Source organism: Actinomadura meyerae (assembly GCF_900188445.1).
Taxonomy (GTDB): domain Bacteria; phylum Actinomycetota; class Actinomycetes; order Streptosporangiales; family Streptosporangiaceae; genus Spirillospora; species Spirillospora meyerae.
Window position 1 is genome coordinate 1 of the sequence record NZ_FZOR01000043.1, and the last position, 56,977, is coordinate 56,977.

52 protein-coding genes (1 of these 52 cut by a window edge) are annotated in these 56,977 nt (G+C 72.4%); 18 read left to right on the top strand and 34 right to left on the bottom strand.

Annotated features, from left to right (window positions below):
• Positions 1-673: 673 nt before the first annotated feature.
• Together CHF16_RS32000 and CHF16_RS39785 are read left to right on the top strand one after the other, a co-directional pair.
• On the top strand, positions 674-1,087 hold the full coding sequence (locus CHF16_RS32000) for an ATP-binding protein (RefSeq protein ID WP_179271805.1): 414 nt from the start codon (positions 674-676) through the stop codon (positions 1,085-1,087).
• A gap of 170 nt (positions 1,088-1,257) precedes the next feature.
• On the top strand, positions 1,258-1,470 hold the full coding sequence (locus CHF16_RS39785) for a hypothetical protein (protein WP_143228197.1): 213 nt from the start codon (positions 1,258-1,260) through the stop codon (positions 1,468-1,470).
• A gap of 24 nt (positions 1,471-1,494) precedes the next feature.
• Here the strand turns inward: CHF16_RS39785 and CHF16_RS32010 are convergent, their stop codons facing one another.
• The gene (locus tag CHF16_RS32010) at positions 1,495-2,331 is read right to left on the bottom strand and encodes a LysR family transcriptional regulator (RefSeq protein WP_089329903.1); all 837 of its coding nucleotides are present in this window, start codon (positions 2,329-2,331) and stop codon (positions 1,495-1,497) included.
• An 82-nt stretch (positions 2,332-2,413) separates the two neighbouring features.
• Here CHF16_RS32010 and CHF16_RS32015 point away from each other — a divergent pair, with 82 nt between their 5' ends.
• Entirely contained in the window at positions 2,414-3,139 is a 726-nt protein-coding gene (locus tag CHF16_RS32015; protein WP_089329904.1) for an SDR family oxidoreductase, read from the top strand.
• Between the two features lie 29 nt (positions 3,140-3,168).
• Here CHF16_RS32015 and CHF16_RS32020 read toward each other — a convergent pair whose 3' ends face one another.
• Both CHF16_RS32020 and CHF16_RS32025 read right to left on the bottom strand, forming a co-directional pair.
• Positions 3,169-3,735 (bottom strand): carboxymuconolactone decarboxylase family protein, encoded by a 567-nt coding sequence (locus CHF16_RS32020; RefSeq protein WP_089329905.1) that lies wholly within the window; start codon positions 3,733-3,735, stop codon positions 3,169-3,171.
• Positions 3,732-4,511 (bottom strand): IclR family transcriptional regulator, encoded by a 780-nt coding sequence (locus CHF16_RS32025; RefSeq protein ID WP_089329906.1) that lies wholly within the window; start codon positions 4,509-4,511, stop codon positions 3,732-3,734. Before CHF16_RS32025 ends, CHF16_RS32020 begins: the two co-directional genes overlap by 4 nt.
• An 83-nt stretch (positions 4,512-4,594) precedes the next feature.
• Between CHF16_RS32025 and CHF16_RS32030 the strand changes: the two genes are divergently transcribed.
• The 4 genes from CHF16_RS32030 to CHF16_RS32045 are packed head-to-tail and all read left to right on the top strand — an operon-like array spanning position 4,595 to position 7,858.
• Positions 4,595-5,347, top strand: coding sequence for an SDR family NAD(P)-dependent oxidoreductase (locus CHF16_RS32030; protein ID WP_089329907.1), 753 nt, complete (start codon positions 4,595-4,597; stop codon positions 5,345-5,347).
• A 14-nt stretch (positions 5,348-5,361) separates the two neighbouring features.
• A complete protein-coding gene (locus CHF16_RS32035) occupies positions 5,362-6,150 on the top strand; it encodes an SDR family NAD(P)-dependent oxidoreductase (protein WP_089329908.1) in 789 nt (262 codons plus the stop codon).
• Entirely contained in the window at positions 6,150-7,019 is an 870-nt protein-coding gene (locus tag CHF16_RS32040) for a fumarylacetoacetate hydrolase family protein (protein ID WP_089329909.1), read from the top strand. Before CHF16_RS32035 ends, CHF16_RS32040 begins: the two co-directional genes overlap by 1 nt.
• Complete coding sequence (locus tag CHF16_RS32045) at positions 7,016-7,858, top strand: fumarylacetoacetate hydrolase family protein (RefSeq protein WP_089329910.1); 843 nt, start codon at positions 7,016-7,018, stop codon at positions 7,856-7,858. Before CHF16_RS32040 ends, CHF16_RS32045 begins: the two co-directional genes overlap by 4 nt.
• A gap of 56 nt (positions 7,859-7,914) precedes the next feature.
• Here CHF16_RS32045 and CHF16_RS32050 read toward each other — a convergent pair whose 3' ends face one another.
• The gene (locus tag CHF16_RS32050) at positions 7,915-8,355 is read right to left on the bottom strand and encodes a hypothetical protein (RefSeq protein ID WP_089329911.1); all 441 of its coding nucleotides are present in this window, start codon (positions 8,353-8,355) and stop codon (positions 7,915-7,917) included.
• A gap of 190 nt (positions 8,356-8,545) precedes the next feature.
• Here CHF16_RS32050 and CHF16_RS32055 point away from each other — a divergent pair, with 190 nt between their 5' ends.
• Complete coding sequence (locus CHF16_RS32055; protein WP_089329912.1) at positions 8,546-9,154, top strand: acyltransferase; 609 nt, start codon at positions 8,546-8,548, stop codon at positions 9,152-9,154.
• Positions 9,155-9,181: 27 nt separating this feature from the next.
• Here the strand turns inward: CHF16_RS32055 and CHF16_RS32060 are convergent, their stop codons facing one another.
• The 15 genes from CHF16_RS32060 to CHF16_RS32130 all read right to left on the bottom strand — a co-directional run bounded on the left by CHF16_RS32060 (position 9,182) and on the right by CHF16_RS32130 (position 25,252).
• Complete coding sequence (locus CHF16_RS32060) at positions 9,182-9,781, bottom strand: hypothetical protein (protein ID WP_143228198.1); 600 nt, start codon at positions 9,779-9,781, stop codon at positions 9,182-9,184.
• A gap of 11 nt (positions 9,782-9,792) precedes the next feature.
• Positions 9,793-11,190: a glycosyltransferase gene (locus tag CHF16_RS32065; protein ID WP_218826942.1), complete on the bottom strand. Its 1,398-nt coding sequence runs from the start codon at positions 11,188-11,190 to the stop codon at positions 9,793-9,795.
• A 56-nt stretch (positions 11,191-11,246) separates the two neighbouring features.
• Positions 11,247-11,663, bottom strand: coding sequence for a hypothetical protein (locus tag CHF16_RS32070; protein ID WP_089329915.1), 417 nt, complete (start codon positions 11,661-11,663; stop codon positions 11,247-11,249).
• The gene (locus tag CHF16_RS32075) at positions 11,660-12,883 is read right to left on the bottom strand and encodes a glycosyltransferase (RefSeq protein ID WP_218826943.1); all 1,224 of its coding nucleotides are present in this window, start codon (positions 12,881-12,883) and stop codon (positions 11,660-11,662) included. The genes CHF16_RS32070 and CHF16_RS32075 overlap by 4 nt, the downstream gene beginning before the upstream one ends.
• Positions 12,883-14,514, bottom strand: coding sequence for a glycosyltransferase family 4 protein (locus CHF16_RS32080; protein ID WP_218826944.1), 1,632 nt, complete (start codon positions 14,512-14,514; stop codon positions 12,883-12,885). Before CHF16_RS32080 ends, CHF16_RS32075 begins: the two co-directional genes overlap by 1 nt.
• Before the next feature lie 44 nt (positions 14,515-14,558).
• Positions 14,559-15,851 (bottom strand): nucleotide sugar dehydrogenase, encoded by a 1,293-nt coding sequence (locus CHF16_RS32085; protein ID WP_089329916.1) that lies wholly within the window; start codon positions 15,849-15,851, stop codon positions 14,559-14,561.
• Positions 15,852-15,911: 60 nt separating this feature from the next.
• Positions 15,912-16,943 carry a Gfo/Idh/MocA family protein gene (locus CHF16_RS32090; RefSeq protein ID WP_089329917.1) on the bottom strand — a complete coding sequence of 344 codons (1,032 nt, stop codon included), beginning with the start codon at positions 16,941-16,943 and terminating at the stop codon, positions 15,912-15,914.
• Entirely contained in the window at positions 16,940-18,091 is a 1,152-nt protein-coding gene (locus tag CHF16_RS32095) for a DegT/DnrJ/EryC1/StrS family aminotransferase (protein WP_089329918.1), read from the bottom strand. Before CHF16_RS32095 ends, CHF16_RS32090 begins: the two co-directional genes overlap by 4 nt.
• A gap of 186 nt (positions 18,092-18,277) precedes the next feature.
• Positions 18,278-18,682: a PGPGW domain-containing protein gene (locus tag CHF16_RS32100; RefSeq protein WP_089329919.1), complete on the bottom strand. Its 405-nt coding sequence runs from the start codon at positions 18,680-18,682 to the stop codon at positions 18,278-18,280.
• 220 nt (positions 18,683-18,902) lie between these two features.
• Positions 18,903-20,513: a solute symporter family protein gene (locus tag CHF16_RS32105; RefSeq protein ID WP_089329920.1), complete on the bottom strand. Its 1,611-nt coding sequence runs from the start codon at positions 20,511-20,513 to the stop codon at positions 18,903-18,905.
• Positions 20,510-20,923, bottom strand: a complete 414-nt coding sequence (locus CHF16_RS32110) for a DUF485 domain-containing protein (protein ID WP_089329921.1) — start codon at positions 20,921-20,923, stop codon at positions 20,510-20,512. Before CHF16_RS32110 ends, CHF16_RS32105 begins: the two co-directional genes overlap by 4 nt.
• A gap of 186 nt (positions 20,924-21,109) precedes the next feature.
• Complete coding sequence (locus tag CHF16_RS32115) at positions 21,110-22,840, bottom strand: sodium/solute symporter (RefSeq protein ID WP_089329922.1); 1,731 nt, start codon at positions 22,838-22,840, stop codon at positions 21,110-21,112.
• Complete coding sequence (locus CHF16_RS32120; RefSeq protein ID WP_245869618.1) at positions 22,837-23,205, bottom strand: hypothetical protein; 369 nt, start codon at positions 23,203-23,205, stop codon at positions 22,837-22,839. The genes CHF16_RS32115 and CHF16_RS32120 overlap by 4 nt, the downstream gene beginning before the upstream one ends.
• 41 nt (positions 23,206-23,246) lie before the next feature.
• Positions 23,247-24,008, bottom strand: a complete 762-nt coding sequence (locus CHF16_RS32125; RefSeq protein WP_089329923.1) for a LytR/AlgR family response regulator transcription factor — start codon at positions 24,006-24,008, stop codon at positions 23,247-23,249.
• 56 nt (positions 24,009-24,064) lie between these two features.
• Complete coding sequence (locus tag CHF16_RS32130) at positions 24,065-25,252, bottom strand: sensor histidine kinase (RefSeq protein ID WP_089329924.1); 1,188 nt, start codon at positions 25,250-25,252, stop codon at positions 24,065-24,067.
• Between the two features lie 161 nt (positions 25,253-25,413).
• Between CHF16_RS32130 and CHF16_RS32135 the strand changes: the two genes are divergently transcribed.
• Complete coding sequence (locus CHF16_RS32135) at positions 25,414-26,724, top strand: hypothetical protein (RefSeq protein WP_218826945.1); 1,311 nt, start codon at positions 25,414-25,416, stop codon at positions 26,722-26,724.
• Between the two features lie 60 nt (positions 26,725-26,784).
• Here CHF16_RS32135 and CHF16_RS32140 read toward each other — a convergent pair whose 3' ends face one another.
• From CHF16_RS32140 to CHF16_RS32165, 6 genes are all read right to left on the bottom strand, one after another.
• Positions 26,785-28,161, bottom strand: coding sequence for an HNH endonuclease signature motif containing protein (locus CHF16_RS32140; protein WP_179271806.1), 1,377 nt, complete (start codon positions 28,159-28,161; stop codon positions 26,785-26,787).
• A gap of 660 nt (positions 28,162-28,821) precedes the next feature.
• Complete coding sequence (locus CHF16_RS32145) at positions 28,822-29,916, bottom strand: acyl-CoA dehydrogenase family protein (protein ID WP_089329926.1); 1,095 nt, start codon at positions 29,914-29,916, stop codon at positions 28,822-28,824.
• Complete coding sequence (locus tag CHF16_RS32150; RefSeq protein WP_089329927.1) at positions 29,907-30,854, bottom strand: VOC family protein; 948 nt, start codon at positions 30,852-30,854, stop codon at positions 29,907-29,909. Before CHF16_RS32150 ends, CHF16_RS32145 begins: the two co-directional genes overlap by 10 nt.
• Positions 30,855-30,920: 66 nt before the next feature.
• Positions 30,921-31,703: an enoyl-CoA hydratase/isomerase family protein gene (locus CHF16_RS32155; RefSeq protein ID WP_089329928.1), complete on the bottom strand. Its 783-nt coding sequence runs from the start codon at positions 31,701-31,703 to the stop codon at positions 30,921-30,923.
• Between the two features lie 43 nt (positions 31,704-31,746).
• Positions 31,747-32,979, bottom strand: coding sequence for an acyl-CoA dehydrogenase family protein (locus tag CHF16_RS32160; RefSeq protein ID WP_089329929.1), 1,233 nt, complete (start codon positions 32,977-32,979; stop codon positions 31,747-31,749).
• Complete coding sequence (locus CHF16_RS32165) at positions 32,976-34,709, bottom strand: AMP-binding protein (protein ID WP_089329930.1); 1,734 nt, start codon at positions 34,707-34,709, stop codon at positions 32,976-32,978. The genes CHF16_RS32160 and CHF16_RS32165 overlap by 4 nt, the downstream gene beginning before the upstream one ends.
• A 502-nt stretch (positions 34,710-35,211) precedes the next feature.
• Between CHF16_RS32165 and CHF16_RS32170 the strand changes: the two genes are divergently transcribed.
• Positions 35,212-37,104, top strand: a complete 1,893-nt coding sequence (locus tag CHF16_RS32170; RefSeq protein ID WP_089329931.1) for a bifunctional metallophosphatase/5'-nucleotidase — start codon at positions 35,212-35,214, stop codon at positions 37,102-37,104.
• 81 nt (positions 37,105-37,185) lie between these two features.
• Here the strand turns inward: CHF16_RS32170 and CHF16_RS32175 are convergent, their stop codons facing one another.
• Positions 37,186-38,679: an MFS transporter gene (locus CHF16_RS32175; RefSeq protein ID WP_089329932.1), complete on the bottom strand. Its 1,494-nt coding sequence runs from the start codon at positions 38,677-38,679 to the stop codon at positions 37,186-37,188.
• 201 nt (positions 38,680-38,880) lie between these two features.
• Between CHF16_RS32175 and CHF16_RS32180 the strand changes: the two genes are divergently transcribed.
• Complete coding sequence (locus tag CHF16_RS32180; RefSeq protein ID WP_089329933.1) at positions 38,881-39,792, top strand: RNA polymerase sigma-70 factor; 912 nt, start codon at positions 38,881-38,883, stop codon at positions 39,790-39,792.
• 26 nt (positions 39,793-39,818) lie between these two features.
• Here the strand turns inward: CHF16_RS32180 and CHF16_RS40570 are convergent, their stop codons facing one another.
• From CHF16_RS40570 to CHF16_RS32190, 3 genes are read right to left on the bottom strand one after another with little or no spacing between them, the layout of a single operon-like run.
• Positions 39,819-39,989 carry a hypothetical protein gene (locus CHF16_RS40570; RefSeq protein WP_179271807.1) on the bottom strand — a complete coding sequence of 57 codons (171 nt, stop codon included), beginning with the start codon at positions 39,987-39,989 and terminating at the stop codon, positions 39,819-39,821.
• Between the two features lie 41 nt (positions 39,990-40,030).
• The gene (locus CHF16_RS32185) at positions 40,031-42,457 is read right to left on the bottom strand and encodes an ABC transporter permease (RefSeq protein WP_089329934.1); all 2,427 of its coding nucleotides are present in this window, start codon (positions 42,455-42,457) and stop codon (positions 40,031-40,033) included.
• On the bottom strand, positions 42,454-43,185 hold the full coding sequence (locus CHF16_RS32190) for an ABC transporter ATP-binding protein (protein ID WP_089329935.1): 732 nt from the start codon (positions 43,183-43,185) through the stop codon (positions 42,454-42,456). Before CHF16_RS32190 ends, CHF16_RS32185 begins: the two co-directional genes overlap by 4 nt.
• A gap of 199 nt (positions 43,186-43,384) precedes the next feature.
• On the opposite strand from CHF16_RS32190, the gene CHF16_RS32195 reads away from it, so the two are divergent.
• A complete protein-coding gene (locus tag CHF16_RS32195) occupies positions 43,385-45,082 on the top strand; it encodes a BCCT family transporter (RefSeq protein WP_089329936.1) in 1,698 nt (565 codons plus the stop codon).
• Between the two features lie 74 nt (positions 45,083-45,156).
• On the opposite strand, the gene CHF16_RS32200 is transcribed toward CHF16_RS32195, so the two are convergent.
• Both CHF16_RS32200 and CHF16_RS32205 read right to left on the bottom strand, forming a co-directional pair.
• Positions 45,157-45,993, bottom strand: coding sequence for an oxygenase MpaB family protein (locus CHF16_RS32200; RefSeq protein WP_218826946.1), 837 nt, complete (start codon positions 45,991-45,993; stop codon positions 45,157-45,159).
• A 101-nt stretch (positions 45,994-46,094) separates the two neighbouring features.
• Entirely contained in the window at positions 46,095-46,841 is a 747-nt protein-coding gene (locus CHF16_RS32205) for an isocitrate lyase/PEP mutase family protein (RefSeq protein WP_089329938.1), read from the bottom strand.
• Between the two features lie 146 nt (positions 46,842-46,987).
• On the opposite strand from CHF16_RS32205, the gene CHF16_RS32210 reads away from it, so the two are divergent.
• From CHF16_RS32210 to CHF16_RS32225, 4 genes are all read left to right on the top strand, one after another.
• A complete protein-coding gene (locus CHF16_RS32210) occupies positions 46,988-48,016 on the top strand; it encodes an alpha/beta hydrolase (protein ID WP_089329969.1) in 1,029 nt (342 codons plus the stop codon).
• A 355-nt stretch (positions 48,017-48,371) separates the two neighbouring features.
• Positions 48,372-50,789, top strand: coding sequence for a M4 family metallopeptidase (locus CHF16_RS32215; protein WP_245869620.1), 2,418 nt, complete (start codon positions 48,372-48,374; stop codon positions 50,787-50,789).
• Between the two features lie 72 nt (positions 50,790-50,861).
• Entirely contained in the window at positions 50,862-52,409 is a 1,548-nt protein-coding gene (locus CHF16_RS32220) for a M28 family peptidase (protein ID WP_089329939.1), read from the top strand.
• Positions 52,410-52,779: 370 nt separating this feature from the next.
• The gene (locus CHF16_RS32225; RefSeq protein ID WP_089329940.1) at positions 52,780-52,998 is read left to right on the top strand and encodes a DUF2277 domain-containing protein; all 219 of its coding nucleotides are present in this window, start codon (positions 52,780-52,782) and stop codon (positions 52,996-52,998) included.
• 13 nt (positions 52,999-53,011) lie between these two features.
• Here CHF16_RS32225 and CHF16_RS32230 read toward each other — a convergent pair whose 3' ends face one another.
• Complete coding sequence (locus CHF16_RS32230) at positions 53,012-54,031, bottom strand: aspartate-semialdehyde dehydrogenase (RefSeq protein ID WP_089329941.1); 1,020 nt, start codon at positions 54,029-54,031, stop codon at positions 53,012-53,014.
• 210 nt (positions 54,032-54,241) lie between these two features.
• Between CHF16_RS32230 and CHF16_RS32235 the strand changes: the two genes are divergently transcribed.
• Entirely contained in the window at positions 54,242-54,562 is a 321-nt protein-coding gene (locus CHF16_RS32235) for a PspC domain-containing protein (RefSeq protein ID WP_089329942.1), read from the top strand.
• A 38-nt stretch (positions 54,563-54,600) separates the two neighbouring features.
• Here the strand turns inward: CHF16_RS32235 and CHF16_RS32240 are convergent, their stop codons facing one another.
• Entirely contained in the window at positions 54,601-55,941 is a 1,341-nt protein-coding gene (locus CHF16_RS32240; protein ID WP_089329943.1) for an MFS transporter, read from the bottom strand.
• A 96-nt stretch (positions 55,942-56,037) separates the two neighbouring features.
• Complete coding sequence (locus CHF16_RS32245) at positions 56,038-56,379, bottom strand: metallopeptidase family protein (RefSeq protein ID WP_089329944.1); 342 nt, start codon at positions 56,377-56,379, stop codon at positions 56,038-56,040.
• A gap of 32 nt (positions 56,380-56,411) precedes the next feature.
• Here CHF16_RS32245 and CHF16_RS32250 point away from each other — a divergent pair, with 32 nt between their 5' ends.
• Positions 56,412-56,977, top strand: the beginning of a protein-coding gene (locus CHF16_RS32250) for a metallophosphoesterase family protein (RefSeq protein WP_245869622.1). 1,093 nt of this gene lie beyond the right edge of the window; 566 of the gene's 1,659 nt are visible here — the first part of the coding sequence; the start codon lies at positions 56,412-56,414; its stop codon lies off the right edge, out of view.

Consider the following 56,977-nt stretch of genomic DNA (forward strand, 5'->3'; position numbering starts at 1 on the left):
ATACCGAGTTAAACGTGAGACGGACGAGAACATCACCCACGACTCGCCGGCCACGATCCGATTGATCTGCCCAGCAGCTTAATTTAACGGCATTGATCGATAGGGGTACACCGCGATCACTTCGCGGTCAGGTCCGGTTTTCATGTTCTTGCGAACGGCATCAGGCCACAACATGCCCTCATCAACTCCCAACGCGTCCGAGGCCGCCCAGCGGTGACGCGGGTGGGGCCGGCGATCTTCCTCGGCCACCCACCGAGCGACGGTCTTAACGTCCACCCGGCACACCTCGGCGAGATCCTGCTCTGTCAGTCTCGCACTGATCATGGCCCGTCGGAGTGCGTCGTTGGCCACAGCTGCATCGCTCTCGTAGGACGGATGGGACGTTCTCCACGGTAATTCAAGAACGTCCTAGACGTCCTGGAAACGCTGTACAGGCGTCCCACGCCAGAAGGGATCGTCGTTGCTCCAACACAAGTCGGGCCCGGACGCAGCGATTGCCCCGCTGGCCGAGCCCTTGACCGGAAGGCAGTTCCGGCCCATGACGGATCATAATGGCAAATCGCCCCAAATGTCGGCAGCAGTGATGCCGCATCTGCGGTGCCGGGCGGAGTTGTACGAGCTGGACTCGGAGTTTCTCGCGGCGAGAACGGCTCCGGCGCAAGTTCGGTCGCTGGTGGAACTGCGGCTTGCGTCGTGGGGGCTGGCGTGGCTGGCGGATGACATGACGTTGATCGCCAGCGAACTGGTGACGAACGCCGTGGTCCACGGGGCATGCGGGGGGCGGATCCGGGTGCGGCTCCGGCTGGAACCCGCCAGTGTGCTGCTGGCGGTGTGGGACCCCTCAGAACGCAGCCCGGTGCGCAAACGCCCCCTGGAGGCGGTCTTGGGCGACGCGGCCCCGGACGCGGAGGCTCTGAGCCCGGAGCGCGAGGATGGGACGGGCGGACGGGGCGTGCCGATCGTCCAAGCGCTGGCGGACGAGTGCGGGGTGGCCCCAACGGCCGACCCTGTCGGGAAATGGGTGTGGGCGCGCCTCTCGGTGGCGTCCCGGCGGATGCCGACCGGGAACCAGGAGGAGCGTGCGTGAGGGTCCAGGGTCTGGCCAGGGCGGTCGGCCGGTGGCGACTGGTCCTGGACGCTCGGACGCTGGGCAACCATGATGCGGCAGTACGGTGCCTGGAGGCTCTGCGGTTCGCGGTTATGCCGCTCGGCTGGCGGTGCGTAGGGCTATACGACAGGCGAGAGTTCCGGTTCCCAGTGCCGCTGCTGTGGGTGTACGCCAGTGGGCATGGCGAGGACATCGGCGCGGTGGTGACGGTCCGGGCGCTGCCAGGTGGGGCCTGGGGCTACTTCGAGGCGGGCGACCGGCGGGTGGGGTTCATCGCCCCGTGCGGTGACGTCAAAGAGGCGGCCGGAGGCCTCGACGCGCTGCTGAAGCACCGCCTGTTCGCCCTTCGCGACTGGGCCTGACCGGGAGCCGCCAGGCCATCCGTCTCAGAGGGCGGTGGCGGTTCGGATCAGTGTCGCCAGGGGCTGGGAGCGGCTGTGGGGCGGCCAGGCGATCACCGTGGTGACCGGCGGAGCGTCCAGGACGGGGACGGTGGTGAGGTCGTCCCGAAGGTGGCTCCGGCACGTCTCCGGCAGGACGGCGGCGGTGCGGCCAAGGGCGATCAGTTGCAGGAGCTGCACCTGGTCGTGCACCTCGGGGCCGGGACCGTCCGGGTAGGTGCCGTCGGCCCGGGGCCAGCGCGGCAGCGGGAGATCGAGAGCGTCGACGTCGGCCATGCGCAGATGGGTCCGGATGCTGAGGAGGTGACCCGCAGGGAGGACGGCGACCTGCCCCTCCGTCCGCAGCTCCTCGGTATCGAACCCGGCCGTCGAGTCGAACGGCAGGTGCAGCAGCGCCACGTCGGCCCGGCCGTCGCGTAGCAGCCGCTCCTGCTCGCCGGGCGCGCACAGCTCGACGTCCACGGCGACCGCACCGGGTTCGGCGGCGTACGCGTCGAGCAGCTTCGCCAGCAGTTCGCTGGTCGCCCCGGCCTTCGTGGCCAGGACCAGGCTGGGCTCGGTGCGCGCCGCGCGGCGGGTGCGGCGGTCGGCGGCGGCGACCGCGTCCAGGGCCGCGCGTCCCTCGTGCAGCAGGACGCGGCCGGGCTCGGTCAGTGCGATGGTGCGGTTGGTGCGGTCGAGCAGCGTCACGCCCAATCTGCGTTCGAGCTGCTGGATGGCCCGAGAGAGGGGCGGCTGCGCGATGCCGAGGCGTTCCGCGGCCCGCCCGAAGTGCAGTTCCTCCGCCACCGCGACGAAATACCGCAGTTCCCGCGTCTCCATGGCATTCACGATACCCGCGAGGTATCGAAGCCCACCCAAACGGTGTTGGAAGGACGGCCCGAGGCGCACGCAGCATGGGGGCATGAGCGAACAGACGATCGCGCTGGTCACCGGCGCCAACAAGGGAATCGGGTACGAGATCGCGGCGGGGCTCGGTGCCCTCGGCTGGAGCGTCGGCATCGGCGCCCGCGACGAGGCGCGCCGGGAGGCCGCCGTCGAGAAGCTGCGCGCGGACGGCGTCGACGCCTTCGGGGTGCCGCTCGACGTGACCGACGACGCGAGCGTGCAGGCCGCCGCCGCGCTGATCGAGGAGCGCGCCGGACGGCTCGACGTCCTCGTCAACAACGCGGGCGTGACCGGCGGAATGCCGCAGGAGCCGACGAAGGTCGCCCCGGAGACCATCCGGACGGCCGTGGAGACCAACGTGATCGGCGTCGTCCGCGTCACGAACGCGCTGCTGCCGCTGCTGCGCCGGTCGGCGTCCCCGCGCATCGTGAACATGTCGAGCACGGTCGGCTCCCTGACCCGGCAGACCGCGCCCGGCGCGGAGACGGGCCCGATCTCCGCCGCGTACGCGGCGTCGAAGACGTTCCTCAACGCGGTCACCGTCCAGTACGCCAAGGAACTGGCCGGCAGCGGCATCCTGATCAACGCCGCCTGCCCCGGCTTCTGCGCGACCGACCTCAACGGCTTCCGCGGCGTCCGCACCCCCGAGCAGGGCGCCGCGACCGCGATCCGCCTCGCCCAGCTCCCCGACGACGGCCCGACCGGCGCCTTCTACGACGACAACGGCGAAATCCCCTGGTAGGGGATCCCGCAGAAGATCACGCCGCCGCGTCAGACGCGGAAGGTGCGCATTTGCAGGGCGAGGGTGGAGTAGTAGCCGACGAGAGTGGTCAGTTCGAAGACCGTTTCGCGGTCGAGGGGTGGGACGCAGGCGGACCAGGTTTCGTCGTCCACGTCGCCGGTGGTCAGGGCGCGGGTCAGGCGGAGGACGGCGGCCTCGTGCGGGTCGGGGAGGTCGAGGGGGGCGCCGGCGGCGATGGCGGCCATTTCCTCCTCGGTGAGGCCGGCGGCGCGGCCCACGGCCTCGTGGGCGGTGCGTTCGAACTCGCTGTCCCAGGCGGCGGCCACGACCAGGATCGCCATCTCGCGGGACCGGCCGCTGAGCGCGCCCTGGTAGCGGATGGCCGCGCCGAGGCGCTGCAGGGCGTCGCCGAGGGCGGGGCGCAGCAGGAACTCGTTGAAGGGGCCCGCCAGGACGCCCGAGTCGGAGACCAGGTCGAACAGCCGGGGGCCCTTGGCGCGCGGGCCCTCGGTGATCGAGCGGTAGACGGCGAGGCGGTCGCCGTCCAGTTCGTCCGGGGTGAAGGGGTGCTGGCGCTGCGGGGCGGGCGTGGTCATCGCGTCCTCAGTCTCGTGCTGATGTCGTCGGCGGTCTCGCGGAGGCGGTCGAGGATCTCGCCGCGCAGGTCGGCTTCGGAGCGGCGCATCGCGGAGACCGCGACGTTCACCGCGGCGGCCGGGGTGTCGCCGGCGCCGAACACCGGGACCGCGACCGAGCGGAGGCCCTGCGCCAGTTCCTCGTCCTGTATCGCGTAGCCGTCACGGCGGATCTGCTCCAACTGGGCGCGCAGTGCGGCCACGTCGGTGACCGCGTTGGGGCCCGCGCCCGGCGGTAGGGAGGCTGCTGTGATGCGCTGGTCCAGGTCGTCCTGTGGCAGGTGGGCGAGAAGGACCTTGCCCATGGACGTGTAGGGCGCGGGCAGTGTGGAGCCCACGTGCACGTTGGCGGTGACCAGGTCGGCGTTGCGCAGCCGCGCGAGGTAGAGGACGCGGTCGTCGACCAGGACGCCGAGGTTGACCGTCTCGCCGATGGCCTCCGCCAGCAGGCGCAGGGGGCGGTCGCTGAGCTGCACCAGGCTCGACCCGCGCATCGCCGCGGAGCCGAGCGTCAGCACCTTCACCCCGGGCTGGACGGAGCCGTCGTGGCGCCGCTCCAGGTAGCCGAGGTCCTCCAGCGTGGAGACGATCCGGAACGCCGTGGGCATCGGGATGCCGGTCCTGGCGGCGATGTCGCTGGTGCGCAGCGAGAGCGTCGGCCCGTCGAACAGGCTCAGCACCTGGAGCCCCTTGGCCAGCGCGGCGATGTGGTACCGCGACCGGTCGCTTGACGTCATGGCCGGTCCCGCCGATAGTCTTGCTTTGTGAAACCTGCTTTCACACAGTGAAAGTACCTCAGGAAGGCGAGGGACCGCAAGCAATGGCTGATTGGCTGGGTCTGCGCGGCGCCCGGGTGCTCGTCCTCGGCGCGGGCGGGATCGGCGCGGAGTGCGTCCGCGGCTACCTCGACGCGGGCGCCGCGGTCACCGCCGTCGACCGCGATCCCGCGCGGCTCGGCGAGCTGCCCCCGGGCCCGGACGGGACGAGACCGCACACGCTCCCCGCCGACCTGACCGAGCCGGGCGCGGGAGCCGCAGCCGTCCGGCACGCGGTGGAGGCGATGGGCGGGCTGGACGTCCTGCTGCACTGCGTCGGCGTCAACGACCGCAGGCCGATCCTGGAGTTCACCGAGGACGAGTGGGACGGGATCCTCCGCACCAACCTGTCGACCGCGTTCGGCGCGGCGCAGGCGGCCGGGCGGCACATGATCGATGCCGGCGGCGGGCGTATCGTCTTCCTGTCGTCGGTGTCGGGGCACCTGGCGCACCGGAAGCACGGGCCCTACGCCGCCTCCAAGGGCGGCATGAACCAGATGATGCGGGTGATGGCGGCCGAGTGGGCGTCCCACGGGATCACGGTGAACGCGGTCGCGCCCGGCTACGTCGAGACGCCGCTCACCGCCGAGTACCTCGCGAGGCCCGGCGTCCGCGAGGAGCTGGTGCGGCTGGTCCCCGCCGGGCGGCTCGGCACCGCGCCCGAGGTCGTCGGCCCGGTCCTGTTCCTGTCCTCGCCGCGCGCGGCGTTCATGACCGGGCACGTCATGTACGTCGACGGCGGCCGGACCCTCGTCTAACCAGGGAGATTGTCATGAGCACGGAGCAACGCGTCTTTCCGCGGTTCGCCGGGAAGACGGTGCTGGTCACGGGGGCCGGGACCGGCTTCGGCGCCGAGATCGCGGTCCGCGCCGCGCGGGAGGGCGCCCGGGTCGGCGTCCACTACAACAGCTCCAAGCAGGGCGCGGAGCGGACGGCCGAACGCGTCCGGGAGGCCGGAAGCGAGGCGTTCGTCGTGCAGGCCGACATCTCGTCGTGGGACGCGATCCGCGCGCTCGCCGACGAGGTGTTCGCGCAGGCGGGCACGCTCGACGTGCTGGTCAACAACGTCGGGGACGTGGCGACCGAGCAGATGTCGTGGAAGCAGCTGACGCAGGAGTCCCTCGACCGCGTCATCGACGTGGACGTCAAGGGCACGCTGCTGATGACCCACGAGTTCGGCTCCCGGATGCTGGAGCAGGGCCACGGCTCCATCGTGAACATCGGCTCCACGGTCGTCGTCCGGGGCAGCGCGCGCGCTCCGCAGTACGCGGCGGCCAAGTACGGGCTGCTCGGCATCACCAAGTCCTACGCGGCGGCGTTCGCGCCGACCGTCCGCGTCAACACGTTCGCGCCCGGGTTCATGGAGACCGGCGCCACGCTGGAGCGCGAGGACTGGAAGTCCGGGCGCCGCGAGAAGCTCATCGCGCAGACGCCCATGGGCCAGATCCCGCCGCCCGAGGCGGTCGCGGGCACGGCCCTGTTCCTCGCCACCGAGGACGCCTCCCACATCACCGGCGCCTACATGCTCGCCGACGGCGGCTTCAACATGGTGGGCGCCTGATGAAGCTGATCACCTTCGACGAGGGACGGGTCGGCCGGCTGGACGGCGACGACGTCATCGAGCTGGACGTCCCGTCCACGCGGGCGTTCTTCGAGCGCGGCGGCAGCGCCCCCGAGACCGGGGAGCGGCTCAAGCTGGCGGACGTGCGGCTCCGCGCGCCGATCCGGCCGAAGAAGTTCTTCCACACCGCGGGCAACTTCCTCGACCACCACGAGGAGCTCCAGGCGGTCAACTGGTCCCACCCGGTGCACAAGGGCATCGTGTTCTTCCAGAACGTGGACGCGATCATCGGCCCGGACGACCCGATCGTCTATCCGGAGCACCTCACCCGGGAGCTGGACTACGAGCTGGAGCTCGCCGTCATCATCGGCAAGCCGGGCAAGTTCTTCGGGCCGGAGCAGGCGCTGGAGCACATCGCCGGGTTCACCGTGTTCAACGACATCACGGCCCGCGACATCCAGCGCCGCGAGATGGAGTCCGGCGTCTTCTCCTTCAGCAAGGCGATCGACACGTTCTGCCCGATCGGGCCGTGGATCGTCACCGCCGACGAGATCGACGACATGCAGGACCTCGCCATGCGGCTGCGGGTCAACGGCGAGACCCGGCAGACGGGGCACACCAAGCAGATGCGCGTGTCGATCCCGCACCTTGTGGCGTACCACTCCCCGCAGACCTACAGCGCGGGCGACATCGTCACCACCGGCACGGTCTCGGGCGTCGCCGCCGTCCAGCCGGACCCGTTCGACTTCTACCTGCGCCCGGGGGACGTCGTGGAGGCCGAGATCGACGGTGTCGGGACGCTGCGCAACCCGGTGGTCTCCTGGCAGGACGCCTACGGCGAGCCCGCGCCGGAGAAGGTCGACTGGTGAGGCTGGCCAACCTGGCGGGGCGCGCCGCGGTCGTCGCCGGGGACGTCGCGATCGACGTGGCCGAGGCCGCGGAGGGCAGGTTCTCCGCCGACCCGCAGGAGGCGTTCTCCGACTGGGACGCGTTCCGCGCCTGGGCCGCGTCGCTCGACCCGGCCCGGGGGAAGCCGTTCGACGAGGCCGAGCTCGGGCCTCCGGTGCCGCGCCCCCGGCAGGTGTTCGCGATCGGCGTCAACTACGCAGCGCACGCGAGCGAGGCCGGGTACCCGCCCGACACCGCGCCGGTGACGTTCACGAAGTTCCCGAGCTGCCTCGCCGGGCCGGTCGGCGAGGTCGTCCTGCCGTCCGACACGGTGGACTGGGAGGTCGAGATGGTGGTGGCGGTGTCCCGGGAGACCACCGCCGCCCGCCGCGAGGACGCCTGGGACCACGTCGCCGGCATCATGCTCGGCCAGGACCTGTCCGAGCGGACGTCCCAGCTCGCCGGGGCGAAGCCGCAGTTCAGCCTGGCCAAGTCGTATCCGGGCTTCGGCCCGACCGGCCCGTGGCTCGTCACCCCGGACGAGTTCGCCGACCCGTCCGACCTGGCGATCTCGTGCCGCCTGTCCGGGGAGACGGTGCAGGCGGCGCGCACCTCCTCGATGATCTACGACGTGCCGGAGCTGCTCGTCCGGCTGTCCCGGATCTGCCGGCTGTTCCCGGGCGACCTGGTCTTCACCGGGACGCCCGCCGGGGTCGGCAACGCCCGCTCGCCGAAGCGCTTCATCCGTCCGGGCGAAGTGCTGGTCAGCGAGTTGGAGGGCGTGGGCCGCCTCACCCAGCGGTTCGTCGCCGCCAGATGACCGGGAACGGGATGACCGGGACCGGGATGACCGAAAACGGGTGACCAGGGGGCGGGTCAGAACCGGCCGAGCTGCCGCGACGGCGACTCCGGTTCCGTGTCCCGCCCCCGGTTCACGGTGAAGAAGCCGGCGAGCGCGGCGAGCGCCGCGACCAGTTCGCCCGCCAGGCTGATCGTCTTGTCGGCGTACCACTGCGGGTCGTACATCCGCGGGATCGGCCCGAGCTGCCCGAAGTCGACGAAGTAGTACAGCAGCACGGCGCCGGCGGCGCTCGCCGCGACGAGGAACGCGATCGCGTACGTCCATCTCCGCGCCCACACCAGCACCAGGACGGCGGCGACGGCGGCGGCGATCGCCTGCGCGTAGAAGAGGTCGTCCCCCGGGATGACGTCGTCGGGGGTGTTCGGCCCGGGGGCCATGTCGGGCGCGAAGCGCCAGTGCACGACTGCGTCGGCCGCGAGTCCGGCGGCGACGAGGAGACGGAGAACAATGCCCATAACCATTGCACGGTGATACCCCGCCGCCGGATCAACGGGACCGCACCTTTTCCCCTCGGATTTTCCACGGCTCGTTCCCAGCCGTTCTCCCAGCGTTCTCCTGGAAGATCACGGCCGCGGGGGTGCGCTTCCTAGAGTTGCCTGAGGACCGGGGATCCCGCCCGGCGGCCACCGGCAGGGAGGGCAGCGCATGACACCCCGCATCACGCCGAGCGCCCAGGTCGACCCGAGCGCGAAGCTCGGCGACGGCACCACCGTGTGGGACCTCGCCCAGATCCGCGAGAACGCCACGCTGGGCTCGGGCTGCATCGTGTCGCGCGGCGCCTATGTCGGCGCCGGGGTCCGGATCGGCGACAACGTGAAGCTCCAGAACCACGCGCTCGTCTACGAGCCCGCCGTGCTGGAGAACGGCGTGTTCGTCGGCCCCGCCGTCGTCCTCACCAACGACCGGGAGCCCCGCGCCGTGGACCCGGACGGCACGCTGAAGCGCGGCGGCGACTGGGAGGCGGTCGGCGTGCACGTCGCCGAGGGCGCCTCGCTCGGCGCGCGCAGCGTGTGCGTCGCGCCGGTCCGGATCGGCCGCTGGGCGATGGTCGCGGCGGGCGCCGTGGTCACCCGGGACGTCCCCGACTTCGGCCTCGTCGCGGGCGTGCCCGCGCGGCGGATCGGCTGGGTCGGCCGGGCCGGGGCGCGCCTGGTCGAGGGCCCGGACGGGACGTGGGAGTGCCCGCGCACCGGCGCCCGCTACACCGAGAAGGCCGACGAGGACGGCGCGGCGGTCCTCACCGAGGCGTCCTGAGCGGTCAGGGCTCGGCGCTCAGGCTGGTCAGGGCCTGGCGTCCAGGCTCCGGTCCTGGCGGGTCGTCACGACGATGTCCGGGTGCAGGCGGGCCAGCCGGCGGCCGAGCGGCACCGACGTCCGGTCCATCACGACGACGCGGGTGAGCCGGGCGGGGTCGATGCCGCACATCACCCGACGCTGCGCGATACGGGCCAGCAGCAGCGGCCGGACGTGCCGGTAGAACGGCACGAACAGCCGCCGGTGGACGCCGCGGGACAGCCGGGTCCGGACGGTGTTCAGCCGGGCGCCGGGACCGCCGAGCCGCACCACCGGCCGGACGAGGACGCGCGGCATCCGCGTGACGATCGTGTACTCCAGCCAGGGCAGCGGATGCCGCGCCTCCGCCCGGTCGAGCCGGTGCAGCCGCACCCGCCCGTCCAGCTCGTCCCAGCCGTCCGGTTCCGCCGTCACGAGGTCGACCTGGGCGCCCTCCTCGTCCACGAAATGCCCGGCGAGGCCGATGATGCGCTTGTACTGGCGCCGGGCCGGGACGAGCGGCTTCGGGTCCATGGCGAGCTGCGGATCCAGCGCCAGGACGAGCACCTGCGGAGCCCCCGCGCCGCCCTTCACCTCACCCGATCTCATGTCACGGCCGGTCAACGGAACCACCCCGTCCCGCACGCGCCGCGCCTGCGCGCGGCCAGTTCGGTGAGCCGCGCGATCAGCGGCTCCAGTGTCACGTTCCGGGAGAAGCGGTCGGCGTACTCGCGGGCCTCGGCGACCTGCCGCCCGTCCAGCCCGGCCGCGGCCTTGGCGGCCGCCGCCATCGACGCGGCGATGTCCGCCGGGTCGAGGCTGCCCGGGTTGAACCACAGCGGGTAGTCGCGCAGCACCTCCTCCGCCGCCGACCCCGGGGTGTGGACGGACACGACGGGCCGTCCCGCCGCCATGTACTCGAAGATCTTCCCGGAGGTGACGTAGCGGCCGCCGCCGTTGAGGAACACGAGGACGTCGGAGTCCCGGTAGACATCGGCGAGGTCGGTCTTGGACACCGGCCCCCGGTAGCGCACGCCCGGCGCGAGTACCCCGTCGTCCCCGGCCGCCTCCCCGCCGCCCGCCGCGGCGAAGCGGTTGCGGATCACCTTGGCGGAGTTCTTGAAGAAGCCGAAGTAGCCGTAGAAGTCGAGGGACGCGTCCGCCATGTGGGGATGCTCCCGGGCGCGGGAGAACCCCTCGACGAGCTGCTCGATGGGCTGCTGGTCGGTGACGGTGCCGACGTAGGAGAAGCGCGGCGCGTGCGCCCGCGCCGCCTCGCGCGCCGCCGGTGGAGGCTCGGCGATGCTCGGGAGCGTGTCGGCGTCCCACCCGTTCAGGACGGTCATCATGCGGCCCGCCGCGTGCGGATGCCGGTCGGCGTGCCAGGCGCGCTGCGCGTCGTTGACGTACAGCGAGTTCGCCGCCGACCGCAGGATCCGGCTCTCCCACCGCCAGGCGGGATGCCCGTCCTCGTACCTGGGCTCCTCGGAGAACTGGTCGAGGGTCCAGGAGTCCCGGTAGTCGACGATGTAGGGCGTGCGGGTCAGCCTGTGGAACAGCCAGGCCGCGCCGAACGAGGCGAACGGGTTGCCGGTCGCGAGCACGACGTCGAACCTGTGCCGCCTGTGCGTCCGCAGCGCCTGCCAGACGCTCGCCCGCGCCCACGACGCGTAGTGCTCCGGGAAGACGTGTTCCTGCCCCCACGAGTAGAGCGCCTGCGCGAGGTACGGGAACCTCGCCCGGAACCCGCTGTACTCCCGCAGGTTCGTCTCCCACACGAACCGGTTCATGCTCGGCCGCACGAGCGTGACCCGCGGGTCGACGGTGTCCATCAGCTTGTCGTCGACCGAGCCGATCGTGCCGTAGAGGAACGGCAGCGGCGCCGCGAACACCGTGACGTCCCAGCCCAGCTCGACGAGCCGGTTCGCGGTCGCCCGCGGCCGGTACACGCCGCTGGCCCGGGACGGCGGGAAGTAGAAGGCCAGGTACAGCAGGCGCGGAGGCCGGCGTGCAGACACACGTTCGGCCGGTTGCGCGGCCGGGCGTGGGGCCTGGCGTTCTGCCGGGCGTTCACTCATTGGGATCGTCCTCCGGCGATGGTGTAGGCGGGCCGCGCGCCCGCGTCCGCGATCACGTCCGCCAGCTCGGCCACGGTCACCAGCGACTGCGCGTCCCCGACCACGACGAGGTCGACGGACCGGCCGCGCAGCAGCCCGCGGTCGACGGCCCGCCGGCGGATCGCGGCCGGGTCCCTCCGATGGCGGCGGGCCGGCCGCCGGTACGGCCGGAACCGCTCCGGCACCGGACGGTGGCGGCGTTCGAGCGCGGACAGTTCGACGGTCTCGACGCCGTCCGGGAGCGGCTCGTCCGTCCACGCGGACGCCTTACCGACGACCACGGTCGCGGTGCCGCCCCGCGCGCGGACCCGCGCGCATTCCCGGACGACCGCGGGTCTCCGGGTGCCCCCAAGGGCCACGAACACGACGTTCACAGTCCCCCTCCCCCGTCGGGGTCCTCTCCGAACCAGTGCCGGTGGTGCGCCGCGGCCACCGCGCGGTACCCGAAGCGCTCGTCCAGGACGGCGCGGGCCTTCGGCAGGTCGAGGCCGTCCGGGAAGCGGTCGCGCAGGCGGCGGTAGCCTGCGGCGATCGAGCCGGGGCCGTCCTCGACGTCGACCATTTCCCCGGCGGCGCGCTCTATGCCGGCGAGGGTGCGCTCGGGGCCGCCGCAGCGGGTGACGAGCACCGGCGTCCCCGCCGCGACCGCCTCGACGACCGTGACGCCGAACGTCTCCCACCGGGCCGGGTGGACGAGCAGGTCGTGCTCCCGCATCAGCCGCGCGGCCTCGTCCGGGGCGACCGCGCCGGGGAACGCCACGGCGTCCCCGACGCCGAGTCCGGCGGCCCGTTCCGCGAGCCGGTCGCCGAGGACGCCCGTCCCTGCCATGGTGAGCGTCAGCGCGGGGTCCTCGGCGCGGCACTGCGCGAACGCCTCCAGCAGCGGTTCGACGCCTTTGCGCTCGGCCAGGGCGCCCACGTACAGCCAGCGGCGCAGTTCCGTGACGGGACGCTCCCGGGGCCCGTCGAACGACACCGGGTTCGGCAGCGTCTCGATCTTGCTCGCCGCGTCGGGGAAGGCCGCGGCGAGCTGGTCGCGCAGCGCGTCCGTCACCGCGAAGAAACCGGTGCAGCGGTCCAGGACCCGCGCGTACAGGTCCCGGGAGTCCGGCTGGTCGAGGACCTTGTCGAGGAACGAGGCGTGCTCGGTCACGAACACCCGCGCGTCCGGCCGCGCGTTCTCCAGGGCCGTCCAGCCGCCGCGCAGCCCCACGTGCGCGTGAACGACCGGCGCCGGCAGCGGCTCCCCGCCCAGCGCCTCGCGCAGCCAGCGCGCGTGCTCGCGGGCGAGCTCCGCGAAGGTGTATCCGGGGACCGTCGGCACCGGGATGCGCAGCAGCCGGGCCCCCGCGACCGCCGGCTGCGGCCGCAGCGCGACGGGCAGGAGCCGCCGATGCGCTGCGCGCGCCGCTTCCACCTTCTCGGGCGCGTCCCGCATCGGCCACGCCTCGGTGTGGTAGACGGTGACGTCGCCGCAGCCGGGTGCCGTCGCCTCCACCATCGTCTGGACGAACGCCCCGGCCCACTCCTGCAACGGGTTCGGGTACCAGGGGGTGACGATGGCGACGTCCCGACCGCCCGCTCGGACCGCCATCAGTCCTGGCTGGCGACGAGAGGACCGGCGGGCGGCTCCGCATCGGGGGACGGCCCGGCACCGGCCGAAGGGGACGGCGCGGGCCGGGCGGCGAACGGCAGCAGCCGGGTGTAGACGGCGTCGAGGATCTCCGCCTGCGCCTCCCACGTCCACTCGCGGAGCAGTTCGGGCCGCTCGTCGTACACGGCCCGGTACCGGTTCGGGTCGGCCAGCACCGCCTTGAGGGCCCGCACGTAGTCGTCCAGGTCCTCGGCGCGGAAGACCTCGCCCTGCCCGGTCTCCCGCACCATGCCGCCCATGGCCCGGACGTCGCTGACGACGATCGGCAGCCGCGCGTGCGAGTACTCGAAGAACTTCGTGATCAGCGCGATCTCGTGGTTCGGCCAGTGGTGGATCGGGATGACGCCGGCGTCGGCGGCCGACAGGAACTCCACGACCTGGTCGAACGGCACGTACGGCAGGATGTGCAGCCGGTCGGCGACGCCGAGCCCGGTGGCGCGCGCGAGCAGCCCCCGCACGTACTCCGACCGCGCCGTGGCGACGACCAGGGCGACGTGCAGCCGCGGCAGCCGGGGCAGCGCGTCGATCATGATGTCCAGGCCGCGCTGCACGGAGGCGCTGCCGCTGTAGACGGCGAGCGGGACGTCCGGCCCGATCCCGCACAGCTCCCGCAGGTCCGGGACCGGGGCGCGCTCCTCGGAGCTGCCGCCCGCCGCCCGCTCCGCGGCGAGCGGGGCGTTGAGGACCACGGTCGGCTTCTCCCGCAGGCCGTGCCGCTCGACGAGCAGGTCTCCGAGGGCCGCCGACACGGTCACCACCGCGTCCGCGTCGCCCGCGTACTCGCGCTCGTGCGCGCACATCGCGGGATGCCAGCGCGGCCCCGCGCCCCACGGCCGGATGCCGGGCAGGAATTCGTGCGCGTCCCACACGAGCTTGACGTCCCGCCCCTTCGCCCGCGCCCGCCGCACGGCGCGCGCGCCGATCCCGAGCATCCGGAAGTCGTTCGCGTGGACGATGTCGGGCTCCAGCGCGTCGACGATCTTCCCGTATGCGCTGTCCCAGTCCCACAGGTTGCGGTCGAGGACGCGCCAGGCCCGGTCGCCGAGCACCACCTGCCAGAACCGGATCGGCAGCCGCTCCAGCGGCGCGTGCGGATTCTCCCGCGCGGCAGCGAGCGAGCCGGTCTGCCGCACCCGCAGCGCGACCCACCGCGACTGGGTCTTCGCCGTGGCGCGCCGCGCCATCAGCCACGCCTTGCGCAGCCCGCCGCCGGGCGCGACCCTGGACGCGGCGAGGTCGGCGCGGCGGGACTGGACGAGCCGGCGCCGGTAGTCCGCCACGCTCGGATGCCCGTAGGCGAGCGGGCGGCGCAGCGTGGCGCGCAGGGCGCCGTGCCGGTCCCGGACGAGCGTGTGCTGCAACGGGACGAGCCGCACGTGCGCGCCGCCCAGCGTCCAGGACTTCCGCCGCCGGCTCGGCGGCGCGCAGCCGAGCAGGTGCACCTCCCAGCCCGCCCCGGCGGCCGACGCCGCCGCCTTCTGCACCCGCGAGTCCCGTTGGACGTCGTTGTCGACGAGCATGACGATGCGGCCGCGCGACTCCACGGCCGCCCTGTCGGCTTCGTTCCGCATTGATGCTCCCAGTCAGTGCTCAGCCAGCGTGCTCGGGCCGCGGGTCATCCGTCCGCGCCGCCGATGACGACGCGTTCCACGCCGCGCCAGCGCGCCGGGTCGGTGACGCGGCGGCCGTCGACGAGGGCCTTGACGCCCGGCAGGTCGTCCGCCCCCAGGTCCCGGTAGGCGGCGTGGTCGGCCTGCACGATCGCGGCGGTGACCACCTCCCCCCGGTGCGGGGGCAGGCCCAGGTCCGCGAGTTCCTCGGCCGTGTACATCGGGTCGGACACGTAGGGGACGGCGCCGCGCGCCCGCAGCGCCTCGACCGTGGGGAAGACACCGGAGAACGCCGTCTCCTTCACGCCGCCCCGGTAGGCGGCGCCGAGCACGAGCACCCCGGCGCCCGCCAGGTCGCCGTAGGCGTCCGCGAGCAGCCCCACGGCGTACTCGGGCATCCCCGCGTTGGCGTCGCGGGCGGCGCGCACGACCGTCGCGGACGGGTCGTTCCACAGGTACATCTGCGGATAGACGGGGATGCAGTGGCCGCCGACCGCGATCCCCGGCCGGTGGATGTGGCTGTACGGCTGGGTGTTGCAGGCGTCGATGACCTTCATGACGTCGACCCCGACCGCGTCGGCGTAGCGGGCGAACTGGTTGGCCAGGCCGATGTTGACGTCCCGGTAGGTCGTCTCGGCGAGCTTGGCGAGTTCGGCGGCCTCCGCCGGGCCGAGGTCCCAGACGCCGTTGGGCCGGTCCAGGTCGGGCCGCTCGTCGAAGTCGAGGACCCGCTCGTAGAACTCGACGCCGCGCCGGGTGGACGCGGCGTCGATGCCGCCGACCAGCTTCGGGTAGCGGCGCAGGTCGGCGAAGACCCGCCCGGTCAGCACCCGCTCCGGGCTGAACACCAGGTGGAACCCGTCGCCGGGCGCGAGGCCCGAGCCGTCCGCCAGCATCGGCGCCCACCGGCCCCGGGTGGTGCCGACCGGCAGCGTCGTCTCGTAGCTGACGAGCGTGCCGGGACGCATGCCCGCCGCGATCGAGCGGGTCGCGGCGTCCATCCAGCCGAAGTCGGGCGCGCCCCGCCCGTCCACGAACAGCGGGACGACCACGACGACCGCCTCCGACTCGGCGACCGCCGCCGCCGTGTCGGTCGTCGCGATCAGCCGCCCGTCCCGGACCGCCGCGTCCAGGTGGACGTCCAGCTCCGCCTCGCCCGGGAACGGCTCGCGCCCTGCGTTCACGTCCGCCACGACCCGTTCGTCCACGTCGGCGCCGATCACCCGGTGCCCCTTGCGGGCGAACTGCACCGCCAGCGGAAGACCGATCTTGCCCAGCGCGACCACGCAGATCCGCATCAGCCACCTGCTCCTTCAAAAGAATCGCCAGATGATTCGCCAGAGGAACCCCGCGCGCGGTCAGACGGCACCCAGCACCTCCGCCGGGCCGAGGTCGACCGTCGTGCCGAGGCGCGCCGACTCCAGCACGGCCACCGACACCTCGACCGTCCGCAGGCCCTGCCGCAGCGTGACGATCCCCGGCTCCTCGCCGCCGTTCGCGCCCGCGCGGACCGCGTCGCGGAACCGCTCGTGCTCGACCAGCAGCGGCTCCCGCTTCGGGATCGCGTACCGGACCATGTCGCCCTCGGACACGCCGCGGAACGTCCGCAGCGCCTCCCATTCGGTGCTCATCTCGCCGTTGGCGTAGAACGTCAGGTCGGCCGTCAGCGTGTCGGCGACGAAGCAGCCGCGCTCCCCGGTGACGGCGGTGGTCCGCTCCTTGAGCGGGCTCAGCCAGTTCACGAGGTGGTTGACCATCGCGCCGTCGGCGAGGCGGCCGACGGCGGCGACCATGTCCTCGTGCGGGCGGCCGGTGCGCGCCACCGTGTGCGCGCAGATCGACACGTAGTCCTGGCCGGTCACCCAGGCGGCGAGGTCGATGTCGTGGGTCGCCAGGTCCTTGACGACGCCGACGTCGGCGATCCGGTTGGGGAACGGCCCCTGCCGCCGCGTGACGACCTGGAACACCTCGCCCAGCTCGCCCGCCTCCAGCCGGGCCCGCAGGCTCTGCAGCGCCGGGTTGTAGCGCTCGATGTGGCCGACGCCCGCGACCAGGCCGCGCGGCTCGAACGCCTTCACCAGCCGCTCGGCGGACTCCACCGATTCGGCGAGCGGCTTCTCGATCAGCGCCCCGGCACCGGCCTCGGCGAGCGCCAGGCCCACCTCCTCGTGGCTCGCCGTCGGGCAGGCGACCACCGCGTAGTCGATGCCGAGGTCCAGCAGGTCCCGCAGCGAGTCCAGCAGCGGCACCCCGGGCGGGACGCCCACGGGATGCTCCGCCGGGTCGACGACCCCCACGAGGTCGACGCCGTCCAGCTCGTTCAGGACCCGCGCGTGGTTGCGTCCCATGACGCCGAGCCCGACCAGCCCGGCCCGCAGCGGCGCGCTCATGACGTGCCCCTCCCCCCTGTGGCCCGGTGACCGCCTGTGGCCCAGTGCCCGCCGGCCACCGCGTTGACGGCGTCGGCGACCCGCGCGAGGTCCTCGTCGCCCACCGACGGATGCACCGGCAGCGACAGCACCTCGGCCGCGGCCCGTTCGGTCTCCGGCAGGTCCCAGCGCGGGTCCGGCCGTCCGTCCAGCAGGAACGGCCGCAGCCGGTGGACGGGCGTCGGGTAGTAGACGGCGCTCCCGATCCCGCGCTCCGCCAGGCCCCGCTGGACGGCGTCGCGCTCCGCGACCCGGACCGTGTACTGGTGGTAGACGTGCCGCGCGCCGTCCGCGACGGGCGGGACGGCCGCGGCGGTGATCTTCGCGTCCAGGAACCGCGCGTTGGCGATGCGCCGCTCGGTCCACTCGGGCAGCCGCTTGAGCTGCTCGCGCCCGATCGCCGCCGCGACGTCGGTGAGCCGCAGGTTGGCGCCGACGATCTCGTTCGCGTAGCGCTGCTCCATGCCCTGGTTGCGCAGCAGCCGCAGCGTCCGCGCGGTCTCCGGGTCGGCCGTGGTGACCATGCCGCCTTCGAGGGCGTGCATGTTCTTCGTCGGGTAGAAGCTGAAGCAGCCGGCCGTGCCGAACGCGCCCGCCGGGGTCCCGCCGAGGGCGGCGCCGTGCGCCTGGCAGGCGTCCTCGACGACGGCGAGGCCGTGCCGCTCGGCGAGCGGGACGATGCGGTCCATCGCCGCCGGGTGCCCGTACAGGTGCACCGGGATGATCGCGGCCGTGCGGGGCCCGACGGCGGCGGCGACGGCGTCCGGGTCGACGCAGAACGTGGCGGAGTCGATGTCGGCGAAGACGGGCTCGGCGCCGGCCAGGCGGACGACGTTGGCGGTCGCCGCGAACGTGAACGACGGGACGACGACCTCGTCGCCGGGGCCGATGCCGAGCGCCATCAGGCTCAGCTGGAGCGCCGACGTCCCCGAGTTCACCGCGACGCAGTGGCGGCCCCCGGCGAGCGCGGAGAACTCGTCCTCGAACGCGGCGACCTCGGGCCCCTGCACGACCCGCCCGCTGCGCAGCACGCGCACGGCCGCCGCGATCTCCGCCTCGCCGATCACCGGCCCCGCCGCGGGAACGGCCCTCTCCGCTTCCACGGACATGCTCGGACTCCTCAGGCGAATGGTGGGATCGACGCACGTTGGTGCGTGCTCAGCAAAATCCCCCCACCCGAGGGACGGACGCCCACCGGGCGCGGACCATCAGCCGAAGCCTGGCTTAACGGAAAGTGTCCAGGTAGCGGCCCTGCCCGCGCACCGCGCCCTACCAGCTCACTGCGCCCGGCTCTCTCACTGCGCCCTGCCCGCCTTGACGCGCCGGTAGCTCCAGTAGAGCAGCGCGAAGAGGATGATCCCCGACAGGATCAGACCGGACCCCGTGCTCCACCCCGAGAAGGGCAGCTCGTCCACGAGCCCCCACGCGACCCCCGCCGCGAACAGGGCCAGCCCGGTCAGGATCGACCCGGTCAGCCGCCACCAGGAGGTCACGCTCTCCTCCGCCGCCTGGATCGCCCGCTCCCGGACGGGCTCGACGTAGCGGTCCACGGCCGGGAACTCCCGCGCGAGGATCAGCAGCCCCGCCAGGACCAGCAGCAGCCCCGGTCCGGGCAGCACCAGCAGCGCGACGCCGGTGAGCAGCACCAGCCCCCCGCCGACCAGGATCGCGCCGCGCCTGGCCGACCTCCCGTACCCCATCGCCCCTCCCGTCCGGCCGGGGCCCGGACCGCCCTCCCCGCCAGGTCGCCGTGTCGTCCACGGTAGATCTTGCACACGACGGCGCGGCCAAACCCCGGGCATGGAGCGGCCCCGTCCCGAGGGGGCGTGGGGCCGGGACGGGGCCGCGAGCCGCGCGGGACCGGGCGACGGTCGCCCGCGCGGCGGGTGGGGCGGGGGCGGCGGGGACGCCCCCGCGGATCTAGTGCTCGACCGCCTGCTCGGCACCGGCGCCGGTCAGCGAGCGGACCTCGATCTCGGCGTACTTCTGCGCGTTGAACTCCTTGCTGAGGACGGTCCCGAGGAACCCGGCCAGGAAGCCGATCGGGATGGACACGATGCCCGGGTTCTCCAGCGGGAACCAGCTCCAGTCGTGGTCGGTGAACAGCGCCTTCTCCGAGCCGGACACGACCGGGGAGAACGCCACGAAGAAGATGGCGGAGCCGAGGCCGCCGTAGATGGCGGAGACGGCGCCGGCGGTGTTGAACCGCTTCCAGAACAGGCTGTAGAGGATCGCGGGCAGGTTCCCGGACGCGGCGACCGCGAAGGCCAGCGCGACGAGGAACGCCACGTTCAGGCGCTGCGCGTAGATGCCCAGCACGATCGACACGGCGCCGATCACGAAGGCGGCGATGCGGGCCACGCGGACCTCGTCCCGCTCGGTGGCCTTGCCCTTGCGGAACACGTGCGCGTACAGGTCGTGCGAGAACGACGAGGACGAGGCGAGCGTGAGCCCGGAGACGACCGCGAGGATCGTCGCGAACGCCACCGCCGCGATGACCGCGAGCAGGATCGTGCCGCCCGCCGAACCGAAGACGATCTCTCCGATGCGTTCGGCGAGCTGCGGTGCCGCGGTGTTGCCGGCCGCGTTGACCTTGGAGATCTCGGCGGAGCCGACGAGCGCGGCGGCGCCGAAGCCGAGCACCAGGGTGAACAGGTAGAAGACCCCGATGAGCCCGATGCCCCACATGACGGACTTGCGGGCATCGCGGGAGGTCGGCACCGTGTAGAAGCGGATCAGGATGTGCGGCAGCCCCGCGGTGCCGAGGACGAGCGCGAGACCGAGGCTGATCAGGTCGAGCTTGCCGGTGAGGCCGGAGTCCTCGGTGGCGTACCGCAGGCCGGGCTCCAGGAACTCGTCCGGCTTGCTGCTCTTCTCGGCGGCGTCGTTCAGCAGCGACGACAGGTTGAAGCCGGAGTCGCCCAGCACCAGCAGGGTGATCAGCGCCGCGCCGGTCATCAGCAGGACGGCCTTCACGATCTGCACCCAGGTGGTGCCCTTCATCCCGCCGAACACCACGTAGATGATCATCAGCACGCCGACCATCGCGATCGTGGCGCCCTTGGCGAACTCGCTGGTGAAGCCGAACAGCAGTGCGACGAGCGCGCCCGCGCCGACCATCTGCGCCAGCAGGTAGAAGATCGACACCACGATGGTGGAGACGCCCGCGGCGGTGCGCACCGGGCGCGGGCTCATCCGGAACGCCAGCACGTCCGCCATGGTGAAGCGGCCGGAGTTGCGCAGCAGCTCGGCGACGAGCAGCAGCGCCACGAGCCAGGCGACCAGGAACCCGATCGAGTAGAGGAAGCCGTCGTAGCCGTACAGCGCGATGAGCCCGGCGATGCCGAGGAACGACGCGGCGGACATGTAGTCGCCGCCGATCGCGAGGCCGTTCTGCGCGCCGGAGAACGAGCGGCCGCCGGCGTAGAAGTCGGTCGCGCTCTTGGTGTTGCGGCTCGCCCACACGGTGATCCCGAGGGTGGCGGCCACGAACACCAGGAACAGGATGATCGACAGGGTCTCGTTGCTCATCGGGCATCCTCCGCGGCCTCGGCGGTCCCGGCTCCGGCGGTCTTGGCGGCGCCGGCCGCCCCGGCGGTCCCGGCGGACGCCGCGACCTCCGCCTCCACCTCGCCGCGCAGCTTGTCGGCGAGCGGGTCGAGGCTCCGCTCGGCATGCCGCGAGTACAGGTACGCGATGCCGAACGTGGACACGAACTGCAGCAGCCCGAAGACCAGCGCGACGTTGATGGAGCCGAACAGCTCGGTGCCCATGAAGCCGCGCGCCCAGCCGGACAGGACGACGTAGAGCAGGTACCAGCTGAGGAACGCGACGGTCATGGGGAATGCGAATCGGCGGAACCTGCGGCGGAGTTCCTGGAACTCCGCGGTGCCCTGGAACCGTTCATAGACGGTGCCGGGGGCGCTCTTATCGACGGACACGACCGCCCTCCTCTGTTGTGACGCCAATCACGCGCCACGGTAAAGATCCAGCTCGGAGGGCACGAGGGTGCGGCGCCGGGGCTGCGGCCAGGGGCCGGTCATCGTCGCCGGAATGTAGCGCCCGTCGACGAACGGTCGCTTTCGCGCGACGAACGGTAGGCCCTGCGCGCCCAGATCCCGCGCCCCTCACACCCTGCGCGGCCGCCACGTGCCCCGGTCGACGTTGAGCGACTCGGGGGTGTGCAGCCGGACCATCATGCGGGCGACGCCGGGCGGCACCCGCCGCTGGCTGCACAGCGACACGAGGATCATGACGGTGAACGCGATCGGCACCGTCCAGGCGGCGGGCTGGGCGAGCAGTGCCCCGGCGAGCCCGGACGGCGGCCCCGCCGCGATCGTCACGATGACGGCGGTCCCGGCGAGCACGCCGCCCGTGACGAGCCCGGCCAGCGCGCCGGGGACGCTGAGCCGCCGCCACCACACCCCGAGGACGAGCAGCGGGCAGAACGTGGACGCGGCGACGGCGAACGCGAGCCCGACCACGTCCGCGACCGCGAGGGACCGGGCCGCGATCGCCAGCGCCAGCGGCACGACGAGCGCGAGCAGCGTCCCCACCCGGAACGACCGGACGCCGCCGCGCAGGATGTCCTGCGCGAGCACCCCCGCCACCGACACGGTGATGCCGGACGACGTCGACAGGAACGCCGCGACCGCGCCGCCGGTCACCAGCGCGCCGAGGAGGTCGCCGCCGACCCCGCCGATCAGCCGTCCGGGCAGGGTCAGCACGACGGCATCGGCCCGCCCGGTCATCAGCAGCTCGGGGGTGTAGAGGCGGCCGAGCACCCCGTAGAGGGCGGGCAGCAGGTAGAACGCGCCGAGCAGCGACAGCACCATGACGGTCGTGCGGCGCGCGGCCCGCCCGTCGGGGTTGGTGTAGAAGCGGACGAGGACGTGCGGGAGCCCCATCGTCCCGAGGAACGTCGCGAGGATCAGCGAGTACGTCGCGTACAGGGAGTGGTCGCGCCCGTCGAGCGGCATCGCCCATTCCCGGTCGGTGGTGACGGGCCGCCCGCGGACGTGCGGGACGTCGGCGCCGGCCGGGAAGGTGACGGACGTGTCCTGGTCGATGTGGTGCGGCCCGGGGTTCAGGGTCAGCGGCGTCTTCGCGTGATGCCGCCCGTCGAGCTCCCCGTCCACCACCACCTGGACGGGCTGCGTCACGTTGACCGTGACGGCGACACCGACCGCGACGGTCGTCCTCTCGGTGAAGCGCGGCGGGACGTCCGACGACAGGCCGGGCGCCCCGTCGCCCCGCCACGCCAGCAGCAGGAAGACGAGCGGGACGGCCAGCGCGGTCAGCTTCATCCAGTACTGGAACGCCTGGACGAGGGTGACGCTGCGCATGCCGCCGCCCAGCACGTTCACCGCGACCACCACCGCGATGAGCACGCCGCCCGTCCACACCGGGGCGCCCGTCACCGTCCGGAGCACCAGCCCGGCGCTCTGGAACTGCGGCAGCAGGTACAGCCAGCTGATCAGCACCACGAGGACGCTGGCGACGCGGCGCACGGCCATCGACTCCAGCCGCGCCTCGGCGAAGTCGGGCAGCGTGTAGGCGCCGGACCGGCGCAGCGGCGCCGACACCAGCACCAGCAGGACGAGGTATCCGCCCGTCCAGCCGACCGGGAGCCACAGCATGTCGGCGCCGTAGGCGAGGATCAGCCCGGCGATGCCGAGGAACGACGCCGCCGACAGGTACTCGCCGCCGATCGCGGACGCGTTCCGCAGCGGCGTCACCGTCCGGGACGCCACGTAGAAGTCGGACGTCGTCCGGGAGATCCGCACGCCGAGCACGCCGATCAGCACCGTGGCGGCCACCACGAGCAGCACCCCGGCGAGCCCGTACGCGGTGCTCACGGCGGGTCACCGGACGGGCGGTCGGCACGGTCCACGAGGTCGGCGAAGTCGTCCTCGTTGCGCTCGGCCAGCCGGACGTACCACCAGCCGCACGCCACGAACCACGGGTAGATCAGCCCGCCGAGCACCACCCACGGCAGCGGCAGCCCGAACAGCTCGCGCTCGCGGGCCTCGGGGACGAGCGCGAACAGCAGCGGCAGCCCGAGCACCACGACCGCGAGCACCAGGCACAGCCGGGCGGCGAGCCGGAGCTGGGTGCGCAGCAGCGAGCGCATGTACGCCTCGCCGAGGCCCGTCTGCTCGTCGATCTCCCGGGTCACCGGGTAGCGGGGACGCCGCACGGTCCGCGCCCGGGGCCCGGTCACCAGCGTCCGCCCCGGCGCGATCTCGCGCCGCTCCCCCGGGCTCAGCGGGCCCTCCTCGCCCGCCGCACGAGCAGGTCGCGCAGCTCCCGGACGTGCCGCCGGGACACCGGCAGCTCGGTGCCGCCGACCACGATCGTGCAGCGCCCCGAGTCGAGGCGGAGCTCCTCGATCGCCGACAGCGCGACCAGGTGGCTGCGGTGCACCCGGACGAACCCGGCGCCGCTCCACCGCTCGCTCAGCGCGTTCAGCGGGATGCGCACCAGATGGCTGCCGCCCGAGGTGTGGAGCCGGGCGTAGTCGCCCTGCGCCTCCACGTACAGCACCTCGGCGGGCGTGACGAACCGGGTCACCCCGCCCAGCTCGACGGGCATCGGCTCCGGCTCGACCGGCGCGGGGCCGGCGGCGTCCGCCCAGCCGGCCTCCTCGGCGGCCTCCGTAACCCGCGTGATCGCCAGGCCGAGCCGCTCCGGCCGCACCGGCTTGAGGATGTAGTCGGTCGCCTTGATCTCGAACGCGTCGACCGCGTGCCCCTCGTAGGCGGTGACGAACACGATCTGCGGGGCGCGGGCGAACTGGGCGAGGACGCGGCCGAGCACGGTGCCGTCCAGGCCGGGCATGCGGATGTCGAGGAAGACGGCGGCGACGGGACGCCCCTCGGCGAGGGCCCGGTCGAGCTTGCGCAGCGCGGAGGCGCCGTCCCGGGCGGTGTGGATCTCACCGATGCGCGGGTCGGCGCGCAGCAGGTGGACGAGGTCGTCCAGCGCGGGAGGCTCGTCGTCCACCGCAAGGACACGCAGGCCCACCGCATCGCCCCTTCACCTCGTCGTGCGCCACATTCCAGTCGGCGCCACCGGGACAGTCAAGAGGCGGTGACGCCCGGACGGTACTTGGGCACCCGCACGATGACCTTGGTCCCGGCGCCCGGGCCCGTCTCGACCGCGAGCCCGTACTCGTCCCCGTAGACCTGGCGGAGCCGGTCGTCCACGTTCGCCAGCCCGATCCCGGACTCGTCCGCCCCGGCCAGGCGGCGCTCGCCCGCGAGCAGCCGCCGGACCTCCTCGGGGTCCATGCCGATGCCGTCGTCCTCCACGCTGATGACGCAGTCGGACCCGGCGTCCTCGGCCACGATCGTGATGAGCCCCGGCTCGGACCTGTCCTGGAGCCCGTGCCGGACGGCGTTCTCCACGAGCGGTTGCAGGCACAGGAAGGGCACCGCCACCGGCAGCACCTCCGGCGCGATCCGCAGCGTCACCCGCAGCTCCTCCCCGAACCGTGCCCGCTGGAGCAGCAGGTACCGGTCGATCGACCGCAGCTCCTCCGCCAGCGTCGTGAAGTCGCCGTGCCGCCGGAACGAGTACCGGGTGAACCCGGCGAACTCCAGCAGCAGCTCCCGCGCCCGCTCCGGGTCGGACCGGACGAACGACGCGATCGTGGTCAGCGAGTTGTAGATGAAGTGCGGCGAGATCTGCGCCCGCAGCGCCCGCATCTCCGCCTCCATCAGCAGCGCCCGCGAATGGTCCAGCTCCGCGAGCTCCAACTGGGCGTCGACCCACTGCGCGACCTCCTCGGCCGCGCGGATCAGCCCGGCCGGGACGTCCTCCCCGTACGCCGCCAGCGCCCCCACCACCCGGTCGTCGGTGGCCAGCGGGACGACCACGACCCGCCGGATGGGGCAGTCGATCCGGTCGCAGGTCACGTCGTGCACCTGCGTGCGCCCGTTCCCCAGCGTCACCTCGGCGTGCGAGAGCCCCTCGTCCGCGTGGTGGCCGTGCTCCCCGTCCCAGGCCAGCAGCCGCTCCCCGTCGGTGATCGCGAGCGCCCGGCAGTCGAGCAGCGCCCGCAGGTGCCGCGCGGCCTTCTGCGCGCCCTGCTCCGTCAGCCCGGCCCGGAACGCGGGCGCCGCGCGGGACGCGGTGTGCAGCATCTCGAACGTGGCCCGCCGAGCAGGACCGCCCAGGTCACCGCCCCGCCCCTGCCGGCGCCACCACAGCAGAAGGGGAACCCAGGTCACCACCAGGGTCGCGGCGACGGCGACGGCAACGTCCATCCAGCAAACATGCCGCGTGCGGTGGCAAAAGTGAAGCTGATCACTTTCGCCCTACCAAAAACCAGACATTCGTGGCATTTTGATCATGCCGACAACGTCGATCTTGGCCGGAGCCCGCCCTCCCCAGATTCACGGCCGGGCTACGGCCGCGAGGAGTGCGCATGCGCCGCAGTCTGGCCGCCCTTGCCGCCCTGGCCCTGTCCGTCCCCCTCTTCGCCGCCTTACAGGCCCCCGCCCACGCGGACGAGCTGTCCCTCTCCAACTTCCAGCTCCGCCCGAACTCCTACGGCACCGACCTCCAGGACCGCGCCGACAGGCTGCGCCTGGTCAAGAGCACCGTCACCAAGATCATGAACGATCTGAACCGGCAGAGCACGACCACTCCGGTCGGCGTCGGGTTCGCCTGCAACGGCGCCGCGTTCGAGCCGGGAAGCTACGTCGACGTCCAGCGGAGCATCTGCTTCAACGGCGGCGACAACGACACCACCGACTGGTACCCGCAGGGTGTCACCACCGTCGCCGACATGCAGGGCGACCGGGTCTGGGGCGACGGCTACCAGCCGGTCATCGTCAGCTGGTACGACCACAACACCACCACGAAGAACCCGGTCAAGGGCGTCCGCATCAGCTTCATCAACCCCTACACCGGCGCCTACCGGCACGTCCTGCTGGTGTACCCGCGGGCCAACGGCGACTACGACGCCGTACGCGTCTCGCAGGACTCGTCCAGCAGCGACTACAGCAAGCCGCTGCACGCGGGCGGCATCCTCTGGTACGGCAACTACCTGTTCGTCGCCGACACCGCCCGCGGGTTCCGCATGTTCGACATGCGCCGCATCTACGACCTCGGCGAGTCCGAGAACGGGACGACCAGCAACAAGGACTGGGTCGGCCTCGTCGGCGACACCTACTACGGCTACGGCTACCGCTACGTCATGCCGCAGATCGGCTCGTGGACCCGGACCGCCGCGACCGGCACGACCTGCACCTTCAGCGACCAGTCGCCGCAGTTCTCCTACGTCTCCCTCGACCGCAGCGGCACCGACCACCTCATCGCGGGCGAGTACTGCGAGGGCGCCAAGGAGGCCAACGGCCGGGTCGCCGCCTGGCCCATCGCGGGCGCCTTCGACGGCGACAACAACCTGATCATGAACACGTCGTACCGCTGGAACGCCGACGTCGCCCACAAGCTGCCGGACAGCAACATCCAGGGCGCGATGCGGTTCAACGGCAGGTGGTACCTCAGCCGCAGCCACGGCGAGGACGGCGCCGGAACCCTCTACACCACCGACCCGGCGAACTCCTCCACCGTCAACCTCCGGATCGCCGGGCAGCAGGACCTCAGCAGGGGCCCGGAGGACCTGTCGCACTGGCAGGGCGGCTCCGACCCCGCGAACCCGACCCTCGGCGCCATCTGGACACTCGGCGAACACCCCGGCCGACGCATGGTCTACTCCGTCTACCCGAACTGACCGCGGAGCCGCCCGGCCGGACCACTCCCGGCCGGGCCTCCACGGACCCGAAGAGCCGACCTACACCCTGTCCGGCCGGACGATGTGCCACTTGCCGGACGGGGTCGTCCACACCATGAGTCCTGGCCAGATCTGGTGGAGCGTCCAGCCGGGGCTCTGTTTGAGGCGGTGATGTCGCCTGCAGAGCGGGGCGAGGTTGCAGCGGCAGGTGATCCCGGGCCGCCATGGGACGGTGTGGTCGAGGTCGCACCGCTGCGCGTCCCGGTTGCAGCTCGGGAAGACGCAGACGGCGTGGCGGGCGAGGACTTCGCGGCGCATCGCGGCGGACGGCCGGTAGCCGGGCCGGCCGTGGACCTCGTCTCCCGCTCGGCAGACCGCGTCACGCACATCGGCGAGTTGGTCGTGGATGCGCCGCACGGCGTCCGCGATCTCGGCGGGAAGAGCATGCCGGGGAACACGGTCGCGGACATGGGCGAGCCGCTGCTCCGCCATGGCCGCGAGACCGCGAACCACCGGGTGCTCACCCGGCTCGGCAGCGACGACCGACGCTTCAGGCCCAGGTGAAGTCGCAGCCGCCGGGTCAGCAGCGGGCTGCGCCAGGAGGCTCTTGACAGCATCGGGGAGTTCGGCGCCGGAGAGGAGAAGCGTGGCCAGGTCGGCGCGGAGCTGGGCGAGGGGGCGGACGTCGCCGTCCTGCCGCATGCCGTGGGCGGCGGCGGTGATCTTGTTGTAGATGGCGTGGGCGTCCTCGGGGGCGAGATCGCACAGGGCCAGGTCCGCCGTGCCGGACGGGGTGTCCCACAGTTCGAGCCGACGGTTGCGGACGGCTTCCCGCTTGCGCTCCTCCGCGGCGGCCGGGGCCAGCCTGTCGGCGACGCGCTTGATCCGGCGGCGGAGCTGGCCGGTGGTCTGGTCGGACGCCTTCTCCAGCGCGGCGGCTTCGAGTCGTTCGGCGACCTCGTCCGGCAGGTTGTCGGCGGCATCGCAGATGACGCGCGCCTTCGCCATGTCGATCCGGCCGGTCTCCAGGGCACGACCGGTGGCGGACAGCGGACCGGTGAGGCGTTCGGCCAGGTGGACCAGGGTCGCCGCGGTGTTGCCCGTGACCGTCAGCGCGGCGGCGACCTCTTCGGTCACCGACTCGTGCGCGGACAGGATGCGGTAGTCGGGGTCGCCGCCGTCTTCGGCATCGGTGCGCCGCCGCGACAGCTCAGCAAGAGCGGCCAGTTCCCGAGCCTGTGCCCAGGAGGTCTGGCGACGCGCAGCCGCAGCGACCTGGAGCAATTCGTCATCGGTCAGATCCGCCAGACGCTCTTTCCCGCCGGACAAGCAAACGGCGAGCTGCGGACCAGGAGGAAACCACTCCCGGTCTTCCCATTCACGTTTACCGCCGACAATCTCAACGACGTCCGCAAAAGCTTCCGGCAAAATGATCACCCCCCAACCTCTCCCCAATTATATGACACCCCGTCATCACCATTGCAGACATTCTGGACACAACCCAAAATCGCCTCAAGATTTTTCCGACCCGAAAGGACGCTCCCGCAACTCAGAGATCATCCAACGGTCGCCGGGGGCTGAGGACGGCTTTATCGGATAAGTGTGGTTGCTGCAGGTGGACAGTTGCGCTGGCCCCTGCGGGCCCGCGCACACACTCCCGCCAGTCACCGGCTGAGGTCACGTTGGTTGAGGTAGTGGGGTTGAGGATTTGCGTCATCGGAAAGGCAGGCACGTGGTCCGGCCCCAGCCGCCACATCCGCGCGAAGCGCGGAAAGACCGCACCACGCACCGACCCGACACGTAAATCACATCCCTCAACCCACAACCGCAACCAACGTGACAGCAACCGGCGACAACGTGAACGGGCGGGACCGCCTTCGGAAGGCCACCTCAGCCGTCCACCCACCCGAGCCACACTTATATCGGTAGAAAAAAGACCTCAGCCACGCGCACGCGCTGAGCGCATTCACCAGCCCGCCACCGGCAAGGCGGCAAGACAGCAAGACAGCAAGGCGGCAACCTAAACACAAACAGAAACCCGGCCGAAGCGAGAAGAGCCCGGCCGAAGCGGCACGGCCGGGCTCCCGCAGACGCTCCTCAATCCAGACGCAGGTCCGCGGCCAGGTTCTCGTAATGCAGGTCTGCGTCGCCGAAGGACAGGGACGCGGCCATCGCATGTTCGGAGAACAGGTGCAGGTCATGCTCCTCCGTGAAGCCGATGGCTCCGTGCACCTGATGCCCCAGCGCGCAAACCCGTTCGTACGCCTCGCTGACCCATGCCTTGGCCATCGCCACTTCCTGCCCGGCCTCCCAGTTCGCCGACAGCCGCCAGATGGCTTCGTAGGCGATGAACCGGGAGCCCAGCACGTCGATCGCCATGTTCGCGCAGTGGTGCTGGACGGCCTGGAACGACCCGATGGCCTGGCCGAACTGCTCGCGCTCCGTCGCGTACTGCACCGTCATGTCCAGGACGTGCTGCGCAGCGCCCACCATCTCAGCGCACGTAGCCGCAGCCCCGAACAACGAAACGGCCTCCGCCGCAGCCAGAGCATCGCCGGCATCATCACCCACGAGCTCCAAGGCCCGGACGCCGTCCAGCTCCACATGGCACGGACGGTCGGCGCCGATCGTCTCCACCGGATGCAGCGTGACGTCCGAGGCGTCCACCCAGAAGGCATGCGGCGCGTCATCGAGCCGCGCCACCACCAGGATGTTCTCGGCGGACGCCGCGTACGGCACGAACGTGGCCATCCCGCTGACCACGAAATTGTCGCCGTCCCGCACCGCCGTAGGCCCCTCCCCTGGACGGTCCCATGGCAAGGGCGCGGCGGTGACGACCTGGCCGTCCGCGATGGCGCGGAGCCAGCGCTCCTTCTGCTCAGGCGTCCCGTACCGGGCGATGGGCATCCCGCAGCAGGCGACCGACACCAACAAGGGGGACGGGACCTGCGCGTATCCCAGTTGCTCGAACAGCAGGCAGACGTCCAGGAAGTCGCCGCCCACGCCGCCGTGCTCTTCGGGGAAGGCGAGGCCCGTCCAGCCGAGCTCCACCATCTCCTTCCACAGCGCGGCGGAGTAGCCGGCGGGGTCGCCGTCCATCGCCCGCGCTCCGGCGGTCGCGGCCCGCGACGAGAGGACCTCGCGGGCGGTGGAGGCGATCAGCTCCTGGTCCTCGGTCAGGCTCAGGTCCATGGCGGCGGCACCTTGTCCGACCGGACCCACACCCCGGGCCGCTCCTCCCAGAACAGCTGGACGAGGACACCGCCGGTCTGCTTCGGGTGGATGAACGTGTGCTTCCACGCCGCCCCGTCGGTGACGCCCTCCTCGTCGTCGAAGGTGGGGGTGCCGTGGTGCTCGCAGGCGGCCATCGCCTTGTCCCAGTCGGCCACCTCGAAGGTGACGTGGTGGGCGCCGGGCCCGCCCTTCGCGAGGAACCGCTCGATGAACGAGTCCTCGCCGCGCGGCATGATGACCTCCCAGCAGATGGCCGAGCCCGGGATGTTCAGGACGAGGTCGGCCATGTCGGGATGCTCGTCGTCGGGCGTCCGCCACACCTGCACGAACCCCGCGAGGTCGCGGTACCAGTTCGCCAGCACGTCGCGGTCGTGGAACGCCTGGCAGATGTGGTCGAGCGCCACGACGCCGAGGGACGGACCCTCCGGGGAGCCCGGCGTCTCGACCACTCCGGCGGCGGACGTGTCGCCGCACATGTCGAGGCTGCCCGGCCCGCGGAGCCGCCACAGCACCCCCGGCCCGTGCTCGGGCGGGCTCAGCGACGCCTCCAGCCACCGCCCCCGCGCGCCGTCGGTCGTCGGTTTGATGCCGCGCACTTCGAGTTCCGCGCGGACGGCTTCGAGGTCGGGCACCTCGGCGCCGACGTGGTGCAGCCCCGGACGCCCGCCGTGCTCGTCCAGCCAGGTCGCCAGCGACGAGCCGTCACCGGTCGGCGCGACGACCTCCCATGCCTGCCCCCGGCTCCCGGGGATCTCCAGCCGCGCGCCGCGCACGCCCTCGTCCGCGTTGTCCCAGCTCCGGACGCGCCGGAACCCGAACAACCCCTCCAGCAGCCCCACCTGCGCGTCGAGGTCGGGGGTCACCTGCGCGACATGATCGATGCGATAGATCTGCACTGGCCCTCCTACTCACTTCGGGACACGCGCCGGCCCGCCGGCATGAGCCGGGCGGGACGCGGCGGCCTAGCTGGGGTGCGGCTCGATCCAGTCGTAGCCGTACGTGACGAGCTCCTTGACGAGGCGCAGGTTGTAGCGGTTCATCGCGGCGATGCGCTCGGCCAGCTCGCCGATCCGCTTGTCGAACTCGTCCGCCGGGTACACGTCGTTGACCAGGCCGAGCTGAAGCGCGCGGTCGGCGTCGATGCGGGCGCCGGTGAACAGCAGCTCCTTGGCGCGGGCCTTGCCGATCCGCTCCGGGAGCCGCTTCACCCCGCCCCACCCGGGCGCGGACCCGCCGAACTCGGGCTGGTCGGGGTCGCCGTCCTCGGTCATCTTCGGCCGGAACGGCGGGCGCGCCGACAGCGTGATCTCGACGAGCCCCATCTTCGCGTCGCTGGAGGCGATGATGAAGTCGGCGGCGAGCGCCAGCTCCAGACCGCCGCCGACGGCGTACCCGTGCACGGCGGCGATGACCGGCACCGACAGCCGCTCCATCATCGCGAACGTCTTCTCACCGAGCCGCCCCTGCTCGATCCGCTCGCGCGGGGTCAGCTTCTCCGACCAGGCCAGATCCATCCCGGCGCAGAACGCGCGCTCCCCGGCGCCGCGCAGCACCACCACGCAGACGTCCTCGTCGTCGTCGACGGTCCGGAAGATGTCGCGCAGCTCCGTCATGGTGGTGGGCGTCAGTGCGTTGAGCTTCTCCGGCCGGTTCAGCGTCAGCCAGGCGACGCGTTCCTCGATCTTCAGGTCGACGGTCTCGTAGGCGTTCCTGTAGACGCTCTCGTAGCGGTTCTCGTCGGGCATATCGGTGGATCTCCTCCCGGTGGGGTGGATACGTGGGTGGACGTCAGCCGCGGGGCAGGTTCAGGCCTCGGGTGGCGATGACGTTGCGCTGGATCTCGGTGGTGCCGCCGAGGAAGGTGGACGCCACCGAGTCGCGGCGCATGTGGGTGAAGACGGCGTCGAGCGGCGCGTCCTCGCGGCCCCACAGCGCGGCCGAGCGTCCGAACACGCGCGCGCCGGTGCGGGCCAGGCGCTGGTGCAGTTCGGCGCCGAACAGCTGGTTGATGGACGCCTCGAAGTCGGGTTCCTCGCCCGCCGCCTGCCGCGACACGGTGTAGCGGGCGAGGTTGTAGAGGACGCGGACCTCCGTCCGCCGCCGCGCGATCTCCTGCCGCAGCGCGGGAGTGGTGCGGGCGAACCGCCGCCCGTCCGGCGACCGCAGGTAGGTGACCAGGTCCTCCAGGGCCTGCTCGTACTTGATGGTCGCGCCGATCCCGGCGCGCTCGAAGCCGAGCGCGCTCATCGCCACGTACCAGCCGCGGTTCTCCTCGCCGACCCGGTCCGCGACCGGCACCCGGACGCCCTCGAAGAAGATCTCGCAGAACGGCGCCGCGCCCCGGATGTCGGTGATGGGGCGGACGGTGACCCCGGGCGCGTCGGCCTTGATGAGCAGGAACGTGATGCCCCGGTGCGGTTTCTCCGCGTCGGGGTCGGTCCGGACGAGCACGAACAGCCAGTCGGCGTACTGCCCGAGGGACGTCCACACCTTCTGGCCGTCCACGACGTAGACGTCCCCGTCCCGGACGGCGCGCGTCCGCAGCGAGGCCAGGTCGGAGCCGGAGCCCGGCTCGGAGAAGCCCTGCGCCCATGTCGCCTCGCCCGACGCGATCGCGGGCAGGTGCCGCGCCTTCTGCTCCTCGGTGCCGTGCACCAGCAGCGTCGGCCCGAGGAGGAACGCGCCGATGCCGTTCACCGTCGGCACCCGCGCCCGCATCATCTCCTCGTGCAGGACGAACTCCTCCAGCGGCGACAGCCCGGCACCGCCGTACTCGGCCGGCCAGTGCGGCGCGATCCAGCCGCGCTCGGCCAGCGCCGCCGCCCACGCCCGCGCGCCCTCGCGCCGCCCCGGATCGTCGGAGACCCGGTCGACGGGCCAGTTGTAGCCCGTGACGTCCTCGGGTTCGAGGCTCTGCTCCTCGTCCCCCGCCGGCCGGTACGACGCGGGGAAGCGCTCCTCGATGAACGCCCGCACCTCCTCGCGGAAGGCGGCCTGCTCCGGCGTGTCCTCCCAGTTCACCGGACACCCGCCTCCCCGGCCCCGGCCTCCTGGACACCCGCCTCCCCGGCCCCGGCCTCCCGGGCAGCGGTCCCGGCCCCCTGAGCACCGGCCCCGGCCTCCCGGACATCCAGTGCCTTCCGAGCGCTCGCGCCCTGAGGGGAGCCAGTGGCGGCCTCGCGGTCCCAGGTCGTCTCGGTGATGCCGGATTCGCCCTGCGCGCGCAGCTTGTACTTGGCGACCTTGTCGGTGGGGGTGCGGGGCAGGGCGTCCACGAACTCGACGTAGCGGGGCACCATCGAGCGCGGCAGCCGCTCCTCGCAGTAGGCGACCAGTTCCTCCGGGTCGAGCCCGGTATCGGGTTGCACCACGATCGACACCTTGATGTCCTCGTCCTCCAGTTCCGAGGGCACGCCGATCGCGGCGCACTCCAGGACGGCCGGGTGCTGGTTGATCTCCGTCTCCAGATCGAAGGCCGAGATGTTCTCCCCGCGCCGGCGGATGGCGTCCTTCATCCGGTCGAGGAAGTAGAAGTACCCGTCCTCATCGCGCCATACCCGGTCCCCGGTGTGGAACCACATGTTCCTGAAGCAGTGGGTCGTCGCCTCCCAGTTGCCGTAGTAGCCGGTCGTCAGGACGAACGGCTGCTTCGGCCGCAGCACCAGCTCACCGGGCTCGCCCGGCCCGAGCTCGCGGTCCTGCTCGTCCACCACGGCGACGTGGAACCGCTCCTCGTGCGCCTGCCCGCACGACCCGACCCGCCACTCCCCGTACGGGCTGCCGGTCGCGATGCCCGCCTCGGTGCTGGTGTAGGTCTCCACCGACCGGACGCCGAACCGCTCCCGCATCGGCTCGTCGAGGTTCGACTTGCCCATGTAGAACGTCTCCAGCGGGTGGTCGCGGTCCCGCGACGTCGGCGGCCGGTTCAGCAGGATCGGGATCATCGAGAAGACGCTCATACAGACCTTCGCGTCGAAGCGGCGCACGTCGTCCCAGAACCGGGACGCGCTGAACCGCTCGACGATCGCGATGGAGCCGCCGCCGAGCAGGGCCGACAGCATGCCGTCCCACAGCGCCGCGGCGTGGAACAGCGGCAGCGGGCAGTAGATCGTCTTGCCCCACCGGTCGAGGAAGTCGAGGGAGTCGTAGGCGCAGGTCAGCGCCAGCGCGTGCGGGACCATCGCGCCCTTGGACGGCCCGGTGGTCCCGGACGTGTACATGATCGCCTGGAGGTCGCCGAAGCCGACCCGGACGTCCACGGTGCCGCCCTCGTCCGGCAGCGAGCCGAGGTCGCGGGCGGGCTTGCCGAGCCGGTCGAGCGGCACCCCGGACGCGGCGGCGCCGCGGACCAGGACCCGGCCGAGCTTCGGCAGCCGGTCGGCGATCTGCGGGATGCGCTCGGCGTACGGGCCGTCGATGATGAGCCAGCCGGAGTCGGAGCTGTCCAGGACGTGCCGGAGCAGCTCGCTCTTGTAGTCGACGTTGATCGGCACGGCGACCGCGCCGAGCCGCGCCAGCGCGAACACGATGTGGACGATGTCGGCGCAGTTGGGCAGCATCACGCCCACGTGGTCGCCGCGCCGGACCCCGGCGCCGGACAGGGACCGGGCGAGCCGGTCGGCGGCGGCGTCGACCTCGCCGTAGGTGACCTCCCCGTCCCGGAACTTCAGGAACGGCTGTCTTCGATGTACCTGCGCCTGTGACCGGAGTACGTCCCCGAGGACGAAGCTCTCCAGCGTCTCCTTGCGCATCAGGACCCTCCGCTGTCGCTGCGTTGGCGTGCGTGCGTCGTCGGTGCGTCGTCGTGCGTCGTCGGTGGCTGGGCGGCTGGATGGCCGGCCGGGGTGGGTGACGGGCTGGGCGGCTGGATGGCGGGCTGAACGGCGGCTGATGTGGCTAGTGGCGGCGGGTGGGTGGTCGGTCGGACGGCGCCGGACGGGCGGTGGCCGCCAATTCGGCCGCCGACCGCACAACCGGACAACGTCCTAAATAGAGGAACACGAAACCTCATACCCGGCAACAGTGGCGAAACAGCAAGAAACTGGTTTTAGAGTGATCTACTGGGACATTGGACATCTACTGTGACCCAGGCCACACCGGCGCCCGCCCCGCCTCCCCTCCCGCGTCCGGCACGCCCGGCCTTGTCGGGGAGTGCCAACGAACATCCCCCAGGATCGGAAGATCTCACCGAACGCCGAGCCGAGCGGCGGCCCTATCGTTCTGCCGTCCCCCTGCGGAAGGAACGGGTGCGCCATGCAGAATCCACAGCCGCGCTGGTGCTCGTGCCGGGTACCGGACGACGCGGACGAGACTCCGGGCCGTGACGCGGGCGGCGCGCCGGGCCGCGGCGTCAGCCGCAGGCGGGTCCTCGGCGGGCTGACCGCCGCGAGCGCCCTCACCCTCGCGGGCTGGCCGGGCACCGCCTCCGCCGCCGCGGAGGGCGGCCGCCACGGCGCGCCGGGCGCGCACGGCAAGTCGCTCACGATCACCGTGATGGGCACGTCCGACAACCACAGCCACGCGGTCGACTGGGACTACTACACCGACGCCGAGTACACCGACGGTGACGGCAACGTGGTCGGCCTGGCCCGCGTGTCGAGCGTGGTCAACGAGATCCGCGCCGCGCGCGGCCGCGACCGCACCCTGCTCTTCGACGCGGGCGACACGATCCAGGGCACGCCGCTCGGCTTCTACTACGCCACCGTCGAGCCGATCACCGAGACCGGCGAGACCCACCCGATCGCCGGGCAGATGAACGCCATCGGATACGACGCCGTGGCCCTCGGCAACCACGAGTTCAACTACGGCATCCCGTTCCTGGACGCGTGGATCCGCCAGATGGACGCCCCGGTGCTGGCCGCCAACGCCGTCCACGCGGGCACCCGGCGCCCCGCCTACCGCCCCTACATGATCAAGAAGATGCACGTCCGGGGGTACCCGCCGATCCGCGTCGGCCTGCTCGGCCTGACGAACCCGGGCATCGCGATCTGGGACAAGGGGAACGTCTCCGCCAAGCTCGACTTCCTCGACCTGGTCGAGACGGCGCGGCGCTGGGTGCCGGTCATCCGCGCGCAGGGCGCCGACGTCGTGATCGTCAGCGCCCACTCGGGCGACAGCGGCACCTCGTCCTACGGCGACGCGCTGCCGGTCGAGAACGCGTCCGCCCTGGTGGCCGAGCAGGTCCCCGGCATCGACGCCATCCTGTTCGGGCACGCGCACCTGGAGATCCCCGAGCGCTTCGTCACGAACAAGGCCACCGGCGAGTCCGTCGTGATGAGCGAGCCGAAGTGCTGGGGGCAGCGCCTGTCGGTCTTCGACCTGACCCTGCGCCACGAGCGGGGCAAGTGGAAGGTCACCGGCAAGTCGGCGACGACGGTGAACACGAACACCGTCCAGGAGGACCCGGCCCTCGTCACCCTCGTCAAGAAGCAGCACGACGCGGTCGTCGCCTACGTGAACAAGGAGGTGGCGACCTCCACGGAGGAGATGACGGCGGCGGAGTCGTGCTGGAAGGACACCGCGATCCTCGACTACGTCCACCTCGTCCAGACCGCGAAGGTGAAGGAGGCCCTCGCCGGGTCGGAGCACGCGTCGCTCCCCGTGCTGTCGATCGCCGCCCCCTTCAGCCGCGCCGCCACGTTCCCCGCCGGGAAGGTCACCATCAGGGACATCGCGGGCCTCTACATCTACGACAACACCCTGATGGCGAGCGTCCTCACCGGTGCCCAGATCAAGGACTACCTGGAGTACTCCGCGCAGTACTTCAAGCAGGTCGCGGCGGACGCCCCGGTCGACCCGGCGTCCTGGACGAACGCGACCAACCGTCCCGACTACAACTACGACCAGTTCTCGGGCGTCACCTACAACGTGGACATCGCCCAGCCGGAGGGCTCCCGCATCACCGACCTCTCGTACGACGGCGCCCCCGTCGCCCCCGACCAGCGGTTCGCGGTGGCGGTGAACAACTACCGCCAGTCGGGCGGGGGCGGGTTCCCGCACATCACCACCGCCGAGGTCGTCTACAACGCCCAGGTGGCGATCCGAGAGGCGATCGTCGAGTACGCCGCGGCCGCCGGGACCATCGACCCCGCCGCGTTCCACACCGAAAACTGGCAGCTGACCAGGGATGGCACACCCGTGTTCTGATCCCGGAGGCGTGAGGCGAAGCCGAAGGCGCCGCCGCTGTGCAGCGGCGGCGCAGGCTTCGCACCTTCTGGTGCCCTCGGATCAGGTGTGCGCGGGCAGCGGCTCCACGGCGTCCCCGGCGTCCGCGGCGACGGACTGGTCCTCGGGTCGCGGGGTGTTCATCAGGACGGCGACGATCAGCGCGCCCGCCACGAGGATGCCGGCGGCCCAGGCGCTGCCCGTCCCGAAGCCCTCCACCAGCGCCTGCTTCGCGACGGCGGGGTTCCGGCCGTGCGCGGCGAGGTAGTCAGCGGTCGCGCTGGTGGCGATGGTGTTGAGCAGCGCGATGCCGATCGAGCTGCCGACCTGCTGCGAGGCGTTGACGGTCGCCGAGGCCACGCCCGCGTCGCTCTGGTCGACGCCGCGGGTGGCGTAGTTCATCGCCACCGGCAGGATCATGCCCGCACCGAACCCGAACAGCATCCCGGTGACCAGCACGCCCCGCGCGTAGCCGGTGCCGGGGTCGAGGGTGAGCATCCACAGCATGCCGAACGCGCTGATCAGCATGCCGGGGACGATCAGCGCCCGCGGCGGCACCTTGGGCAGCAGCCGGGCGCTGATCCCGCCGGCCGACACCAGGACCGTCAGGACCATGGGCAGGAAGGCGACGCCCGTCCGGATCGGCGAGTAGCCCTTGACGACCTGGAGGTAGTAGGTCATGAACAGGAACGCCCCGAACATCCCGGCCCCGGCCAGCCCGACCGCCAGGTAGGCGGCGCCGCGGGTGCGGTCGGCGATGACGCGCGGCGGCAGCAGCGGCTGCGGCACGCGGCGCTCGACGAGGAAGAACGCGGCGAGCAGCACCGCGCCCGCGGCCAGCAGGCCGGTGACGGTCGCCGAGCCCCAGCCGTCCGACTCGGCCCGGCCGGCGCCGTACACGATCGCGACCAGCCCGCCCGTCACGAGCACCACGCCGGGGATGTCGAACCGGGCCCTGCCCTCGCGCTTGGACTCGGCCAGCAGCATGAACCCGCCGATGCCCGCGGCCAGGGCGATCGGGATGTTGATGTACAGGCACCAGCGCCAGTCCAGGTAGTCGGTCAGCGCCCCGCCGGCGAGCAGCCCGACCGCGCCGCCCGCGGCGGAGACGGCGCCCCACGCGCCGAACGCCTTGGCGCGCTCCCCGGCCTCGGTGAACATGACCGTCAGCAGCGACAGCGCGGACGGGCCGAGCAGCGCCCCGAACGCGCCTTGCAGCGCACGCGCGACCAGCAGCATCTCGAACCCGGACGCCGCGCCGCCCAGCGCCGACGCCGTGGTGAAGCCGAGCAGCGCGACCAGGAAGGTCCTCTTGCGGCCGACATGGTCCGCGATGCGGCCGCCGAGCAGCAGCAGCCCGCCGAAGGCCAGCGTGTACGCGGTGATGATCCACTGGCGGTCGCCGTCGGAGATGCCCAGATCCCGCTGGATGGACGGCAGCGCGATGTTCACGACCGTGCCGTCCAGAACGATCATGAGCTGGGCCAGCGCGATGAAGCCCAGCGCCCCCCAGCGGCGCGGGAAGGCCGCCGGGGGCGGCGCCTTCGTGTCGACCATGGCTTCGTCCTCACTCGTCTGCGTCGCGTGCCGCGCGGTTCGTCCGTGCGGCGTCCTGATGACCACGAGATGCCGGGAGGGTGATCCACTGTGACAGCGCGGCCGTGTGACGTGCCCCACGGGACGCCGATGTCACAAAACGGCGGGCGCGGGCGTCTCGTGCGTGGAGCTCTGTTGGGAACGGGCAGGCGGGAGCCAGAGATGAGCGAGCGGAACGACCCGGCGACGGAGGCGGTCGACCCGGCCACGGACGTGTTCGTCGCGCACCGGAACCTGCTGTTCACCGTCGCCTACGAGATGCTCGGCTCGGCCGCCGACGCCGAGGACGTCCTCCAGGAGACCTGGCTGCGGTGGGCGGGCGTCGACCTCGCCGCCGTCCGGGACGAGCGCGCCTACCTGGTGCGGATCACCACGCGCCAGGCGCTGTCGCGGCTGCGCGTGCTCGGCCGCCGCAAGGAGAACTACGTCGGCTCGTGGCTCCCCGAACCGCTGCTGACCACCCCCGACGTCGCCGAGGACATCGAACTCGCCGACAACGTCTCGATGGCGATGCTGCTGGTCCTGGAGACGCTGACGCCGACCGAGCGCGCGGTGTTCGTGCTGCGCGAGGTGTTCGACCTGCCGTACGACGAGATCGCCGAAGCCGTCGGCAAGACCTCGGCGGCGGTCCGGCAGATCGCCCACCGGGCGCGCTCGCACGTCGCGGAGCGCCGCCCGCGCGACGCCGTGTCGGTGGCGGAGACGCAGGCGGCGCTCGACGCCTTCCAGCGCGCGGTGAAGACCGGCGACCTCCAGCCCCTGTTCGACATCCTCGCGCCGGACGTGGTCGTGCTGAGCGACGGCGGCGGCATCCGCCGGACCGTGCCGCGGCCCATCGTGGGCGCCGACAAGGCGAGCCGCCTGCTCGGCATCGGGATGAGGCGGCTGCACGCCGACGCGGTGTTCGTGCCCGTCCAGGTCAACGGGCTGCCGGGGCTCGTCATCAAGCTGGACGGCGAGACCGACACCGTCATGGCGGTCCGGGTCGAGAAGGGGCTCATCAAGGGGCTCTACTTCGTCCGCAACCCCGAGAAGCTGTCGCGCCTGGAGCAGGAGACCACACTGAGCCGCTGAGCGACGCGGGCGCGTCCACCGCGCGGTCAGGTGCGGCGGCGGCCGCGGATGAAGTAGTCGGCCACCAGGCCGACGATGCCGAGGCCGGTGACGGCGTTGATGGTGATCGACAGCCATGTGTCGGCGAAGGCGACGCTCACCACCACGTTGATCGCGAGGAGGACGGCGACGAAGGTCCAGCGGACGCTGTTGCCCATGGGAGTGCCTTTCGGTTTCCGGTGGTTCTCGGACGGGTCGGTCAGTGGATGGACGGGGAGGAGTGGCGGCGGAGCATCGCCCGCGCCGGGAGGAGGATCGCGGCGGTGCCGGAGCCGGCGACGCCGAGGAGGACGGCCGCGCAGGCGGCCGGGGAGACGGCGGGCAGCGGGACGCCGGTGACCGCCATCGCGAACGCCATGAGGGTCACGGTCGCGATGGCGAGGCCGATCGCGGTTCCGGTGCCGAGGATGATGGCGGCCTCCAGGCGCAGCATCCGCAGCACCTGCCGGCGGGTCGTGCCGACCAGCCGCAGCAGCCCGAACTCGCGGCGGCGCGCGGCGGTGCCGAGGGCGAGCGTCGTGATGAGGCCGATCGCGATGAACCCGCCGATGGCGGCGACGACGATCCGGTTGAAGAAGCCCTGGAGGCGGATCTCCTCCGACAGGGCCTCGTCGTAGGCGTCGCGGTCGATCGCCCGGACCCCGGTGTAGGCGGACGTGGCGGCGCTCAGATCGGCCTTGCCGCGCACGAGGACGTGGTCGTCCAGCCCGGTGGCGGTGTGGGCGGCGACCAGGTCGTGCGGGAGCAGGACGTCGCCGAAGCCGAGCCCGCGGTCGTAGACGGCGACGACGCGGGCGTCGATCCGGGTGCCGTCGCCCAGCCACAGCGGCGCGGTGGAGCCGACGCGCCGGCCGCTCGCCGCGTCGCTGCTGAGCGCGACGGCGGTGCCGCGCAGGTCGCGGAGGCGGCCGGAGGTGACCTTCGGGTCGATGGTGGCCTCGGCGTCCGCGCCGACGCCGCGCGCGGGCAGCGAGACGAGCTCCTCGTCGCCCATCTGCTTGATCTTCATGATCACGGTGGTGCGGTTGACGGGCGTCGCGGCGGTGACGCCGGGGACGCGGCGGACGGCCTCGGCGGCGCCCGGCGGCAGGCCCGGCCCGGATGACACGACGACCTGGTCGGCGCGGCTCCCGGCCGCCGCCTGCCCGGTCGTCGCGTGGACGACGGTGGTCTGCGCGAACAGCTGGGTGCCGGCGAACGCGACGGCCAGCGCGACCGGCGTGATGAGGGATCCGGCGCGCAGCGCGGCGGCGGCGCTGCCGTGCCGGGCGAGGCGTCCGGTGACCGGGGCGACGGCCTGGGCGGCGCCGCCGAGGAGGCGGGCGCCGTACCGGGCCGGCAGCGGCCCGAGGAACGCGGTGGCGACGATCAGCGACATGACCAGCCCGCCGACCGCGGCGATCGCCTCCGCCCCGGAGGCGGCGCCGGAGAAGCCCAGCGCGCCCAGGCCGACGACCAGGAAGGCGACACCGGCGACGACGCGCCATCCGGGCAGGCCGGCGGGTTCGGCGGCGCTCTCGCCGAGCGCCTCGACGGGCCGGATCCGGGTGACCCGCAGCGACGCGAGCAGCGCCGTCGCCACCGCCGCGAGCAGCGTGGCGGCGATCGCGGCGAGGGCGGGCAGCGGGGTGGGCACCGATCCGAACCCGTCCGGCAGGACGCCCTCGTGCCGCATCGCGGCGAGCATCGCGGCGCCGAGCCCGAGCGACAGCGCGCCGCCGATCAGGGCGGCGGGCGCCCCGGCGCGCAGCGTCTCGCGGACGAGCCGCCCCCGCACCTGCCACGGGGTCGCGCCGACCGCGCGGAGCAGCGCGAACTCGCGGGCCCGCTCCCGCACCGACAGGACGATCAGCCCGCCGACGACGACCAGCGCGGTCATGACCGCGACGCCGGCGAGCGAGGCGCCCATCTCCAGGATGTCGGGGCGCGCGGCGGCCGCGGCCGGGGACTCGACGTCGCCGCGCGCCTTCCCGGTGGAGACGGTGAGGCCGGGCGCTGCCTTGCGGAGGTCGTCGGTGTCGGGATCTCCGATAACGGCGAGGGCATCGGCGCGTCCGGGATGCCCGTAGAGCGCCGCCGCCGTGGCCGGAGTGAAGAACGCCGCCGCGGGACCGTCGCCCACGATGCCGGACACCCGGTAGGGGCGCGGCGCGCCGCTGGTCTGCACCTTGACGGTCGCGCCGAGCGCGACTCCGGCGGAGCGGCTCAGCACGACCTCGTCGGGGGCCTGCGGGGCGCGCCCGGCGCTCAGCTCGTAGGGGCGGAGGGCCGCCGAATCCCAGCCGTGGCCGGTCAGCGTCCGGCCCGAGGGCAGCAGGACCGGGAACGACACGTCCGCGACGACGGCCCGCACGCCGGGGACGGCCCGCAGCCGGTCCGCGGCGCCGGACGCGATCCGGGACGGCTCGGTCACCGGCCGGGTCGCCTCCCTCGGCGGGTCGCCCAGCTCCTTCACGGTGGTGGACACGGTGCGGGGCCCGGTGACGACCGCGGCGGCGGCCTCGTAGCGCTCCACCGGCCCGTGCGCCCGCAACGCCGCCTCGATCAGCACCCCGCACGCGCCGACCAGCGCGGCGGCGAACAGCAGCGCCGCGAAGACCCCGGCGAACGCGCCCCGGTTCCTCACAGCGACTCCCAGCGGTTCGCGATCGCGGCGGCGGACGGGGCGGCGACCTCGTCGACGATCCGGCCGCGGTCGAGGAACAGCACCGAGTCGGCCCACGCCGCCGCCATCGGGTCGTGCGTCACCAGCACCAGCGTCTGGCCCGTCCGGTCGACGGCCTCGCGCAGCAGCCGCATCACCTCGCGGGCGGTGCGCGGGTCGAGCGCGCCGGTCGGCTCGTCGGCGAACACGACCTCCGGGCGGGTGATCAGCGCGCGGGCGATCGCGGCGCGCTGCTGCTGCCCGCCGGACAGCTCCGCCGGGCGGTGCGACAGCCGGTCGGCGAGCCCGACGCGGCCGATGACCTCGCGCAGCCAGTCCGGGTCGGCGGACGTGCCGGCGAGCTGGAGCGGCAGCGTGACGTTCTGCTCGACGTCCATGGACGGGACCAGGTTGAACGACTGGAACACGAACCCGATCCGCTCCCGCCGCAGCCGCGTCCGCTTCGTCTCGCCGAGCCGGCCGATGTCCTCGCCCCCGATGCGGACGGTGCCCTCGGTGGGGCGGTCGAGCCCGGACGCGCAGTGCAGGAACGTGCTCTTGCCCGAACCCGACGGCCCCATCACCGCGGTGAACCCGCCGCGCGGGAACGTCCAGGTGACGCCGTCCAGCGCCCGGACGGAGCCGTAGGTCCTGGTGACCGACTCCAGCCCCACGGCGGGCGCGGTGGCCTCGGCCGTCATCGTCGTCATGATCCCCTCCGGGTGGAAACGCCCTCTGACCCGGACGAATCTAGGTTCGGGAGGGGACCCGGCACATTGGCCCGCCCTCCCGAATCGATGGTGTAGCGGGCTACACCATCCGGACGCCCCCGGCACCGCGCTTCACCGTGCGTGAACGCATTACTCTTCCGTGTCACTGAGAAGTGAATATCCGGGCAAGAGTCCGATCATGAAGCACAAGCGCGAGCCCGGGGCCGAGTTCCCCGGCACGGAACCACCGGGCCTCGCCCAGCACGGCCCCGCGCGCACCGACTGGATCGTCTACGGCGTCACCGCCGTGCTGTCCGTGGCGTTCGTGATCTGGGGCGGGGCGTCCACCGGCACCCTCAGCTCCGCCGCGCAGAGCACGCTCGACTGGCTCCTCACCAACGTCGGATGGCTGTTCGTCCTCGCCTCCACCGGGTTCGTCATCTTCTCGCTGTGGCTGGCGGTCAGCCGGTACGGGCGCATCCCCCTCGGCCAGGAGGGCGACGAGCCCGAGTTCCGCACCGTCTCGTGGATCGCGATGATGTTCAGCGCCGGGATGGGGATCGGGCTGATGTTCTTCGGCGCCGCGGAGCCGCTCACCCACTACGTCATGCCGCCGCCCGCCACCGACGCGCCGCAGAGCGAGGCCGCGATCGAGACGGCCATGGCCACCACGATGTTCCACTGGACGCTGCACCCGTGGTCGATCTACGCCGTGCTGGGCCTGGCGATCGGGTACGGGCACTACCGGCGGGGCCGCGACCAGCTGATCAGCTCGGCGTTCGCGCCGCTGCTCGGGCACCGGCGCACCCAGGGCGGGCTGAGCAAGCTCATCGACATCCTCGCGCTGTTCGCGACGCTGTTCGGGTCGGCGGCCTCGCTCGGCATCGGCGCCCTGCAGATCCAGACGGGGATGCGGGAGGCGGGCTGGATCGAGCGGCTCGGTACCACCGTCCTCGTGCTCACGATCGTGGTGCTGACCATCTGCTTCATCGTGTCGGCCGTGTCCGGGATCGCGCGCGGCATCCAGTGGCTGTCGAACATCAACATGGTGCTCGCGGCCGTCCTCGCGGTGTTCGTGTTCGTGGCCGGGCCGACCGTCTTCATCCTGGAGCTGCTGCCGACCTCGATCGGCGTCTACATCCAGGACTTCGGCGAGATGGCGTCCCGCTCGGGCGCGACCGGCGGCACCGCGATGAAGGAGTTCCTCGCCAGCTGGACGATCTTCTACTGGGCGTGGTGGATCTCCTGGGCGCCGTTCGTCGGCATGTTCCTCGCCCGGATCAGCCGCGGCCGCACCATCCGCCAGTTCGTCGCGGGCGTCATCATCGTGCCGAGCACGGTCAGCCTGGTCTGGTTCGCGATCTTCGGCGGGACGGCGATCGACCAGCAGCGCCACGGCCTGGACCCGTACGGGAACGGCTCGGAGGAGCAGATCACCTTCAACGTGCTGCGCGACCTGCCGTGGGAGTCCATCACCGGCGTCATCGTGATGCTGCTGGTCGCGATCTTCTTCGTGTCCGGCGCGGACGCCGCGTCCATCGTCATGGGCACGCTGTCGCAGCGCGGCTCCACCCGCCCGGCCCGCTGGATCGTCATCTTCTGGGGCGCGCTGACCGGCGCCGTCGCCGCCATCATGCTGGTGATCGGCGGCGACGAGGCCCTCAACGGCATCCAGAACATCACGTTCATCGGCGCGCTGCCGTTCACGATCGTCCTGATCCTGCTGTGCCTCTCCCTCTGGAAGGACGTCCGCGACGACCCGATGATGCGCCGCCAGAACAAGGGCGCCGAGGTCCTGGAGGACGCCGTCGTCGCGGGCGTCCGCCACCACAGGGGCGACTTCGAACTCCAGATCCGCCCCTCCGCCCCCGCCCCGGACGACGACCCGGAGCGGTGAGCCGGGGGCGGTGACCCGGGCGGTCAGACGATGGGGCCCGTCAGACGATGGGGCCCGTCAGACGGTAGGGCCCGTCAGACGATGGGGCGGCCGGTGCGGACGCGGCGGCGGAAGTCATAGAGGTAGGCGTTGAAGGGGAACTCGCGGGCCGGGCGGGGCAAGGCGCGGTTGGCGGTGCGCATGACGCGCAGGAAGCGGTCGAAGCGGCGCTGGTCGCGGGGCGTCCAGGTGTAGCCGAGCTCGTCGCGGAAGGGCTGCGGGAGGAAGCCGAGGGTGAGGAAGGTGTGGAAGCGGCCGAGCGCGAGGCGCACCGGCGCGTGCAGGAAGCGCAGCTCGGTCAGGTCGCGCAGGTAGCGGCGGGTGACGTCGTCCATCTGGATCTTCCGCACGCCCTCCTCCCAGTACTCCTGGAAGGCGGCGCGGTCGGCGGGCCATAGTTCGGGCTTCACCTGCAGCGTCGTGCCGAAGCGGGCGCCGTGCCGGTACAGCTCCTCGGCCTCGGCGGGGGACGGCTTCCCGAACAGGATCTCGTAGATCATCTCGAGGCCGTAGTAGAGGCAGGCGGCGACCCAGAGCTGGAGCTCGGGGTCGAACGCGTTGTAGGCGACCGGCTCCTTGGCGCGGACCTGCCGGTGCGCCCGGTTGACCTCCTGGCGCATCTTCCTGCGCTCGTCCTCGGTGCCGAGCATCGCGACGGAGATGTAGGTGAGGGTGGTGCGGGCGCGCTTGACCGGGTGCTTGTCGACGCGCCCGCTCTCCACGGTGCTCTCGGCCACGCCGTGGCCGATGGGGAGGCGGGCGAGCTGCATGACGACGTTCGCCGCGGCCGCCGCGAGCGCCAGGCCGCTGATGGAGTCGAGGACGATCTTCGGGGTCCCGGTCTCCGTCTCCGTCGCCGCCATCGCTGCCATACCGGCCTCACTTCCTGAGACATAGAGGCGAATCTCGTCTCACTGTGCCAGCGTAAGTGCATGCTTGCAAGGGCGCCCCGGCGTGGGCGCCCTCACATCGCTCAGGCGTGCGGGTCCTCCATCGCCCGGACGCGGGTCGCGAACTGCTTCAGGGCCTCCAGGGCGTGCAGGTACGGCACCGGGCCGTAGGACACCCGGGCCACCCCGGCGGCGGCCAGCTCCGTCAGGGACGTCCCGGGCATGTTGTTCGCGTTCACCGGCCCCGGCAGCCCCTTGACCAGGGCGGGGACGGCGTCCATCGGCGCGGTGATCGGGTAGACGCAGTCGGCCCCGGCCTCCAAGTACAGGCGGCCCCGCTCGATCGCGGCGTCCACCGGGTCGGGCACCCCGGCGATGAACGTGTCGACCCGCGCGTTGATCACCAGCGCGTCGCCCGCGGCCTCCCGGACGGCGGCGAGGAACTCGGCCTGCTTCGCGGGCTCGGCCAGCGCGCCGCCGTAGGTGTCCTCCAGGTTGCAGCCGGCGGCGCCGATCGCGAGCAGCCGCTCCACCAGCTCGGCCGGCGGGAGCCCGTACCCGGCCTCGGCGTCCACGGTCACCGGGACGGTCGCGACCCGGACCACCCGCGCGGCGGCGGCGAGCATCTCGTCCACCGGCGCGCCCTCGTGGTCGGGGTAGCCGAGCGCGTCGGCCACCGAGGCGCTGGCCGTCGCGAGCGCGGGGAACCCGACCTCCTGGACGACCTTCGCGCTGCCGGCGTCCCACACGTTGGGCAGCAGCAGCGGATCACCGGGCCGGTGCAGCTCGCGCAGCCGTGCGGCCCTGTCCGGCACCTTCGTATCCGACATATCTGTCTCCTTCCCTTCGGCAGGGAGACGGAACGGCCCGCCGGTTTGTGACAGCCGGGCCGGTTCGCGGCAACCGCGCGGCCGGCGGGCACGCCGCCCCCTGGGTTAGCGTCGAGGTGATCATCATCATCGATGAGGGAGTGCCCATGCTGCCCTGGTCCGCCGAGCTCGCCGGACGCCTGGAAGAGCACGTCGTCAGCAGCGAGCTGCTGCGCGGCAACCCGCTGGACGACCCGCACGAGCGGCCCGTCCTCGTCTACGTCCCGCCCGGCTACGACGACGAACCGGAGCGCCGCTATCCCAGCGTCTACGTGATCACCGGCTTCACCGGGCACGTCGGGATCTGGCGCAACCGGATGCCGTACCGGCAGCCGTTCCCCGAGACCGCGGACGCGGTGTTCGCCTCCGGCGAGGCCCCGCCCGCCATCGTCGTGTTCGTGGACGCCTGGACCGCGCACGGCGGCAGCCAGTTCGTCGACTCGCCCGGCACCGGCCGCTACCACTCCTACCTGTGCGACGAGATCGTCCCGTGGGTGGACGCGCGCTACCGGACGCTCACCGCGCCCGAGCACCGGGCGATCAGTGGCAAGTCCAGCGGCGGCTACGGCGCGATGATCACGCCGATGCTGCGGCCCGACCTGTTCGGCGCGCTCGCGACGCACGCCGGCGACGCGCTGTTCGAGTACAGCTACCTGCCCGAGTTCCCGAAATGCGTGCGGCACCTGCGCAAGTACGACGGCGACATCTGGCGCTGGTGGGACGATTTCAGGTCGCGCACCTCGTTCACCAAGCCCGAGGACATGGAACTGCTCAACATCCTCGGCATGGCGCTGTGCTATTCGGCCCGCGAGGACGGCACGCCCGAGCTGCCGTTCGACCCGGTCACCGGGATCCTCCGGCAGGACGTGTGGGAGCGCTGGCTCACCTTCGACCCGGTCCGGATGGTGCCGGACCACGCCGAGGCGATGCGGTCGCAGCGGGCGATCTGGATCGACGGCGGGACGCGCGACGAGTGGTACCTCGACGTCGGCGCGCAGGCGTTCCTGCAGGCACTGCTCGACGCGGGCGTCAAGGACGAGGTGATCCACTTCGAGCTGTTCGACGCGGGCCACGGCGGCATCGACTACCGCTACCCGCTCGCGCTCGCCTGGCTCTGCCGGCGCATCGCTCCGTAGGCCGGGGACCCCGGGGCGGGCCCTTGATCGGGCCCCGCGAGGGCGCCGCCTCAACGCTCACATCACGACGAAGGTTCCCGGACGGACGGGCCGGGCCGGTCATGCCGGCCCGGCCCGTTCGCGCTGCAAGGAACGTTACTTTCAGGCATTCCATTAACTTCGCCCTTGAACTTGAAAATCCAGTAACAAATGGATTCATTGACTCCTTTCTGAAATCGGAGTGCACTTCGGGCAGCTCATCCGGATGAGTCCCCATCCCAACCCCCCGCCGGGCGAGCGGCGGCGCCACGGAGCGCTCCCACAAGGACCTCCGCGCACCCTCCCGCGCCGTCCGGCTTGTGGAAGGAGCACCCCCGTGCGACACCAGACCGCGATCGGGGCGACGGTGCTGTCCGTCGGCCTCGCCGTGGCGATGTCCTCCCCCGCCACAGGTGCGGCCACCCGCACCGCCCCCGCGGCACCGGCCAAGCCGGACCCCCGCACCGTCGCCGCCGCCTCGGCCGACCGCCTGGTCGCGGCGAAGCCCACCGCGTTCAAGAAGGCCCCCCGGGACAGGATCGTCCGGCGCGGCGTCGTCTCGGGCCTGCGCGGCCTCCAGTACGTCCAGTACGAGCGCACCTATGACGGCCTGCCCGTGTACGGGGGCGACTTCGTCGTCACCACGAACGCGAGCGGCGGCGTCCTGAGCACATCCGTCGACCAGACCAAGACGCTCGACGTGTCGACCAAGGCGACCGTCAGCGCGGCGCAGGCGGCCGCCACCGCGCGCGCCAAGGTGACCACGGTCGAGAGCGCGTCCAAGCCCCGCCTGATGGTGCTCGCCGAAGGGTCGGGACGGCTCGTCTACGAGACCGTCGTCAGCGGCACGCGGAAGAACGCTCCGACGAAGCTGCACGTGCTCGTCGACGCCAGGACCGGCAAGGTCGCCAGGACGTGGGACGAGGTCCGCGACGCCGCCGACGACCAGAGCCACTACCACGGCACCGTCGACCTCAGCACGGCCGCGACGTCCATGACGGACCCGCAGCGGTCCGGCATCCGGTGCGGCGGCCAGAACGGCGCCACCTACACCGGCACCGACAGCGCCTGGGGCAACGGGAGCGGCACCAACCTGGAGACCGCCTGCGTCGACGCCCTGTACGCCGTGCAGAAGGAATGGGACATGCTGGGCCAGTGGCTCGGCCGCAACGGCATCAACGGCAACGGCGGCGGCTTCCCGCTCCGCGTCGGCCTGAACCAGGCCAACGCCTTCTGGAACGGCAGCTACACCAACTTCGGCCGCAACCAGGCCGGCACCAAGCAGGCGACGTCCGTGGACGTCGTCGGGCACGAGAACGGCCACGCCGTCTTCACCACGACGCCCGGCGGGGACGGCGGCGGCAGCGGCAACGAGAAGGGCGGCATGAACGAGTCGGCCGGCGACATCTTCGGCGCGCTGACCGAGCACTTCATGAACGAGCCGTCCAACCTCGACCCGCCGGACTACCTGGTCGGCGAGGAGGTCGACCTGGTCGGCTCCGGCCCGATCCGCAACATGTACAACCCGCAGGCGCTCGGCGACCCGAACTGCTACTCCTCGCAGATCCCGAACACCGAGGTGCACGCGGCGGCCGGTCCGCAGAACCACTGGTTCTACCTGCTGGCCGAGGGCTCGAACCCGACCAACGGCAACCCGTCCAGCCCGACCTGCAACGGCTCCACCGTGACCGGCATCGGCATCCGGAAGGCCGGCCAGATCTTCATGGGCGGGCTCAACCGCAAGGTCACCAGCTGGAGCCACGCCCGCGCGCGCGTCGCGACCGTCAGCGCGGCGCTGGAGCTGTTCCCCGGCTCGCCGACCGAGTGCAACGCGGTCAAGGCGGCCTGGAGCGCGATCAACGTGCCCGCGCAGAGCGGAGAGGCGGCCTGCGGCACCCAGCAGCAGAACGACTTCTCGCTGGCGCTGAACCCCGGCTCGGGCAACGTCCAGGCCGGCGGGTCCGCGACCGTGACCGTCAGCACCGCCGTCACCGGCGGCAGCGCGCAGCAGGTGGCGCTGTCGGCGACGAGCAGCCCGTCCGGCCCGACCGCGTCGTTCTCCCCGAGCACGGTCACGGCCGGGCAGTCGGCCACGATGACCGTCCGCGTCCCGGCGGGCACCGCCGACGGGACGTACCGGATCACCGTGCTCGGTGACGGCGCCTCCGTCGACCGCACCGCGACCTACACGCTCACGGTCGGGAACGGCTCGCCCGGCGGGACCGTCTTCGCCGACGACTTCGAGAGCAGCCGGGGCTGGACGGTGAACCCGGACGGCACCGACACCGCCACCGCGGGCGCCTGGGAGCGCGGCACCCCGCAGCCGACGAGCTGGTCCGGCATCAGCCTCCAACTCGCCGCGGCGGGCGGCGGCGCCGACCTCGTCACCGGCGCGGGCGCCGGGACGGACGCGGGCACCTACGACGTCGACGGCGGCGTCACGACCGCCAGGTCCCCGGCGATCAGCCTGCCCAGCGGAACCCTCACGCTGAGCTTCAACTGGTACCTCGCCCACCTCGACAACAGCTCGACGGACGACTACCTGCGCGTCCGCGTAGTCGGCTCGTCCGGCACCAGCACGGTGCTGAACCAGAGCGGCGCGATGGCCGACCGGGCCGGCGCGTGGCAGACGGCGACGTACAACCTGTCCGCGTACGCCGGCCAGTCCGTCCGCATCGTGGTCGAGGCGGCCGACAACGGCACCGGCAGCCTCGTCGAGGCCGGCCTCGACAACATCAAGATCACCCAGTCCTGACCCGCCCCCCGCACGCGGCCCGTGACGGGGCCCGCTCCCCCGTCACGGGCCGTTCCTTCCCCAGGAGGACCTATGAGATCCCGCACCCTGGCGGTGCTCGGGGCGGCGGCCCTGACCGCGTCCGCCCTGCTGCCCGGCGCCTCCGCGTCGGCCGCCCCCGCCGCACCCAGCGCCCCCGCGGCCCCGGCGGTTCTGGCGGCCCCCGACATCCCCCTCGCCAACGTCAAGGCGCACCTGTCGCAACTCCAGAGCATCGCGAGCGCCAACGGCGGCAACCGCGCCCACGGCCGTCCCGGCTACCGGGCCTCGCTCGACTACGTGAAGGGCAAGCTGGACGCGGCCGGCTTCCAGACCACCGTCCAGTCGTTCTCGCGCAGCGGCGCGACCGGCTACAACCTGATCGCCGACTGGCCCGGCGGCGACGCCGACGACGTCCTGATGACGGGCGCGCACCTCGACAGCGTCACCGCCGGACCCGGCATCAACGACAACGGCTCCGGCACCGCCGCGGTCCTGGAGACCGCGCTCGCCGTCGCCCGCGCCGGCCACACGCCGTCCCGCCACCTGCGGTTCGCCTGGTGGGGCGCCGAGGAGCTCGGGCTCGTCGGGTCGACGTACTACGTCGGCGACCTGCCCGCGGGCGAGCGGTCGAAGATCACCGGTTATCTGAACTTCGACATGGTCGGCTCCCCGAACCCCGGCTACTTCGCCTACGACGGGGACGGCTCGTCCGGCAGCGGCGGCCCGGCCGGGTCCGCCGAGATCGAGCGGGTGCTGCGCGCCTACTTCACGACGCTCGGCGTGCCCGTCCAGGACACCGCGTTCGACGGGCGGTCCGACTACGGGCCGTTCATCCGCGCGGGCATCCCGGCGGGCGGGCTGTTCACCGGCGCCGAGGGACGCAAGACCTCCCAGCAGGCGCAACTGTGGGGCGGCCAGGCGGGCGTCGCGTTCGACCGCTGCTACCACTCGTCCTGCGACACCACGTCCAACATCAGCGACACCGCGCTGGACCGGAACGCCGACGCCATCGCCCACGCCGTCTGGACGCTCGGCGGCGACGGCGGGACGCAGGAACCGCCCGGCGACACCGTCTACAGCGACGACCTAGAGACCGACAAGGGCTGGACGGTGAACCCGGACGGCACCGACACCGCCACCGCGGGCGCCTGGCAGCGCGGCACCCCGCAGCCGACGAGCTGGTCCGGCATCAGCCTCCAGCTCGCCGCCGCAGGCGGCAGCGGCGCGCTCGTCACGGGCGCCGCGGCCGGGAGCGACGCCGGGACCCACGACCTCGACGGCGGGACGAGCACCGCCCGCTCGGCGCCGATCGCGCTCCCGGCCGGGGCGAGGACGCTGTCGTTCTCCTGGTACTTCGCCCACCTCGACAACAGCTCGGCGGACGACCGGTACCGGGTGCGGGTCGTCGGGCCGAACGGGTCCACGACCGTGCTGGACCAGGCGGGCGCGGCGGCGAACCGCGCCGGGTCCTGGCAGACGCGGACGGCGGACGTCTCGGGGTACGCCGGGCAGACCGTCCGCATCGTCGTGGAGGCCGCCGACGCGGGCTCCGGCAGCCTCGTCGAGGCCGGCCTCGACAACCTCGCGATCACCACATAGCCGCAGGCAGACGGCCGGTTTCAGTGTTTTCCACGAGGCCGTTCACACAATTGAAAATCCAGTGCGGAATGGATCCGTTGACACCCCACCGGCCGCCGCGATGCACTGCTGAACAGCCCGTCCCCCATCCCCAGGGCTGACAGTCGGCGGACGCACGGAACGAATCTCGGCCCGGACCGTGCCGCCCGCCACCGGGGTCCCCGCCCCCCGCCCGGTCCCCGGGCGGTCCTGCTTCAGTTCCCAGGCAGGACCGCCCGGGGGCCATTGCCTTTCTCCGGGCGGGCCGGTCTTCGGGCAGACCGATCTTTGGGCGGACCGGCTGCGCCGCCGGGCGGGCCGGTTGTCGGGGGCGGGGAGTAAGAATGGGGGCATGTGCCGCAGCATCAAGACGCTCCGCCCGCCGTACGCCGAGGACGTCACCGACGAGGACGTCCGCGCGGCGGCGCTCCAGTACGTCCGCAAGATCTCCGGGTTCCGCGCGCCCGCCGCCCACAACGCCGAGGCGTTCGAGCGGGCCGTCGCGGAGATCGCCCAGAGCACCGCCGCCCTCCTCGAGACCCTGGAGGTCCGGGGAGGGCGGGCGAGCTGAGGCCGGCCGGCGCCTACTCGGCGGCGACCAGCTCGGCGATCTGGACGGTGTTCAGCGCGGCCCCCTTGCGGAGGTTGTCGCCGGAGCAGAACAGGGCGAGGCCGTTCTCCACGGTCTCGTCGCGGCGGATGCGGCCCACGTAGGTGGGGTCCTGCCCGGCCGCCTGCAGCGGGGTCGGGACGTCCGCGAGGACGACCCCCGGCGCGCCGGCGAGCAGCTCGCTCGCGCGCTCCGGGCTGATCGGCCGGTCGAAGCGGGCGTTGACCTGGAGCGAGTGCCCGGTGAACACCGGGACGCGGACGCAGGTACCGGACACCTTCAGGTCCGGGATCTCCAGGATCTTGCGGCTCTCGTTGCGGAGCTTCTGCTCCTCGTCGGTCTCGGCGAGGCCGTCGTCCACGATGGAGCCCGCCATCGGCAGGACGTTGAACGCGATCGGCCGGACGTAGACCGACGGCTCCGGGAAGTCGGCGGCGGAGCCGGAGTGGGTGAGCGCGTCCGCCCCCTGCACGACCTTGGTCGCCTGGTCGTGCAGCTCGGCGACGCCCGCGAGGCCGCTGCCGGACACGGCCTGGTAGGTCGACACCACGAGCGCGGTCAGCCCGGCCTCCGCGTGCAGCGGACGCAGCACCGGCATCGCCGCCATCGTGGTGCAGTTCGGGTTCGCGATGATGCCCTTCGGGCGGTTCACCGCGGCGTGCGGGTTGACCTCGGCGACGACGAGCGGGACGTCCGGGTCCATCCGCCAGCCGGAGGAGTTGTCGATCACGACCGCGCCGGCGGCGGCGACCTTCGGCGCGAGCGCCTTGGACGTCGTCTTCCCCGCGGAGAACAGCACGATGTCGAGGCCGGTGTAGTCGGCGGCGGCCGCGTCCTCGACGGTGATCTCGGTACCGTTCCACGGGAGCGTGCGCCCCGCGGACCGCGCCGAGGCGAACAGCCGCAGCTCGTCCACCGGGAATCCGCGCTCGGCCAGGATTTCGAGCATCTTGGCCCCGACCTGTCCGGTGGCCCCGACGATGCCGACTCTCATGCCGCTCCCTCTGGTAGTTCGCTTGACCTCGGCGAGTCTGCCCAGGTCGATGGCAGGACGTCCAGGCAATAACCCTACGTGGAAGGGTCAACCCCTCCTTAACGGTGCCCTACCCCCGGGGACGACCCCTGACCGGGCATGGGGACTCTCAGGGGTGAATCAGGGCGAATCCGGATGTCGTACCGGCGAGGTGATGGGCATGCTCTAGGCATGGACATGGAGAAGAACACCAGCCCCGCGAAGAAGCTCACCCGCACCAAGGACGGCCGGATGGTCGCCGGCGTCTGCTCCGGCGCCGCCGAGTACCTCGGCGTCGACGCCAACATCCTCCGCGTGGGGCTCGCCGTCTTCACGGTCTTCGGCGGCGCGGGCCTCGCCCTCTACATCATCGGCTGGCTGCTGATCCCCGAGGAGGGCGCGCCCACGTCGATCGCCGAGGACCTGTTCAAGAAGGCGAGCGACTCCCCGACCGTCCAGGACGCCGTCCACAAGACCAAGGAGGCGGTCAACAAGAACCGCACCACGGTCTGAGGCGCCGGGGCGACCCCTACGGCGCCGGGGCGACCCGCCTACGGCGCAGGGGCGGAGCGCCGCGCCCCGGCGGCCATGCCGTCGCCGCCCGCGTCCGCCGGCGGGGCGACCGCGACGGGGTTGCCGCGCGTCCCGGCGATCACGGTGCCGCGGACCTGGTTCCAGCCGAGCGTCAGCATCGCCGCGGCGGTCAGGCCGAGCAGGCCCGCGAGCGCGACCACCGTCTCCGGCCCGAGGACCTGCGCGGCGGCGCCGCCCGCGAGGATCCCGGCGCCCTGGCCCGCGAGGATGCCGGACTGCGCGAGCCCGAACGCCTGCCCCCGCCCGGACGCCGGCACCGCGGCCACGAACGCGGTGTTCGCCACCAACTGGTAGGCGCTGCCGACCCCGGACAGCGCCCACAGGCCGACCACCCACCACAGCGGGGGATGGAGGCCCGCGCCGACCAGCGGCAGGCAGGCCAGCATCGACATCCACCCCATGACGTGCAGCCGGTTCGCCGGACGGACGAACCGGCTGAACAGCACCGAGCCGACCACCATCCCCGTCGGCATCGCCGCCAGCAGCAGCCCGGCGGTGACCGCGCCGCCGCCGAACGTCGCCGCGTACGGGACTGCCAGCCCCTCGGGGATCACGTAGAACGCGCACAGCCACGCGAACAGCACCAGCGACCGCAGCACCGGGTCGCCGAACACGAGGCGCGCGCCGTCCCGCGTCCCGCGCAGCAGGCCCAGCGCCTGCCGCTCCCGGCGGCGCGGCGCCTCCCGCCGCCGCAGCCCGCCGATCAGGATGACGGCGGACGCGCCGAACGTCAGCGCGTCCAGCGCGAGGGCCTCGTAGGTGCCGACGACCGCGACGACCGCGCCGCCCGCCAGGAAGCCGACCACCTGGGTGACCTGGTGGGTGACGTTCGCGATCGCGGAGCCCGCCACATATCTGTCACCCTCCAGGACGTCCGGCATGACGGCGGCGCGGGCGGCGGAGAACGGCGTCCCCAGCAGGACGATCAGGAACACCAGCCCCGACAGCGCCGCGACGGGCATCGCCACCAGCGCCATCACCGCGACCAGCGCCGCCCGCAGCACGTCGCAGACGACCATGACGGTGCGCCGCGGGAACAGGTCGGCCAGCCCGGACAGCACCGGGCCGCCCAGGATCGGCGGCAGGTAGGTCAGCGCGTAGACCAGGGCCGTGAGCAGCGTCGACTTCGTGTGGTCGTACACGAGAACCGCCAGCGCGACCTGCGCCAACTGGTCCCCCATGTACGACAGCGCTTGGGCCAGCCAGAGGGCACGGAACTCCTTCACCGCGAAGACCTCGCGGTAGGTCGCCTGCTCCTCGGGCGGCCGACGATGCCGGCCCGTCTGCCTTCCCGCCACGCACGCTCCAGTTCAGTCCGCCCCGTACCGGGCGCCCTCCCCTATTAACTCACGCTGCGTGGCAGTCGCGTGACCTACAGTACGCAATTCCTTGCGTCAGTATCCGAGTTCGTGCAACTTCCCGTCATCGATGCCGAAGTGGTGGGCGATCTCGTGCACGACCGTTATCCGGACTTCTTCCACCACGTCCTCCGGGGTGTCACAAATCCGGAGGATCTCCCTGCGGTAGATCGAAATGTGATCGGGCAGGACGCCTGCGTACCAGTCCCCCCGCTCCGTCAGGGGTACGCCTTGGTACAGGCCGAGCAGGCCGCGCTCCGGCGCGTCGTCCTCCACGACGATGACGACGTTGCGCATGTGGGCGGTCAGCTCGGGTGGGATGGTGTCGAGGGCCTCGGCCACGAGGTCCTCGAACTCATCGCGCGACAACTCCATCACACCGTCGATTCTGCTCGATAGAAGGGAAACCCGTGCCCGAGGTCCGGTTGACCAAGGCCCTGGCGACACTCCGCACCTTCGGCTCCGCCACCGCCCACCGCTCCCGCAGACTCGGCTCCCACCTCCGCCCCTTCCTGACCAACCGGTGGACGCGCATCGCCCTCGTCGCCGCCCTCGGCCTCGCCGCCGGCTACGCGGGCCTCATCCTCGGCGGCCGCTACGTCACCCCGGTCGGCCCCACCGACGTCCAGCTCACCCTCCAGCCGTCCCTGCACGGCGGGACGACGCTGAGGCTCCCGCCCCTCGGCTCCCTCCGGCTCGACACCCACGAGGGCCCCATCACGCTGGAGGCCCGCATCACCGACCTGCGCCCCGACCAGGCCAAGAAGCTGATCGAGGACGACACCGAGATCGACCGGCTCACCGACCAGATCGCCGACCAGCTCCGGCACGGCCTCATCGAACTGCTCATCCGCGCCGTCCTGATCGCCCTGTTCGCGAGCTTCCTGGCGTCCCTCGCCCTCTTCCGCTCCTGGCGCCGCGCCCTGCTCGGCCTGTCGTCCGCCGCCGGCGGCCTCGCCGTCCTCACCCTCCTCAC

Bases quoted from the DNA above. Each gene is read 5' to 3' on its own strand.
- CHF16_RS32010 (WP_089329903.1), bottom strand. From the start codon at position 2,331: ATGGAGACGCGGGAACTGCGGTATTTCGTCGCGGTGGCGGAGGAACTG.
- CHF16_RS32015 (WP_089329904.1), top strand. From the start codon at position 2,414: ATGAGCGAACAGACGATCGCGCTGGTCACCGGCGCCAACAAGGGAATC.
- CHF16_RS32020 (WP_089329905.1), bottom strand. From the start codon at position 3,735: ATGACCACGCCCGCCCCGCAGCGCCAGCACCCCTTCACCCCGGACGAA.
- CHF16_RS32025 (WP_089329906.1), bottom strand. From the start codon at position 4,511: ATGACGTCAAGCGACCGGTCGCGGTACCACATCGCCGCGCTGGCCAAG.
- CHF16_RS32030 (WP_089329907.1), top strand. From the start codon at position 4,595: ATGGCTGATTGGCTGGGTCTGCGCGGCGCCCGGGTGCTCGTCCTCGGC.
- CHF16_RS32035 (WP_089329908.1), top strand. From the start codon at position 5,362: ATGAGCACGGAGCAACGCGTCTTTCCGCGGTTCGCCGGGAAGACGGTG.
- CHF16_RS32040 (WP_089329909.1), top strand. From the start codon at position 6,150: ATGAAGCTGATCACCTTCGACGAGGGACGGGTCGGCCGGCTGGACGGC.
- CHF16_RS32050 (WP_089329911.1), bottom strand. From the start codon at position 8,355: ATGGGCATTGTTCTCCGTCTCCTCGTCGCCGCCGGACTCGCGGCCGAC.
- CHF16_RS32055 (WP_089329912.1), top strand. From the start codon at position 8,546: ATGACACCCCGCATCACGCCGAGCGCCCAGGTCGACCCGAGCGCGAAG.
- CHF16_RS32060 (WP_143228198.1), bottom strand. From the start codon at position 9,781: ATGAGATCGGGTGAGGTGAAGGGCGGCGCGGGGGCTCCGCAGGTGCTC.
- CHF16_RS32075 (WP_218826943.1), bottom strand. From the start codon at position 12,883: ATGGCGGTCCGAGCGGGCGGTCGGGACGTCGCCATCGTCACCCCCTGG.
- CHF16_RS32080 (WP_218826944.1), bottom strand. From the start codon at position 14,514: ATGCGGAACGAAGCCGACAGGGCGGCCGTGGAGTCGCGCGGCCGCATC.
- CHF16_RS32085 (WP_089329916.1), bottom strand. From the start codon at position 15,851: ATGCGGATCTGCGTGGTCGCGCTGGGCAAGATCGGTCTTCCGCTGGCG.
- CHF16_RS32090 (WP_089329917.1), bottom strand. From the start codon at position 16,943: ATGAGCGCGCCGCTGCGGGCCGGGCTGGTCGGGCTCGGCGTCATGGGA.
- CHF16_RS32095 (WP_089329918.1), bottom strand. From the start codon at position 18,091: ATGTCCGTGGAAGCGGAGAGGGCCGTTCCCGCGGCGGGGCCGGTGATC.
- CHF16_RS32100 (WP_089329919.1), bottom strand. From the start codon at position 18,682: ATGGGGTACGGGAGGTCGGCCAGGCGCGGCGCGATCCTGGTCGGCGGG.
- CHF16_RS32105 (WP_089329920.1), bottom strand. From the start codon at position 20,513: ATGAGCAACGAGACCCTGTCGATCATCCTGTTCCTGGTGTTCGTGGCC.
- CHF16_RS32130 (WP_089329924.1), bottom strand. From the start codon at position 25,252: ATGGACGTTGCCGTCGCCGTCGCCGCGACCCTGGTGGTGACCTGGGTT.
- CHF16_RS32135 (WP_218826945.1), top strand. From the start codon at position 25,414: ATGCGCCGCAGTCTGGCCGCCCTTGCCGCCCTGGCCCTGTCCGTCCCC.
- CHF16_RS32145 (WP_089329926.1), bottom strand. From the start codon at position 29,916: ATGGACCTGAGCCTGACCGAGGACCAGGAGCTGATCGCCTCCACCGCC.
- CHF16_RS32155 (WP_089329928.1), bottom strand. From the start codon at position 31,703: ATGCCCGACGAGAACCGCTACGAGAGCGTCTACAGGAACGCCTACGAG.
- CHF16_RS32165 (WP_089329930.1), bottom strand. From the start codon at position 34,709: ATGCGCAAGGAGACGCTGGAGAGCTTCGTCCTCGGGGACGTACTCCGG.
- CHF16_RS32170 (WP_089329931.1), top strand. From the start codon at position 35,212: ATGCAGAATCCACAGCCGCGCTGGTGCTCGTGCCGGGTACCGGACGAC.
- CHF16_RS32175 (WP_089329932.1), bottom strand. From the start codon at position 38,679: ATGGTCGACACGAAGGCGCCGCCCCCGGCGGCCTTCCCGCGCCGCTGG.
- CHF16_RS32180 (WP_089329933.1), top strand. From the start codon at position 38,881: ATGAGCGAGCGGAACGACCCGGCGACGGAGGCGGTCGACCCGGCCACG.
- CHF16_RS40570 (WP_179271807.1), bottom strand. From the start codon at position 39,989: ATGGGCAACAGCGTCCGCTGGACCTTCGTCGCCGTCCTCCTCGCGATC.
- CHF16_RS32190 (WP_089329935.1), bottom strand. From the start codon at position 43,185: ATGACGACGATGACGGCCGAGGCCACCGCGCCCGCCGTGGGGCTGGAG.
- CHF16_RS32195 (WP_089329936.1), top strand. From the start codon at position 43,385: ATGAAGCACAAGCGCGAGCCCGGGGCCGAGTTCCCCGGCACGGAACCA.
- CHF16_RS32200 (WP_218826946.1), bottom strand. From the start codon at position 45,993: ATGGCAGCGATGGCGGCGACGGAGACGGAGACCGGGACCCCGAAGATC.
- CHF16_RS32205 (WP_089329938.1), bottom strand. From the start codon at position 46,841: ATGTCGGATACGAAGGTGCCGGACAGGGCCGCACGGCTGCGCGAGCTG.
- CHF16_RS32210 (WP_089329969.1), top strand. From the start codon at position 46,988: ATGCTGCCCTGGTCCGCCGAGCTCGCCGGACGCCTGGAAGAGCACGTC.
- CHF16_RS32220 (WP_089329939.1), top strand. From the start codon at position 50,862: ATGAGATCCCGCACCCTGGCGGTGCTCGGGGCGGCGGCCCTGACCGCG.
- CHF16_RS32225 (WP_089329940.1), top strand. From the start codon at position 52,780: ATGTGCCGCAGCATCAAGACGCTCCGCCCGCCGTACGCCGAGGACGTC.
- CHF16_RS32230 (WP_089329941.1), bottom strand. From the start codon at position 54,031: ATGAGAGTCGGCATCGTCGGGGCCACCGGACAGGTCGGGGCCAAGATG.
- CHF16_RS32235 (WP_089329942.1), top strand. From the start codon at position 54,242: ATGGACATGGAGAAGAACACCAGCCCCGCGAAGAAGCTCACCCGCACC.